The sequence below is a fragment of the Kitasatospora sp. NPDC001261 genome, assembly GCF_042896795.1.
Classification (GTDB): domain Bacteria; phylum Actinomycetota; class Actinomycetes; order Streptomycetales; family Streptomycetaceae; genus Kitasatospora.
Genome location: NZ_JBIAXP010000034.1, coordinates 57,055 through 112,397, shown reverse-complemented (window position 1 = coordinate 112,397; position 55,343 = coordinate 57,055). Strand labels below are relative to the sequence as shown.

Annotated in this window: 53 protein-coding genes, 1 tRNA gene and 1 pseudogene (2 of these 55 only partly in view); 26 read left to right on the top strand and 29 right to left on the bottom strand. The window is 74.3% G+C overall.

Annotation, left to right across the window (positions count from 1 at the left end):
- Positions 1 to 658, bottom strand: partial view of a tyrosine-protein phosphatase gene (locus tag ACFY4B_RS35810; protein ID WP_387974922.1) — the 5' portion only. 104 nt of this gene lie to the left of the window's left edge; only the first 658 of its 762 coding nucleotides appear in the window; it begins with the start codon at positions 656 to 658; its stop codon lies beyond the left edge, outside the window.
- Positions 659 to 1,042: 384 nt separating this feature from the next.
- On the opposite strand from ACFY4B_RS35810, the gene ACFY4B_RS35805 reads away from it, so the two are divergent.
- The 7 genes from ACFY4B_RS35805 (at position 1,043) to ACFY4B_RS35775 (ending at position 13,288) form a co-directional block, all read left to right on the top strand.
- Positions 1,043 to 1,819 (top strand): GntR family transcriptional regulator, encoded by a 777-nt coding sequence (locus ACFY4B_RS35805; protein WP_380742112.1) that lies wholly within the window; start codon positions 1,043 to 1,045, stop codon positions 1,817 to 1,819.
- Between the two features lie 145 nt (positions 1,820 to 1,964).
- Positions 1,965 to 3,086 (top strand): PucR family transcriptional regulator, encoded by a 1,122-nt coding sequence (locus tag ACFY4B_RS35800; RefSeq protein ID WP_387974920.1) that lies wholly within the window; start codon positions 1,965 to 1,967, stop codon positions 3,084 to 3,086.
- A 371-nt stretch (positions 3,087 to 3,457) separates the two neighbouring features.
- Positions 3,458 to 4,186, top strand: a complete 729-nt coding sequence (locus ACFY4B_RS35795; protein WP_387974917.1) for a hypothetical protein — start codon at positions 3,458 to 3,460, stop codon at positions 4,184 to 4,186.
- Between the two features lie 125 nt (positions 4,187 to 4,311).
- Positions 4,312 to 6,342, top strand: a complete 2,031-nt coding sequence (locus ACFY4B_RS35790; protein ID WP_049655427.1) for a flotillin family protein — start codon at positions 4,312 to 4,314, stop codon at positions 6,340 to 6,342.
- A gap of 93 nt (positions 6,343 to 6,435) precedes the next feature.
- Entirely contained in the window at positions 6,436 to 11,193 is a 4,758-nt protein-coding gene (locus ACFY4B_RS35785) for a DNA repair ATPase (RefSeq protein WP_387974914.1), read from the top strand.
- Between the two features lie 180 nt (positions 11,194 to 11,373).
- On the top strand, positions 11,374 to 12,228 hold the full coding sequence (locus ACFY4B_RS35780) for a class I SAM-dependent methyltransferase (RefSeq protein WP_387974911.1): 855 nt from the start codon (positions 11,374 to 11,376) through the stop codon (positions 12,226 to 12,228).
- A gap of 7 nt (positions 12,229 to 12,235) precedes the next feature.
- Positions 12,236 to 13,288 carry an aromatic ring-hydroxylating dioxygenase subunit alpha gene (locus tag ACFY4B_RS35775; RefSeq protein ID WP_387974908.1) on the top strand — a complete coding sequence of 351 codons (1,053 nt, stop codon included), beginning with the start codon at positions 12,236 to 12,238 and terminating at the stop codon, positions 13,286 to 13,288.
- 538 nt (positions 13,289 to 13,826) lie between these two features.
- On the opposite strand, the gene ACFY4B_RS35770 is transcribed toward ACFY4B_RS35775, so the two are convergent.
- The 8 genes from ACFY4B_RS35770 to ACFY4B_RS35735 all read right to left on the bottom strand — a co-directional run bounded on the left by ACFY4B_RS35770 (position 13,827) and on the right by ACFY4B_RS35735 (position 23,020).
- Entirely contained in the window at positions 13,827 to 15,518 is a 1,692-nt protein-coding gene (locus tag ACFY4B_RS35770) for a 4Fe-4S binding protein (RefSeq protein ID WP_387974905.1), read from the bottom strand.
- 58 nt (positions 15,519 to 15,576) lie between these two features.
- The gene (locus ACFY4B_RS35765) at positions 15,577 to 16,488 is read right to left on the bottom strand and encodes a diiron oxygenase (protein ID WP_387974902.1); all 912 of its coding nucleotides are present in this window, start codon (positions 16,486 to 16,488) and stop codon (positions 15,577 to 15,579) included.
- Between the two features lie 309 nt (positions 16,489 to 16,797).
- Positions 16,798 to 17,847 carry an alpha/beta hydrolase gene (locus ACFY4B_RS35760; RefSeq protein ID WP_387974899.1) on the bottom strand — a complete coding sequence of 350 codons (1,050 nt, stop codon included), beginning with the start codon at positions 17,845 to 17,847 and terminating at the stop codon, positions 16,798 to 16,800.
- Positions 17,848 to 18,002: 155 nt separating this feature from the next.
- Positions 18,003 to 19,280, bottom strand: a complete 1,278-nt coding sequence (locus ACFY4B_RS35755) for an RNA polymerase sigma factor (RefSeq protein WP_387974896.1) — start codon at positions 19,278 to 19,280, stop codon at positions 18,003 to 18,005.
- Positions 19,277 to 19,654, bottom strand: coding sequence for a YciI family protein (locus ACFY4B_RS35750; protein ID WP_049656579.1), 378 nt, complete (start codon positions 19,652 to 19,654; stop codon positions 19,277 to 19,279). Before ACFY4B_RS35750 ends, ACFY4B_RS35755 begins: the two co-directional genes overlap by 4 nt.
- 167 nt (positions 19,655 to 19,821) lie before the next feature.
- On the bottom strand, positions 19,822 to 20,847 hold the full coding sequence (locus tag ACFY4B_RS35745; RefSeq protein ID WP_387826033.1) for an RNA ligase family protein: 1,026 nt from the start codon (positions 20,845 to 20,847) through the stop codon (positions 19,822 to 19,824).
- 102 nt (positions 20,848 to 20,949) lie between these two features.
- Positions 20,950 to 22,197: a 3-phosphoshikimate 1-carboxyvinyltransferase gene (gene aroA, locus ACFY4B_RS35740; RefSeq protein ID WP_380744051.1), complete on the bottom strand. Its 1,248-nt coding sequence runs from the start codon at positions 22,195 to 22,197 to the stop codon at positions 20,950 to 20,952.
- A 160-nt stretch (positions 22,198 to 22,357) separates the two neighbouring features.
- Positions 22,358 to 23,020 (bottom strand): TetR/AcrR family transcriptional regulator, encoded by a 663-nt coding sequence (locus tag ACFY4B_RS35735; RefSeq protein ID WP_375873208.1) that lies wholly within the window; start codon positions 23,018 to 23,020, stop codon positions 22,358 to 22,360.
- 134 nt (positions 23,021 to 23,154) lie between these two features.
- Between ACFY4B_RS35735 and ACFY4B_RS35730 the strand changes: the two genes are divergently transcribed.
- Positions 23,155 to 24,567 (top strand): amidase, encoded by a 1,413-nt coding sequence (locus ACFY4B_RS35730; RefSeq protein ID WP_117489864.1) that lies wholly within the window; start codon positions 23,155 to 23,157, stop codon positions 24,565 to 24,567.
- Between the two features lie 118 nt (positions 24,568 to 24,685).
- Here the strand turns inward: ACFY4B_RS35730 and ACFY4B_RS35725 are convergent, their stop codons facing one another.
- Both ACFY4B_RS35725 and ACFY4B_RS35720 read right to left on the bottom strand, forming a co-directional pair.
- Complete coding sequence (locus tag ACFY4B_RS35725; RefSeq protein WP_049649405.1) at positions 24,686 to 25,393, bottom strand: response regulator transcription factor; 708 nt, start codon at positions 25,391 to 25,393, stop codon at positions 24,686 to 24,688.
- Positions 25,390 to 26,604 (bottom strand): histidine kinase, encoded by a 1,215-nt coding sequence (locus ACFY4B_RS35720; protein WP_117492013.1) that lies wholly within the window; start codon positions 26,602 to 26,604, stop codon positions 25,390 to 25,392. Before ACFY4B_RS35720 ends, ACFY4B_RS35725 begins: the two co-directional genes overlap by 4 nt.
- A gap of 310 nt (positions 26,605 to 26,914) precedes the next feature.
- On the opposite strand from ACFY4B_RS35720, the gene ACFY4B_RS35715 reads away from it, so the two are divergent.
- The 3 genes from ACFY4B_RS35715 to ACFY4B_RS35705 all read left to right on the top strand — a co-directional run bounded on the left by ACFY4B_RS35715 (position 26,915) and on the right by ACFY4B_RS35705 (position 30,014).
- Positions 26,915 to 27,247, top strand: a complete 333-nt coding sequence (locus ACFY4B_RS35715) for a hypothetical protein (protein ID WP_387974891.1) — start codon at positions 26,915 to 26,917, stop codon at positions 27,245 to 27,247.
- A gap of 278 nt (positions 27,248 to 27,525) precedes the next feature.
- Complete coding sequence (locus tag ACFY4B_RS35710; protein WP_387974888.1) at positions 27,526 to 28,752, top strand: hypothetical protein; 1,227 nt, start codon at positions 27,526 to 27,528, stop codon at positions 28,750 to 28,752.
- Positions 28,753 to 28,796: 44 nt separating this feature from the next.
- Positions 28,797 to 30,014 carry a hypothetical protein gene (locus ACFY4B_RS35705; protein WP_387974885.1) on the top strand — a complete coding sequence of 406 codons (1,218 nt, stop codon included), beginning with the start codon at positions 28,797 to 28,799 and terminating at the stop codon, positions 30,012 to 30,014.
- Between the two features lie 36 nt (positions 30,015 to 30,050).
- On the opposite strand, the gene ACFY4B_RS35700 is transcribed toward ACFY4B_RS35705, so the two are convergent.
- Positions 30,051 to 30,644, bottom strand: coding sequence for a LuxR C-terminal-related transcriptional regulator (locus tag ACFY4B_RS35700; RefSeq protein ID WP_387974883.1), 594 nt, complete (start codon positions 30,642 to 30,644; stop codon positions 30,051 to 30,053).
- Between the two features lie 279 nt (positions 30,645 to 30,923).
- On the opposite strand from ACFY4B_RS35700, the gene ACFY4B_RS35695 reads away from it, so the two are divergent.
- The 5 genes from ACFY4B_RS35695 (at position 30,924) to ACFY4B_RS35675 (ending at position 34,010) form a co-directional block, all read left to right on the top strand.
- A complete protein-coding gene (locus ACFY4B_RS35695; protein WP_387974880.1) occupies positions 30,924 to 31,193 on the top strand; it encodes a hypothetical protein in 270 nt (89 codons plus the stop codon).
- A gap of 342 nt (positions 31,194 to 31,535) precedes the next feature.
- Positions 31,536 to 31,805 (top strand): hypothetical protein, encoded by a 270-nt coding sequence (locus ACFY4B_RS35690; protein ID WP_049649399.1) that lies wholly within the window; start codon positions 31,536 to 31,538, stop codon positions 31,803 to 31,805.
- A gap of 133 nt (positions 31,806 to 31,938) precedes the next feature.
- Positions 31,939 to 32,895 carry a hypothetical protein gene (locus tag ACFY4B_RS35685; protein ID WP_387974877.1) on the top strand — a complete coding sequence of 319 codons (957 nt, stop codon included), beginning with the start codon at positions 31,939 to 31,941 and terminating at the stop codon, positions 32,893 to 32,895.
- A gap of 133 nt (positions 32,896 to 33,028) precedes the next feature.
- Positions 33,029 to 33,490 carry a hypothetical protein gene (locus tag ACFY4B_RS35680; RefSeq protein ID WP_387974875.1) on the top strand — a complete coding sequence of 154 codons (462 nt, stop codon included), beginning with the start codon at positions 33,029 to 33,031 and terminating at the stop codon, positions 33,488 to 33,490.
- A gap of 112 nt (positions 33,491 to 33,602) precedes the next feature.
- Positions 33,603 to 34,010, top strand: a complete 408-nt coding sequence (locus tag ACFY4B_RS35675) for a hypothetical protein (protein WP_387974872.1) — start codon at positions 33,603 to 33,605, stop codon at positions 34,008 to 34,010.
- A 17-nt stretch (positions 34,011 to 34,027) separates the two neighbouring features.
- Here ACFY4B_RS35675 and ACFY4B_RS35670 read toward each other — a convergent pair whose 3' ends face one another.
- The 8 genes from ACFY4B_RS35670 to ACFY4B_RS35635 form a co-directional block, all read right to left on the bottom strand.
- Positions 34,028 to 34,384 carry a peptidase inhibitor family I36 protein gene (locus ACFY4B_RS35670; protein WP_375873196.1) on the bottom strand — a complete coding sequence of 119 codons (357 nt, stop codon included), beginning with the start codon at positions 34,382 to 34,384 and terminating at the stop codon, positions 34,028 to 34,030.
- Positions 34,385 to 34,638: 254 nt separating this feature from the next.
- Positions 34,639 to 35,028: a peptidoglycan-binding protein gene (locus ACFY4B_RS35665; RefSeq protein WP_387974869.1), complete on the bottom strand. Its 390-nt coding sequence runs from the start codon at positions 35,026 to 35,028 to the stop codon at positions 34,639 to 34,641.
- 256 nt (positions 35,029 to 35,284) lie between these two features.
- Positions 35,285 to 35,815 carry a hypothetical protein gene (locus ACFY4B_RS35660; RefSeq protein ID WP_159028326.1) on the bottom strand — a complete coding sequence of 177 codons (531 nt, stop codon included), beginning with the start codon at positions 35,813 to 35,815 and terminating at the stop codon, positions 35,285 to 35,287.
- 247 nt (positions 35,816 to 36,062) lie between these two features.
- Positions 36,063 to 36,146, bottom strand: a tRNA-Leu gene (locus ACFY4B_RS35655).
- Between the two features lie 73 nt (positions 36,147 to 36,219).
- A complete protein-coding gene (locus tag ACFY4B_RS35650; RefSeq protein ID WP_049649392.1) occupies positions 36,220 to 36,624 on the bottom strand; it encodes a type II toxin-antitoxin system VapC family toxin in 405 nt (134 codons plus the stop codon).
- A gap of 9 nt (positions 36,625 to 36,633) precedes the next feature.
- Positions 36,634 to 36,831 carry a hypothetical protein gene (locus tag ACFY4B_RS35645; RefSeq protein WP_049649391.1) on the bottom strand — a complete coding sequence of 66 codons (198 nt, stop codon included), beginning with the start codon at positions 36,829 to 36,831 and terminating at the stop codon, positions 36,634 to 36,636.
- A 303-nt stretch (positions 36,832 to 37,134) separates the two neighbouring features.
- Complete coding sequence (locus ACFY4B_RS35640) at positions 37,135 to 38,136, bottom strand: alpha/beta hydrolase (protein ID WP_387974866.1); 1,002 nt, start codon at positions 38,134 to 38,136, stop codon at positions 37,135 to 37,137.
- Between the two features lie 24 nt (positions 38,137 to 38,160).
- Entirely contained in the window at positions 38,161 to 39,228 is a 1,068-nt protein-coding gene (locus ACFY4B_RS35635; RefSeq protein ID WP_387826081.1) for an alcohol dehydrogenase catalytic domain-containing protein, read from the bottom strand.
- Positions 39,229 to 39,325: 97 nt separating this feature from the next.
- On the opposite strand from ACFY4B_RS35635, the gene ACFY4B_RS35630 reads away from it, so the two are divergent.
- On the top strand, positions 39,326 to 39,919 hold the full coding sequence (locus ACFY4B_RS35630; RefSeq protein WP_387974863.1) for a CGNR zinc finger domain-containing protein: 594 nt from the start codon (positions 39,326 to 39,328) through the stop codon (positions 39,917 to 39,919).
- Between the two features lie 74 nt (positions 39,920 to 39,993).
- Here ACFY4B_RS35630 and ACFY4B_RS35625 read toward each other — a convergent pair whose 3' ends face one another.
- The gene (locus ACFY4B_RS35625) at positions 39,994 to 40,134 is read right to left on the bottom strand and encodes a DUF397 domain-containing protein (protein ID WP_369808254.1); all 141 of its coding nucleotides are present in this window, start codon (positions 40,132 to 40,134) and stop codon (positions 39,994 to 39,996) included.
- Complete coding sequence (locus ACFY4B_RS35620; RefSeq protein ID WP_380739186.1) at positions 40,094 to 41,047, bottom strand: helix-turn-helix domain-containing protein; 954 nt, start codon at positions 41,045 to 41,047, stop codon at positions 40,094 to 40,096. The genes ACFY4B_RS35625 and ACFY4B_RS35620 overlap by 41 nt, the downstream gene beginning before the upstream one ends.
- Positions 41,048 to 41,207: 160 nt before the next feature.
- Between ACFY4B_RS35620 and ACFY4B_RS35615 the strand changes: the two genes are divergently transcribed.
- Complete coding sequence (locus ACFY4B_RS35615) at positions 41,208 to 41,636, top strand: ATP-binding protein (protein WP_387974860.1); 429 nt, start codon at positions 41,208 to 41,210, stop codon at positions 41,634 to 41,636.
- A 14-nt stretch (positions 41,637 to 41,650) separates the two neighbouring features.
- On the top strand, positions 41,651 to 42,202 hold the full coding sequence (locus tag ACFY4B_RS35610; RefSeq protein ID WP_387974857.1) for a hypothetical protein: 552 nt from the start codon (positions 41,651 to 41,653) through the stop codon (positions 42,200 to 42,202).
- A 117-nt stretch (positions 42,203 to 42,319) separates the two neighbouring features.
- On the opposite strand, the gene ACFY4B_RS35605 is transcribed toward ACFY4B_RS35610, so the two are convergent.
- A complete protein-coding gene (locus ACFY4B_RS35605) occupies positions 42,320 to 42,886 on the bottom strand; it encodes a LysM peptidoglycan-binding domain-containing protein (protein ID WP_049649385.1) in 567 nt (188 codons plus the stop codon).
- A 371-nt stretch (positions 42,887 to 43,257) separates the two neighbouring features.
- Between ACFY4B_RS35605 and ACFY4B_RS35600 the strand changes: the two genes are divergently transcribed.
- The gene (locus ACFY4B_RS35600; protein ID WP_387974854.1) at positions 43,258 to 43,833 is read left to right on the top strand and encodes a GrpB family protein; all 576 of its coding nucleotides are present in this window, start codon (positions 43,258 to 43,260) and stop codon (positions 43,831 to 43,833) included.
- 59 nt (positions 43,834 to 43,892) lie between these two features.
- Here the strand turns inward: ACFY4B_RS35600 and ACFY4B_RS35595 are convergent, their stop codons facing one another.
- The 3 genes and pseudogenes from ACFY4B_RS35595 to ACFY4B_RS35585 all read right to left on the bottom strand — a co-directional run bounded on the left by ACFY4B_RS35595 (position 43,893) and on the right by ACFY4B_RS35585 (position 46,636).
- Entirely contained in the window at positions 43,893 to 44,828 is a 936-nt protein-coding gene (locus tag ACFY4B_RS35595; protein WP_387974945.1) for a DUF1259 domain-containing protein, read from the bottom strand.
- Positions 44,829 to 44,966: 138 nt separating this feature from the next.
- Positions 44,967 to 45,146, bottom strand: a pseudogene (locus ACFY4B_RS35590) (trypsin-like serine protease); the annotation flags it as partial.
- 113 nt (positions 45,147 to 45,259) lie between these two features.
- Positions 45,260 to 46,636 carry an alpha/beta hydrolase gene (locus ACFY4B_RS35585; protein WP_387974852.1) on the bottom strand — a complete coding sequence of 459 codons (1,377 nt, stop codon included), beginning with the start codon at positions 46,634 to 46,636 and terminating at the stop codon, positions 45,260 to 45,262.
- A gap of 68 nt (positions 46,637 to 46,704) precedes the next feature.
- On the opposite strand from ACFY4B_RS35585, the gene ACFY4B_RS35580 reads away from it, so the two are divergent.
- The 4 genes from ACFY4B_RS35580 to ACFY4B_RS35565 all read left to right on the top strand — a co-directional run bounded on the left by ACFY4B_RS35580 (position 46,705) and on the right by ACFY4B_RS35565 (position 51,219).
- The gene (locus ACFY4B_RS35580; protein WP_387974849.1) at positions 46,705 to 47,322 is read left to right on the top strand and encodes a TetR-like C-terminal domain-containing protein; all 618 of its coding nucleotides are present in this window, start codon (positions 46,705 to 46,707) and stop codon (positions 47,320 to 47,322) included.
- Positions 47,323 to 47,476: 154 nt separating this feature from the next.
- Positions 47,477 to 48,808 carry a tetratricopeptide repeat protein gene (locus ACFY4B_RS35575; protein WP_387974846.1) on the top strand — a complete coding sequence of 444 codons (1,332 nt, stop codon included), beginning with the start codon at positions 47,477 to 47,479 and terminating at the stop codon, positions 48,806 to 48,808.
- Between the two features lie 59 nt (positions 48,809 to 48,867).
- Complete coding sequence (locus ACFY4B_RS35570; protein ID WP_049649382.1) at positions 48,868 to 49,899, top strand: LD-carboxypeptidase; 1,032 nt, start codon at positions 48,868 to 48,870, stop codon at positions 49,897 to 49,899.
- 105 nt (positions 49,900 to 50,004) lie between these two features.
- The gene (locus ACFY4B_RS35565; protein WP_387974843.1) at positions 50,005 to 51,219 is read left to right on the top strand and encodes an alpha/beta hydrolase family protein; all 1,215 of its coding nucleotides are present in this window, start codon (positions 50,005 to 50,007) and stop codon (positions 51,217 to 51,219) included.
- A 26-nt stretch (positions 51,220 to 51,245) separates the two neighbouring features.
- Here ACFY4B_RS35565 and ACFY4B_RS35560 read toward each other — a convergent pair whose 3' ends face one another.
- Positions 51,246 to 51,425, bottom strand: coding sequence for a hypothetical protein (locus ACFY4B_RS35560; protein ID WP_143204706.1), 180 nt, complete (start codon positions 51,423 to 51,425; stop codon positions 51,246 to 51,248).
- A gap of 216 nt (positions 51,426 to 51,641) precedes the next feature.
- Here ACFY4B_RS35560 and ACFY4B_RS35555 point away from each other — a divergent pair, with 216 nt between their 5' ends.
- Complete coding sequence (locus ACFY4B_RS35555; protein ID WP_387974840.1) at positions 51,642 to 52,841, top strand: pentapeptide repeat-containing protein; 1,200 nt, start codon at positions 51,642 to 51,644, stop codon at positions 52,839 to 52,841.
- Positions 52,842 to 52,901: 60 nt separating this feature from the next.
- Here ACFY4B_RS35555 and ACFY4B_RS35550 read toward each other — a convergent pair whose 3' ends face one another.
- Positions 52,902 to 53,606, bottom strand: a complete 705-nt coding sequence (locus tag ACFY4B_RS35550; protein ID WP_387974838.1) for an alpha/beta fold hydrolase — start codon at positions 53,604 to 53,606, stop codon at positions 52,902 to 52,904.
- A 165-nt stretch (positions 53,607 to 53,771) separates the two neighbouring features.
- Positions 53,772 to 55,157: an aspartate aminotransferase family protein gene (locus tag ACFY4B_RS35545; protein ID WP_387974835.1), complete on the bottom strand. Its 1,386-nt coding sequence runs from the start codon at positions 55,155 to 55,157 to the stop codon at positions 53,772 to 53,774.
- A 118-nt stretch (positions 55,158 to 55,275) separates the two neighbouring features.
- Between ACFY4B_RS35545 and ACFY4B_RS35540 the strand changes: the two genes are divergently transcribed.
- Positions 55,276 to 55,343: the beginning of an SDR family oxidoreductase gene (locus ACFY4B_RS35540; RefSeq protein WP_387974832.1), read on the top strand. The gene runs 682 nt beyond the window's last position; only the first 68 of its 750 coding nucleotides appear in the window; the start codon lies at positions 55,276 to 55,278; the stop codon falls past the right edge of the window.

Sequence of the window (55,343 nt, the reverse complement as noted above, 5' to 3'; positions counted from 1 at the left end):
CGCGGTCGAGGAAGACGGACATGGCCTCGGCCGGGGCCTCCAGGAGGGGCGCGGGGATGGTCAGGTTGCGGCCCCGGGAGTCGGTGACGCGGGAGGTGGTGTGGTCGTTGAGGGCGGTGCGGTGGCGCTCGGCGAGGCCCGCGAAGATCTGCGGGAGGGCGTCGGCGGTGCGGGTGTAGTCGGCGACGATGTGCTCGGCGGGGACGCCGAGGAGGTCCAGCAGGAGGGCGGTCAGCAGGCCGGTGCGGTCCTTGCCGGCGGCGCAGTGCAGCAGGACGGCGCCGGGGCGGACGGTGGCGTCGACGGCGGCGGCCACCGCGTCGGGCGCGGACTCGGCCAGCAGGACGTAGAAGTCGCCCAGGTCGGCGGCGGTGGCCATGGTGCCCATCCGCGCGGTGAGGGCGTCGGTGGCGGGGTTCACCGGGGCGGCGACGACGGATATCCCGGCGGCCTCGGCGGCGGCCCAGTCGGCGGGGTCGGTCTCGCGCGGGTCGCGCAGGTCCACGATGGTGCGGATGTCGCAGCCGCGCAGCTGGGCGACGGTGGCCTCGTCGGCGGCCGGGAACGGCTGGGCGGAGCGGTACAGCACACCGGGGCGGACCCGCCGGCCCTCGGGGTCGCCGAGGGCGGCGGCGTCGCGGAAGTTGACCAGGGACATGCGGGAGGCCTTTCGGTGGGGCCGCACCCGGGAGGAGACGGGGAGATCCGGAGGCGGAGACATCTAGACGTCTAGATGTGTAACCCCTCGGGGGGCCGCCGGGCAAGCCTCGGTGGCGCGGGTCTCGCCGACGCGGGCCTCGATCGGTACATCCTTCTATCCCACGCCCATCGCCCGCCCACGGCGACCCGGGGGCCGCGGTGTCCCGTACGGCACGGCGCCCGGGCGGCCCCAGCGGTGACGAGGGGCACAGGCGGCACGGGCGGCACAGGCGGCACAGGCGGCACGGGCGGCACGGGCGGCACGGGCGGCCCGAGCGGCGCAGGCGGCACGAGCGACGCAGGCAGGCCGGGCGGCCCGGGCGGGCTCCGTAGGATCGGGCCCGTGGCGACGAACCCCCCGGACACCCCGAGCTCCCCGAACACCCCGGTGTACCGCCGCCTGGCCCGCCGGCTCCAGGAGCGCGTCGACGCCGGCGCCTACCCGCCCGGCACCCGGCTGCCCAGCGAGCCCGAGCTGAGCGCCGAGTTCGGCGTGAACCGGCTGACCGTACGGCAGGCGGTGGCGGAGCTGGAGCGGGCCGCCGTGGTGGAGATCCGCCGGGGCGTGGGCACCTTCGTCCGCCCGCCCGCCGTCCGGGTGTCGATCGCCGTGGACCCGCGCAGCCAGCGCTTCGACCTCGGCAGCGTGCCCACCGCGCTGCCGAACGACGAGTCCACCGACGGCGAGTTCGTGGTGGCCGCCCCGCCCGTCACCGGCTCGGCGCAGGACGCGGAGGCGGCCCGCCAGCTGGGCCGCACTCCGGCGGAGCTGTCCCGGGTGGACTCGGTGATCCGGCTGGGCGGGCGGGCCCGGGCGGCGTGCAGCTACTGGGTGCCGTTCGGCCCGCTGCCCGCCGAGCTGGTCCGGCCGGGCCGCCCCGGGAACCTGGTGCCGGACCTGGCGCGGGCCGCCGGGGTGGAGCTGGAGTACGACTGGCGGGCCTTCGGCGCCGTCGGCGCGGACCTCGCGGACGCCGAGCTGCTGGGCGTCCCGCCGGGCACCGCGCTGCTGGTGCGCGAGGGGGTCAGCTGCACCCCGGACGGCGCTCCGGCGCTGTACGTGCGGCGGCGGATCGACGGCAGCAGCGCCCGCTTCGTCCTGCACTTCCGGGACCGGTAGCGGGGGCCGCCGCGGCGGGCGGCAGCGGCCGGCGGCCGGGGCCTCCTCGGCTGGTGGCAGGGGCCGCCGCGCCCGTTCCCGGCCGGAGCGCCCCTGATAAATTCAGCGCCGAAATACCGGGCCGCACGGGGGTTGGCAGGACAGGGTGACCGAGGAGATCGACTACGACATACCGACCGAGCTGGCCGAGGTCTACCTCGTGCTGCTCGCCGACGTCTCCCGCACCGGCCGGCTGCTGCGCCGCGAGGAGCTGGAGCGCCTGCGAAGGCTCGGCGAGCACTGCGCCGAGGCCGGGCACGGGCTGCGCGAGGTGGTCGCGCACTGCCTGGCCGCGGCCCGGCGGGCCTGGCAGACCCTGCCCGGGACGACCTCCGCGAGCAGCGTCACCGAACTGCGCCGGACCGGCGACGCGGTACTGGCCGCCACCGACGCCGCGCTGGCCGCGCTGGGCGAGGGCCACGAGCGGGCCCAGCGCCTGGCCGTCCGCCAGGAGGAGGCCGCCCGGCGGGAGTTCATCGACGACCTGCTGTTCGGCCGCAGCGACCTCGGACTGCTCGCCGAGCGCGCGGAGCGGTTCGGGCTGCGGCTGGCGGGCGCGTACACGGTGGCGGTCGCGGTGGGCGACGAGCCGTTCGCGGACGTCCATCCGCTGGTGCACCGGGTGGAGCGGGAGCTGGCCGGGCGGTTCGGCGAGCGGGACGTGCTGCTGGCCAGCAAGGACGGCCGACTGGTGTGCATCGCCCCGGACTCCGAGCGGGCCGTGCTGGAGGCCTTCGCCGAGCTGACGCTGCGCCCCGGGACCGGCCGCGGCTACCAGCCGGTCCGGCGGGTGGCCACCGGCCGCCGGCACTCGGGGCCGAGCGGGGTGCTGCGCAGCTACGAGGAGGCGCTGGACGCCCTGGACTACGCGCAGCGGCTGGGCCTGCCGGCCCGGCAGCTGCGGGCCGAGGAGCTGCTGGTCTTCCCGGTGCTGATGCGCGACCGGTCGGCCATGGCCGACCTGGTGCGCACCGTGCTCGGCCCGCTGACCGAGGCGCGCGGCGGCGCCCGTCCGCTGCTGGACACCATCGCGGTGCAGGCGGAGGCCGCGTACGTGAACGCGGAGGCGGCGCGCCGGCTGGGCCTGAGCGTGCGCACCCTGGGCTACCGGCTGGAGCGGATCAAGGCGCTCACCGGGTACGACCCGGCGGACGCGCTCCAGCGCTTCACCCTGGAGACGGCGGCCATGGGGGCGCGGCTGCTGAACTGGCCGGAACAACCGCTGTAGTGCGTGGGACTACCGCTGTAGTGCTCGGAACAACCGTTGTAGTGCGCGGAACTACCGCTGCGGTGCGCGGCGTTACCGCCGTGGTGCGCTGGACTACCGCCGTAGTGCGCGGCACGACGGCCGTAGTCCCCGCCGCCCCGGGAAGGGCCGCCGCGGTCCCGCCGCGCGAAACCCGCGCGGCGCCGCTGCGACCGTCCGGCACCCGTCCTGTTGCCTGGTTGTTGCAGTGTCACGCGGGCCGCGTGTACCAGGGTGTCAAGAGGGCGTAAAGATTGCCGGATCCTGGCAATGTGCGACGGGCCCCGGCGCTGTCATGATCTCCCCGGTGCCGAAGCGCGGCGCCGGTGGAGAGGCGGGGGAGGGTGGCCGGGATGGGGGGATTCTTCGCGGCCGCGCTGGCCTTTCCGACGGCGCTGTTCAGCTTCGCGCTGGTGGTGGTGGTCGGGTACTGGTTGCTGATGCTGTTCGGCGGCCTCGTTCCCGGCGCCGTGCACGGGGGGCACGACGCCGGGCACCACATGGACGTCGGGCACGCGGGGCACCACCTCGGTGCCGAGCACGGGGGGCACGTCGGACACGGGGGGCACGGTGCCGGGGGGCACGGTGCCGACGGGGGACCCGACCGGCCCGGTGCGGGCCACCACACGGGCGTGCTGGACGCGCTGGGACTGGGCGGGGTTCCCGTGACGGTGGCGGTGTCGCTGCTGGTCGCGCTCGCCTGGTTCGTCAGCCTGGCCGGCACCGTCCTCACCTCGGGGGCGCCGGCGCGCGGCGGCGTGTTCGTCGTCGCGCTGGCCGCCTCCTGGGCGGGCACCCGGGTGCTCGTCCGGCCGCTGTCGCGGCTGTTCCCGCAGGACCGGCCGGCCACCCGGGGGGACTTCGTCGGCCGGGTCTGCGTGATCCGGACCGGCCGGGTGACGGCCGACTTCGGGCAGGCCGAGGTCACCGCGGAGGACGGCTCCACCGCGACCGTCCAGGTCCGCACGGCGGAGCCCGAACCGGGCCTGACGGCCGGGCGGACCGCCCTGATCTTCGACTACGACGCCGTGGGCGAGCACTTCCTGGTGGCGCCCTTCGACCCGCCGTCCACCGGCGTCTGATCTCCGGCCCTCCCGTTCCCCGGCCGGCCCTCCGCCACCGCACGTCCCTTTCGCACCACCTCTTCGCATCGACTCCTCGTACCACCTCTTCGCTCCAACTCGCCATCTCGTCAAAGGACTCCGTGATGGACACCATCGCCGTGGGTTTCGGCGTGCTCGTCGCCGTCGTGCTGCTCATCCTGCTCGCCATGCTGCTGTTCGTGGGCCGCCTGTTCCAGAAGGTCGAGCAGGGCAAGGCACTGATCGTCTCCCGGACGAAGAAGGTGGACGTGACCTTCACCGGCGCGATCGTCCTCCCGGTGCTCCACAAGGCGGAGTTGATGGACATCACCGCCAAGACGGTGGAGATCCACCGGGCCGGCCGGGACGGTCTGATCTGCCGGGACAACATCCGCGCGGACATCCGGATCTCGTTCTTCGTCCGGGTCAACAAGACCGTCGAGGACGTCATCAAGGTCGCGCAGTCGATCGGCACCGCCCGGGCCAGCGATCCGCAGGCGATCCAGGAGTTCTTCGCCGTCAAGTTCGCCGAGGCGCTCAAGACCGTCGGCAAGCAGCTGGACTTCACCGACCTGTACACCCACCGGCACGAGTTCCGGGACCAGATCATCGCGGTCATCGGCACCGACCTCAACGGCTACACCCTTGAGGACGCGGCGATCGACCACCTGGAACAGACCCCGATGAACCAGCTGGACGCCGACAACATCCTGGACGCCCAGGGCATCCGCAAGATCACCGAGCTGACCGCGATCGAGCACGTGCGCACCAACGAGTACCAGCGCACCGAGGAGAAGGAGATCACCCGGCAGAACGTGGACGCCCGGGAGGCCGTCCTGGAGCTGGAGCGCCGGCAGGCCGACGCCGAGATCCGCCAGCGCCGCGAGATCGAGACCCTGCGGGCCAAGGAGGACGCGGTGATCGCCCGGGTGCAGGAGGAGGAGCGGCTCAACGCCCAGACCGCCTTCCTGCGCACCGAGGAGCTGCTCGGGGTGCAGCGGGAGAACCAGGCCCGCGAGGTCGCGGTGGCGCAGAAGAACCGCGAGCGGGTGATCGCGGTGGAGAACGAGCGGATCGAGAAGGACCGCCTGCTGGAGGTCGTCGGCCGCGAGCGGGAGACCCAGCTCGCCACGATCGCCAAGGAGAAGGAGCTCGAGTCCGCCAAGCGCGAGGTCGCCGACGTGGTCCGCGAGCGGGTCGCGGTGGACCGCACCGTCGCCGAGCAGGAGGAGGCCGTCAAGACCCTGCGCGCCACCGAGGAGGCCGAGCGCGTCCGCAAGGCCGTCGTGATCCAGGCCGAGGCCGAGGCGCAGGAGAAGCTCGTCAAGGACATCAAGGCCGCGGAGGCCGCCGAGCAGGCCGCCACCCACAAGGCCCGCGAGGCGCTGGTGCTGGCCGAGGCCCGGCAGCAGGCCGCCGAGCTGGACGCGGCCGCCAAGATCCGGATGGCCGAGGGCGTCCGGGCGGAGGCCGCGGCCGAGGGCCTGGCCCGGGTCCAGGTCCGCGAGCAGGAGGCCGCGGCGGTGGAGAAGGTCGGCCGCGCCGAGGCCGTCGTCCAGGCGGAGAAGGCCAAGGCCGCCGCGCTGGAGATCGGCGGCCGGCTGAAGGCCGAGGCCGAGGGCCTGACCGAGAAGGCCGCGGCGATGGCCAAGCTGGACGAGGCCTCGCGCGGGCACGAGGAGTACCGGCTGCGGCTGGCCGCCGAGAAGGACGTCCGGCTGGCCGGGCTGGACACCCAGCGGCAGATCGCCGAGGCCCAGGCGGCGCTGGTCGCGGCCGGGCTGGAGAAGGCGAAGATCGACATCGTCGGCGGGGACTCGGTGTTCTTCGACCGGCTGGTGCAGTCGGTGTCGGCCGGCAAGAGCGTGGACGCCTTCGTCGCCCACTCGCAGACCGCGCAGACCCTGGCCGGGCCCTGGCTGGACGGGCGGGCGAGCTTCACGGACGACCTCACCCGGGTGCTCTCCTCGGTCTCCACGGCCGACGTGCAGAACCTGACGGTGTCGGCCCTGCTGATGAAGCTGATCGGCTCGGGGGCCGGCGACCAGGCCGGTCAGCTGCGCCAACTGCTGGAGTCGGCACGGAAGCTGGGCGTCGCGGAGACCCCGATCGGGGCGCTGGCCGGCGGGCTCGCCTCGGCCAACGGCTCCAAGTGATCCGCTGAGCGGGCACGCCGACCGCGCTGACCGCGGCTACCGATCCAGCCGCATCGATCGCGGCAACCGATTCGACCGAGTCAACTGAGGAACGTGACCGTGACCGTGGACGCCCTCGACGCCCGGCTCGACGCCGGCACCTACGAGGTCCTGCGCGACCGGCTCGCCCGAGCCGCCGCCGAACTCGCCGACCGGGCCCAGGCGTTGAACGCCCGCCGGGTCGCCGAGTTCGGCGGCGGGGAGCTGCGGCTGGCCGGCACCGGACGGCTCACCACCGACCGGGCCTGCCTGCCGCAGGACCTCACCGCCGCCGGCGGGCTGCTGCTGCTCGCCACCCGTCCGACCGAATCCGCCGACGGCACCGGGGACTTCACCGACGTCCTCGGCCTGCACCACCCCGACCTCTCCCCCGCGCCCGCCGAGGGCACCCTGCTGGACGACCCGCGGCTGCGCCAGGACCTCGCCGACCTGCGGCGCTACTTCCGCGACGCCCGGCTGGAGCGGCTGCGCGCGGTGGACGGCCGGCTGCTCGCCGTCTTCCGCACCGGCCCGACCGCCGCCGACGTCCGGGTGCTGCGCTGGCGCCTGGACGACGGCCTCGCCGACGACGCCCAGCCGTCCTACCTGGACGGGCGCGGCGAACGCGACCACACCCCGGCCGACGGGCAGCAGCTGCCCTGGACCGCCCTCACCCGGGACGACCAGCTGCCCGCCGGCCCCGGCCGCCCGCCCCGCGCCGACCTGGCCGGCGAGCTGCTCGTCGGCGTCGACGGCGGCCGGCTGACCATCACCGCCCCGGACGGCCGGGAGCTGCACCGCGAGCCGCTGGCCGAGGCCCTGCAGACGCTCGCCGACGCCCGGATCGCCCACGCCCGGCTCGGCACCCTGCTGCTGGTGCGCGTGCGCCCGTACCAGGAGGAGACCGAGCGGCACCTGGTGGTGCACCTGCCCACCGGCACCGTCACCCGGATCGACGCGCTCGGCCAGGCCTGCCTGCGGCTGCCCGCCGACCAGGGCGTGGCCTTCCCCGGCGGCTGCCACCTGGTGGACGGCACCGTGCGCACCTTCGACCAGCCGGTCGACGGCCTGCGGTACGAGCGCACCCTCCTCTCGCCCAACGGCGAGGACGTGCTGTACGAGTTCCGCTCCCCCGCCGACGGCCGCGCCCTGCTCCAGCCGTACAACAGCGTCCGCCAGGAGGCCGCCGCCCCGCTGCCCTGCCAGGGCTACGCGCTGCTCGCCGACGGCACCCTGATCGCGCTGCGCCCGGCCGAGGACGGGCCGACCCGGCTGCACCCCGTCCAGCTCTGGCAGACCCCGTTCACCAGCGAGCGCTTCGCCGCCGAACAGCCGCCCGGCAGCGGGCCGTTGGCCCGGATCGGCAACGCCGACCTGGTCCGCGGCCTGGCCGACTGCCTGGCCCTGGCCCGGCTGGCCGCGGCCGGCGCCGACACCCCGGCCGGCCACCAGGCCGTCCTCGCCGCCTGCACCCGCACCGCCGACCGGCACCACTGGCTCGGCCAGGACGGCCTCGGCGACCTCGCCGCGCCGCTCGCCGAGATCCGCGACACCGCCCGGCAGGTCGTCGCCGAGTACGAGGCCGTCGCCCAGCTCACCGCGCACGCCGCCCGGCAGACCGACGAGGCCGCCGAGCACGTCGAGGGCCTGCTGCGCACCGCCCGCGGCGAGACCCTGGCCGACGCCGCCGAGTGGGTCGACCGGCTGGCCGGACTGCGCCGCGCCCAGGGCCGCGTCGAGGCGCTGCGCGACCTGCCGCGCGCCGACCCGGAGCGGATCGACGGGCTCGCCGCGCACCTCGCCGAGGGCCTGGCCGAGGCCGCCGACCGCGCCGTCGGCCAGCTCGCCGAGCCGACCGCCTTCGAGCCCCACCGGCAGCGGGCCGGTGAGCTGGCCGAGCGCTGCGCCGCCATCGCCACCGCCGCCGAGGCCGAGCCGCTGGGCCTCGAACTGGGCGGCCAGAGCGAGGCCCTGCAGACCGTCTCGGAGCTGGTCGGCACCCTCGACCTGGCCGACGCCACCACCCGCACCGCGATCCTCGACCGGCTCGCCGACGTGCTCGGGCTGCTCAACCGGGCCCGGTCCGCGCTGACCGTGCGCCGCCGGGAGCTGCGCACCCGCGAGGCCGCCGCCGAGTTCGCCGCCGAGACCGCCCTGCTCGGCCAGGCCACCACCGCCGCGCTCGCCGCCGCCGACACCCCCGAGGCCTGCGACGAGCAGCTCGGCCGGCTGCTGCTGCGGATCGAGCAGCTGGAGACCCGCTTCGCCGACGCCGACCCGGCGCTCGGCGAGCAGCTCACCGCCCGCCGCACCGAGGTCCACGACGCGCTCACCGCCCGCCGCCAGCACCTGCTGGAGGAGCGGGCCCGGCGCGCCGACCGGCTGGCCGCCTCCGCCGGGCGCGTCCTCGACACCCTGCACCGCCGGCTGGCCGGTCTTGACACCGCCGCCGAGATCGACGCCGCCCTCGCCGCCGACCCGACCGCCGTCAAACTCCGCGACCTGGCCGGGCAGTTGGCCGCGCTCGGCGACCGGGTCCGGGCCGAGGAGCTGACCGGACGGCTGCGCGCCGCCCGCGGCCGCGCCCACCGGGCCCTGCGCGACCGCGCCGAGCTCGCCGGGGACGGCCCCGGCACCCTGCGGCTGGGCCGGCACCTGTTCGCCGTCACCACCCAGCGCCCCGAACTCGCCCTGGTGCCCTGGCGCGGACGCCCCGCCTTCACCCTCACCGGCACCGACTACCGCTCCCCCGTCACCGACCCGGCCTTCGCCGCCACCGAGCGGTACTGGGACCGTCCGCTGCCCTCGGAGACCCCGCGGCTGTACCGCGCCGAGTACCTCGCCGCGAGCCTGCTGCCGGCCGTCGAGGCGGCGGCGCCGCTCACCGACGCCGAGTTGCTGGAGTACGTCCGGCGGGCCGCCGAGCAGCGCCCGGACGAGGGCTACCAGCGCGGCGTGCACGACCACGACGCCACACTGCTGCTCCGCGCCCTGCTCCGACTCGACGCCGAGGCCGGGCTGTTGCGCCACCCGGCGGGCGCCCGGGCGGCCGCGCAGCTGTACTGGGCGCACGGCGCCGACGAGCGGCAGCGGCTGCTCTGGCACACCCGGGCCCGCTCGCTGGGCCTCGCCCGGGACGCCTTCGGGGGCGCCCCGGCGCAGGCCGCGCTGGACGCCCTCGCCCGCGAACTCTCCTCCGCCGTCGCCGACTTCGTCCCGGGAGCGGCGCCCGCCGGGCCCTACCTGGTGGCCGAACTGGCCGCCGCCGCACCCAGCTTCGCCCACTCGACGGGCGCCGCCGCACTGCTCGACAAGTTCCGCGCCGCCCCCGAGTCGGCCGGTCTCACCGAGGCGCTGGCCGCACTGCCCGAGGAGCCCGAGCTGCTGCCGGTACGGCGCCAACTCGCCGCCGCCTGGCTGGAGTCGGGCGCCGTCGACGCCGATCCGGCGGACCTCGCCGAGGCCGCCGCCGCGCTGCTCTGCCCGTCCCTGCCGCGCCGCCCCGCCGAGGGGGCCGTGGGCGCCCGGATCACCGGGCTGCTCGGCGACCACCCGCGGCTCGCGGGCGGAGCGCTCGACCTCCGGCTGGACGAACTGCTCGCCCGGGTGGCGGAGTTCGAGCAGGTCGAGGTGCCCGGCTACCGGGCCTACCAGCGGCTGCGCGGCGAACTGCTGGCCGCCGAGCACGCCCGGCTGCGGCTCGACCAGTACCGGCCCGCCCCGCTCAACGGCTTCGTCCGCAACCGGCTGATCGACCAGGTGTACCTGCCGCTGGTCGGCGACAACCTCGCCAAGCAGCTCGGCACCGCCGGGCCCGGCGGACCGGTCGACCGCAGCGGCCTGCTGCTGCTGGTCTCCCCGCCCGGCTACGGCAAGACCACCCTGGTCGAGTACCTCGCCGAGCGGCTCGGCCTGCTGCTGGTCTCCGTCAGCGGCCCCGCGCTCGGCCACCGGGTCACCTCGCTGGACCCGGCCGAGGCCCCCGACGCGACCTCCCGGCGCGAGGTCGAGAAGCTCAACTTCGCCCTGCACGCGGGCGACAACGTGCTGCTCTACCTGGACGACGTCCAGCACACCTCGCCCGAGTTCCTCCAGCGCTTCATCCCGCTGTGCGACGCCCAGCGCCGGGTCGACGGCGTCTGGGACGGCGAGGCCCGCGAGTGGGACCTGCGCGGCAAGCGCTTCGCCGTCGTCATGGCCGCCAACCCGTACACCGAGTCCGGCCGCCTCTTCCGGCTGCCCGACATGCTCGCCAACCGCGCCGACGTGTGGAACCTCGGCGACGCCGTCGCCGGGCGCGAGGACCTCTTCGCGCTCAGCTTCGTCGAGAACGCCCTGCCCGCCAGCCCCCACCTGGCCCCGCTCGCCACCGCCGAGCGCGCCGACCTCGACACCCTGCTCGCCCGCGCCGGCGGCCTGCCCGGCGGCACCCTGGCCGGCACCTGGCCCGCCGCCGAGACCGAGCGGATGACCGCCGTCCTCGCCGGCCTGCTCCACCTGCGCTCCACCGTCCTGGCCGTCAACCGCGCCTACCTGGCCTCCGCCGCCCAGGACGACCGCACCCGCACCGAGCCCCCCTTCCTGCTCCAGGGCTCCTACCGCAACATGGCCAAGCTCGCCCAGCGCCTCGACCCCGCCCTCACCCGCCCCGAACTCGACGCCCTGCTCACCGACCACTACCGCGCCGAGGCCCAACCCCTGGGCGCCGACGCCGAGGCCCAGCTCCTCAAACTCGCCGAACTCCGTGGCACCCTGACGGAGCATCAGTCAGCCCGCTGGGCGGAGCTGAAGCGCTCCTGGTCGGAGCGCGGACGGCCCGGCGAGCGTCCTTGACCTGAAGGGCGCTTGAGCTCCTACCGCCCGGGACGTCGACTGACACCTCGGCGGGCCCGACTCCCCCGCTGCCCGCCCTCCCCCGCCCCACCGATGGAACGATGACCGCACGATTCACTCCATCGGGGCATCCGCAAACGGCGGGGGTAGGCGGCGCCGCGAGCCGGGTAACCCGCTGGCATGAGCGCTCAGGGACTCGATCTGGCCGGGCTGCGCAGGGTGTACGGGCGGGCGGGGAGTCGGTGGTTCTACACCCGGGTGGCGCGCAACGCACGGCACTGGGGGTGGACGGAGCCGGGGCAGTCGAAGTGGCGGTTGTGGCGGGCGCAGCGGCAGTTGGAGGACGTGCTGGGGCGCAAGCTGGCGCTGCCGGCCGGGGCGCGGGTGCTGGACGCCGGGTGCGGGGCCGGGGTGGTGGCCCGGGCGATGGCCCTGCGCTTCGGTCTGGCGGTGACGGGGGTCGACGTCCTGGACTTCCACCTCGCCGAGGCGGCCCGGCTCAGCGCCCGGGCCCGGATGGGCGACCGGACGGTGTTCCGCTTCGGGGACTTCCACCGGCTCCCCTTCGACGACGGGGAGTTCGACGGCGCGTACTCGATGGAGACGCTGGTCCACTCCTACGACCCGCCCCGGGCGCTGGCCGAGCTCCACCGGGTGCTGCGCCCGGGCGGCCGGCTGGTGCTGCTCGGCCCGATGAGCACCGGCCCGCTGGACGAAATGGAGCCGGGCGCACGGGCGTTGATCGAACCGTACCTGGACACGATGACGATGACCGGCTCCAAGGTCTACCACGCCGGTAACCTGTCGCGGCTGCTCGCCGAGGCCGGGTTCGAGGTCGAGGAGGCGCTGGACGCGACGCCGTACTACCTGCCGACCTCGGAGGCCGTGTACGCGTACTTCCGGCTGCCGTGGGAGATACTGCGGCGCTTCGGCGATCCGGCCAAGTGGCTCAATCTCCGGTCCACGGTGGAGATGTACGGCGTTCGGGAGCATGTCGCCTGGTACGTTCACACGGCTGTCAAGCCATCGAGGTGAACTCCGCGTGGACGAGCGCTCCGCCCCCCTGCCGTACCCCAGTGGCTGGTTCTGCGTCGGCCGGTCCCGGGACCTGCCGCCCGGGCGGGTGCGCACGGTCCGGCTGATGGGCGAGGACGTGGTGCTGTACCGGACCCGCCGGGGCGCGGTGCGCGCGGTCGGCCCGCACTGCCCGCACCTGGGCGCGCACTTCGGGGCGGGCGGGAAGGTCCGGGGCGAGGAGCTGGTCTGCCCGTTCCACGGCTTCGCCTTCGGCCCGGACGGCTCGTGCACCGGTTCGCCGGACGGCATCCGGTTCCGCGGCGCCCTGGCCGGGCGCCGGCTGTGCGAGCGGGACGGCGCGCTGTTCGTCTGGTGCGGCCCCGGCGGCGGCCCGGGCAACGGTTCGGGCGGCGGTCCGGACGGCGGCGCACCGGCCTGGGAGCTGCCGCCGGCGGTCGGGGTACGGCCGCTGGCGTGGTGGAGCGGGGACGTGCTCTCCCACCCGCAGGAGGTGATGGAGAACAGCGTCGACTTCCGGCACACCCGGGTGCTGCACGGCCTGGACACCCGGGAGACCGCCCCGCCCGAGGTGGCCGGGCCGCTGTTCACCGTCCACCAGCGCACCACGACCCGGTTCCCCGGGCTGGGCACGGTGAGCCTGGAGCAGCCGGTGACGCTGTTCGGCCTCGGGCTGATGCGCATGGAGGTCGAACTGCCGCAGGTGGGCGGCGCCTTGCGGGTGTGGGTGCTGCCGACGCCGGTCGCGCCGTGGCGGACCAGGGTGCGCTTCGCGGTGACCGCCACGGTGCCGGTGCCGGGGGTCGGCACGGCGCGGGCCGTCGACCGGGCGGCCTCCTGGGCGGCGCTCCAGGCCTCGGTGCGGATCATCAAGCAGGACCGCCCGATCCTGGACCACAAGCGGTACCTGGCGCAGCCCCGGCTCGTCCCCGGGGAGCGCTCGATCGGGCTGTTCCGCCGGTGGGCGCGGCAGTTCTACCCCGGGTTCCACCCCGAGCCGGCCCCCGGGTTCCACCCCGACGCCCGCGCCGGGCTCCAGCCGGAGCCGGACGCCTCCTGAGCCCCGGTCGGCGCGGCCGGCGCGGCCGGCGGCTCCCAGTCCGGGTCGGGCAGCCCGGGGACGGCCCGCCCCTCGGCCTGCCAGCGCCGGGCCAGTTCGGCGTAGATGGGCGTCTCCGGACCGGGTTCCGCCACGGGTTCCACCACGGGTTCCGGCACGGGCGCCGCCCACGGCTGTTCCGGCAGCTGCTCCGGCGGTCTGTCCGGAGCGCCGTGCAGGATCGTTTCCTCAGCCAGCCGCCGTTCCGGTTCCGGCAGCCTCCCAAAACCACTCACACCCGGCCAACGCGCCCCGCCCGTACCGGGACACGGCCACGTCAACCCGGCTCCCCGCAGGTCAACCCCCTGCGGGGAGCCGCCGGGGGGGGGGGGGGGGGGGGGCCCCCCCCCCACCCCCGCCCCCGGGGGGGGGCGGGGGCCCCCCCCCCCCCCGCCCCCCCCCCCCCCCCCGCCGCCCCCCCCCGGGGGGGGGCCCCGCGGGTGCGCTGGACGTCGCCCCCCCCGACTTCCGGCGCACGTCCTGTGCGAGGGCCGGGCCCCTACCGCCGCAGTCCCGCCGCCAGCAGCTCCGCGACGGTGGCGAGCTTCACCCGGGGCCGCCCCTCGGCCTCGCCCCGCTCGCGTTCCGCGCGGTCCACCGCCCGCAGCTCCCGCAGCCCGACCGCGTCCGGCCGCCGCTTGCGCACCAGCCGTTCGAAGTCGCCGCGCCCCGCCTCCGGGACGGGCAGCGCGCGGGCGGTCGCGTCGTCCAGCAGCGCGCCCACCGTCTCCCGGGCGCAGGCCCGGTTGGCGCCGATCCCGCCGGACGGCCCGCGCTTGGCCCAGCCCACCACGTACGTCCCCGGCAGCGGCCGTCCGGTCGCCGGGTCGACGACCCGCCCCGCCCGGTGCGCGACCGTCCCGGTCCGCTCGTCGAACGGCAGCCCGGGCAGCGGGACGCCCCGGTGCCCGATGGAGCGCACCACCAGCCCGGCCCGCAGCACGTCCCGTACCCCGGTGCCCTCGACCCGGCCGTCCGCCGCCGGGGCGGTCCGCTCGACGGTCAGCGCCTCGACCCGCCCCTCCCCGGACAACTCGACCGGCGCCGACAGGAACCGCAGCACGATCCGCCGCCCCGGCCCGGGCGGCGCGTCACCGTCGTGCGGCACCAGCGGCAGCCCGGCGAGCAGCGCCGCCCCCGACGCCGTACCCGACCCCGCTTCCGCCCCCCGTTCCGCCCCCGCCTCCGCCGCCTCGATGGCCGCCCGCACCTCCGGGTGGTCCGCCACCACCACCTCGACGCCCGGCAGCCGCCGCAGCGCCAGGAACTCCGCCCTGCTCCACGCCGCCTGCCCGGGGCCGCGCCGGGCGAGCAGCACGACCTCCCGGACCCGGCTGCGGCGCAGCGCGGCCAGGGCGTGGTCGGCGATGTCGGTGGCGGCGAGCCGGTCGGGATCGGTGAGCAGGATGCGGGCGACGTCCACCGCGACGTTGCCGTTGCCGACCACCACCACGCGCTCCGCCGACAGCTCCACCGCGTCGGCGGGCACCGTCGGTTCGGCGTTGTACCAGCCGACGAAGGCGGTGGCGGGCAGGCTGCCCGGCAGGTCCTCGCCGGGTATGCCGAGCCGGCGGTCGGCGGCCGCGCCGACCGCGTACACCACCGCGTGGTGGTGGGCGGCGAGCTCCTGGTGGGTGAGGTCCGTGCCGATCTCCACGTTGAGGTGCATCCGCAGCCGGGGGTCGTGGAAGACGCTCGCGAAGCTCTCCGCGATCCGCTTGGTGGACTGGTGGTCGGGCGCGACGCCGTGGCGCAGCAGGCCGCCAGTGACCGGCAGCCTGTCGATCATGGTGATCTCGGCGCTGGTGCCGCGCAGCAGTTCCTGCGCGGTGTACCCGGCGGACGGGCCGGTGCCGACGACGGCTATCCGCAGCGCGCCGACCTCGGCCGGCAGGCTGCGCGGGAAGCTGGGCGCGCCCCAGGCGTGGTCGTTGGGGTGGTCGCGGAACCAGTCGCGGTTGAGGTCGCCGAACACGGTGTCGGGTCCGCGCAGCCGGTCGACCGGGAACACCGCGTCCACCGGGCAGGCGTCCGCGCAGGCGCCGCAGTCGATGCACGCCCGCGGGTCGATGTAGAGCGTGTCGGTGGTGCCGAACTCCGGTTCGTCCGGGGTCGGGTGGATGCAGTTGACCGGGCAGACGGACACGCACGAGGCGTCGTTGCAGCAGGTCTGGGTGATCGCGTAGGCCATGGCCGGGGTGGGTCCTCGCTGCGCGTGGGGGAGGGGGCGGCTCGGTGGTGACGATCCGTCAGAGCATGTGCACCCGGCGGTAGACGGCCGCCGAGCGGCCGGTGAGCAGGCCGGTCTCGGCGAGGAAGGCCATCAGGTGCCGGGAGCTGGTGCGCATCATCGCCTTGCGGTGCTCGCTGGCCCGCACCTCGGCGAGCGCCCGCTGCACGTCGAGCCCGGCGGCCTTGTACACGCCCGGGTGCACCATGCTGGTGACGATGACGTACGCGCCCACGGCGATGCCGGTGGCCGAGGCGCGCCGGCGGGCCGGGCTCGCGTGGCGCATCCGCTCGCGGATCTCCTGCCGGGCGAACTTCATGTGCCGGGACTCCTCGACCACGTGGATCCGGGAGGTGCCGCGGACGATCTCCAGCACCTTCTCGCCGCGCATCCAGTCGCGCTGCATGACGTCGAGCACCTCTTCGGCCACCAGGATGCCGCCGTAGGCGAGTTCGCCCTTGGCGAGCGCCTTGAAGGCGCGCCCGGCCTGGGCGATCACCTTGTTCGGGCGGTAGGCCGGAACGCCCATCTTGGCGCAGGCGCGGGCGAACATGATCGAGTGGCGGCACTCGTCGGCGATCTCGGTGAGCGCGAACTGGAACTCGGCGGTGGCGGGGTTCTTGAGGTACTGGTCGCGCAGCACCATCTGCTGGAGGATCATCTCGAACCAGATGCCGGTGTTCATGATCGAGCAGACCTCGTGCCGGGTGAGTGTGACCTGCTGGCGCTCGGTCATCTCGTCCCACAGCCGGGTGCCGTAGAGGGTGCTCCACTCCGGGTTGAGGCCGTAGTGGTCGTCCGGGAGGGGGGCGTCCCAGTCGATCTCGGTCGAGGGGTCGTAGGAGAGGGTGGCGGCCGACTCCAGCAGCCGCTTCGAGACGTCGTCGTCGGCCGTGGTGTGGCCGTGCCCCGTCTGCCAGGTGAGAGCCATGGCTGCCTCCAGGTGCCTGTTCCGCGGGTTCCCGCTCACCCGCTTATTAGACGGACAGTACAATAAGAGCCGGTCGCCGAGAACCCCCTGCGCGACAGCGATCCGGCGCGTGACCGTACGGCTCACGCCCCCCTTCCGCCTCCGGGCACGCCCCCTTCCGTCTCACGGTCACGCCCCTCTTCCACCTCCGGCCCCGTCCCCCTTCCGCCTCCGGCCCCGGCCCGCCTTCCGTCTCACGGCACGGCGAAGGGCGGGACCCGCCCGCCGCGGGGTCCCGCCCTTCGCCGCAAGCCCTCCGGTGCGTTGCCGCTACCCGCCGATCGCCTGCCGCAGCGCCTCCGCCGCCTCGGCCGTCGCCTCCCGGAAGCGGTGGCCGACGCCGATGTAGCTGGCGTACCCGTGGATGAGGTCCGACTGCCGGCTCAGCCGCACCGCGACCCCGGCCTCCTCCAGCGCCCGCGCGTACGCCTCGCCCTCGTCGCGCAGCGGGTCGAAGCCCGCGGTGCCGATGTACGCGGGCGGCAGGCCGGTCAGGTCCTCGGCGAGCAGCGGCGACAGCCGCGGGTCGGTGCGGTCGGCGGGCGCGGGCGCGTACCGGTCGGCGAACCAGTCCATGTCGGCGCCGGTCAGGAAGAACCCGTCGGCGAACAGTGCGCGCGAGGGGCGTCGGGTCGAGGCGTCGGTCGCCGGGTACAGCAGCAGCTGGAACACCGGCGCGGGGCCGCCCCGCCGGACCGCCTGCTGGGCGGCGACGGCGGCCAGGTTGCCGCCCGCGCTGTCCCCGCCGACCGCGATCCGCTCCGGGTCCGCGCCCAGGTCGGCGGCCTTGGCGTAGGCGTAGTCGAACGCGGCCAGCGCGTCCTCGGCCGCCGCCGGGAACGCGTGCTCGGGCGCCAGCCGGTACTCCACCGACAGCACCCGCACCCGCGCCCGCTGGGCGAGGAAGCGGGCGACGTGGTCGTGGCTGGCCCGGCTGCCGACCACCCAGCCCCCGCCGTGCAGGAGGACCAGCAGGCCGGAACCGGCCGCCAGCCCCTCCGGGGTGTACAGCGTCGCGGCCAGTTCGCCGTGCTCCTGCGGGATGCCGACGCTCCGCGCGGCCACCGTACGGTTCCGCGGCCCGCCCACCAGGTGCCGCGCGTGCTCCATCGCGGCGCGCGACGGCCCGACCCCGCCCGACATCACCAGGGACGCCCCGGACAGCCGTTGGAGCTTGAGTATCAACTGCGCGTCCAGCGCGAGCGTCTGCCCGTCGAGGACCACCGGCTTGCCCGCGACGGCCCGCCGCAGGCCCTCGGGCAGCGCGTACGCGGTGCGGACGACGGCGGCCTGGATCCGAACGGGCGGTGGGATCGTCATCTCTTCTGCCTCCTGACGGCGGCCCTGGAACGGTGTCGGGGCGGTTCTGCCGGGGCCGGGAGCCCATGATGGGCCCCTCCCGGCGGACGCGGAAGCCCCCTGGACGCCGCCTGAACCCGCCCTCGACCCCGCCCTCGACCCTGCCGCCCGCCCGCTCACCCCGTACTCGATGCCACCTCCAACCGCCGTGCCCGGGAGGCCAGATGGCGCCGCTCCGGGGCGCTCGCCGTCCGGGCCGCCGCCTCCCGGTAGGCGCGGGCGGCGGCCGCCGGGTCGGTGCCGAGCCGGTCGAGCAGGTGCGCCCGGACGGCGAGCAGCCGGTGGTGCCGGGCCAGGCGCCGGTCCCCGGCCAGCTCCGCCACCAGCGCCAGCCCCGCCTCCGGCCCGTGCACCATCGCGACCGCGACCGCCCGGTTGAGCGCGACCACCGGGTTCGGGTCGAGGCGCAGCAGCAGGTCGTACAGCGCCAGGACCTGCGGCCAGTCGGTCTCCCGCGCCGTCGCCGCCTCCCCGTGCACCGCGGCGATCGCGGCCTGCACCTGGTACGGCCCGGCCTGCCCGCGCGGCAGCACCGAGGCGATCAACTCCAGCCCCTCGTCCAGCAGTTCACGGTCCCACCGGCCGCGGTCCTGCTCGTCCAGCGGCACCACAGCGCCGTGCGCCCCGGTACGGGCCGGCCGGCGGGCGTCGGTCAGCAGCATCAGCGCGAGCAGCCCCGCCGTCTCGGCGTCCCCGGGGGTGAGCCGCCGCAGCAGCCGGGTCAGCCTGATCGCCTCCTCGGACAGCCGCGGCGCGGTCAGCTCCTCGCCGCCGCTCGCCGTGTAGCCCTCGTTGAAGACCAGGTACAGCACGTGCCGGACCTCGCCCAGCCGCCCCGCCCCGCCCTCCGGGAGGGACTCTCCCCCGCCGAGGGACAGTCCCCCGCCCACGCTCCTCAGCGTCTGCTTCGCCCGGCTGATCCGCTGCGCCATCGTCGCCTCGGGCACCAGGAACGCGGCCGCGATCTGCGCGGTGGTCAGGCCGCCGACCGCGCGCAGGGTCAGCGCGATCCGGCTCGGCACGGACAGCGCCGGGTGGCAGCAGAGGAACAGCAGCGCAAGGGAGTCGTCCGCCGCCGGGTCGGGCGCGTCGGCCGCGGGGGCGAGCAGCGCCGACTGCGGCGTGGCCAGCGCCAGCGCCTCCTCCCGGCGGCGGCGCGCCGAATCGCTGCGCACCCGGTCCACCAGCCGCCGGTCCGCGACCGTCACCAGCCAGCCCCTCGGGTTGGCCGGCGCCCCGCCCTCCGGCCACTGCGTCGCGGCGGCCAGCAGCGCCTCCTGCACCGCGTCCTCGCACGCGTCGAACGCCCCGCCGTGCCGCCGCACCAGCACGCCGAGGACCTGCGGCGCCAGTTCGCGCAGCAGGCCCTCGACGGCACCGGTCGTTCCGCTCACTCGCACACGGGGAGGTCGCCCGCCACGGACTCGTGCAGGACCGGCCACAGCTCCACCGGCTCCACGTCCGCGAACGGCATGTCCGCCGCGATCTGCTGGGCCCGCTCCAGGCTCTCGCAGTCCAGCAGGTAGAAGCTGGCCACGTACTCCTTGGTCTCCAGGTACGGCCCGTCGGTGACCACCGGCACCCCCTCCGCCCGCCGCACCAGCTGCGCCGCCGCCGCGTCCGCCAACCCGTACGCGCCGACCAGCTCCCCGCTCTCCCGGTACCGCGCGTTGAACGCCTCCTGCCTGGCGATCGCCTCCGGCCACGCCTCGGCCGGGAAGGAGTCCCACTTGGCCTGGTTGCCGTAGATCATCGCGACGTACTTCATTCCGGGTGTCCCCTCCGTCTCACGCGCCCCGTCGGCGCGCCGTCACCTCTCAGTCGGAGCGGCGGAACCCGGCCTCTACATCGGCCGACGACTTTTCCGAGGAATCTTTCTCGCGCCCCTGACCCCCACGAATGATCAAGGTACGGCAGCCGCCGGCCACCCGGCGCTCAGGAGTTGCGCCGGTCCTCCGCGTCGAAGGACGTGAGGGCCCGGGCCCCCGGTTCGAGGGCCTGGCGCAGGGCGGCCAGGACGGTTGGGTCCAACCCTCCTACGGCGTCGGCGAGTTCCTCGGCCACGTCCGCCGCGATCTCCGCCGCCACGGCCTGCGCGGGCGTGCGGGGGCCGAGCTTGCTGACGGCGGCGGCGGCGCGGGTGGGGGTGAGCAGGGCCGAGGCCTGGACGAGGAGCCAGGCGGGGACGCCGGCCGCGCCCTCCGGCGGGGGGAGGTAGGGGCGGGCGCCGTCGTAGCGGTCGTCCTCGGCGAAGGCCTGCTGCTTCACCTTCACGAGCGGACGGGCGGTGGCGGACTCGTGCCATTCGCCGGCCGGTTTGAGGACGTACCCCTCGGCGAGGTTGTCCGGCAGCTCGGGCAGGCCGAGCAGGGCGGGCACCCGGCTGGGGTAGCGGACCGGCAGGTCGTGCAGGGTGTTCAGCGGGCCGTGGCCGAGCAGGGGGACGCAGGTGAGTCCGGCGGCCCGCGCGGCCGTGCGCAGGGTGCGGTCGGCGATCCACCAACGGCCTTCGGGTGTCTCGACGGTGGCGTCGAAGGGCAGCCAGCGCAGGCCGGGGGCGTACCAGACGCCGGTCTGGACCGGGTCGACGCCGGGGACGGCGGGCACCCCGGGGTGCGGGTAGCGGCCGCCGGCCAGTTCGCCGTAGACCGTCACCACGGCGGCGGCGCCCCACGGTTCGCGCACCGCGGCGGCGAACCGGGCGGCCGCGACGGAGAGTTCGGGCCAGATCCGGCTCACCCCGAAGAAGCCGTCCAGCCCTTCGTCGTCCAGCAGTTCACGCCGTTTCGCGGCCCGTACAGAGCCGCCTTCGCAGACCACGGCGAAGTGCGCCCCGTGCACCTTCTCGGCCGCGGTCCACTCGCGGCTGCCGGGCCCGCCGGAGCGGCCCCGGGCGGGGATCTTGGGGTAGGGCCGCAGCCCGGGCCCGTCGGACACCGTCTCGAACACCGTCTCGGACACGAACGGAATCCTCGCCGCCGGGGCCGCCGCCTGGCAACCGGGATTTCCCGGCCCGGACGACGACCCGGGTCGGACCGACGACCCGGGTCGGAGCGGCGCGGGTCAGACCCCCCACTCCGCGCGCAGCGCCGCGAAGGCCTCGTGGAACCCCGGGAAGGTCTTCCGCACGCAGCCCGGGTCGTCGAAGGTGATGCCGGGGGTGCGCAGCGAGGTGACGGCGAAGGACATGACGATCCGGTGGTCGGAGTGGGTGGTGACCTCGGCCGGGCGGGGCGTGCCGGGCCGGATCTCGATCCAGTCGTCCCCGGTGGCCACGGTGACGCCCATCGCGCGCAGGTTGTCGGCGCAGGCCTCCAGGCGGTCGCACTCCTTGACCCGGGTGTTGTGGACGTCCTCGATCCGCACCGGCCCGGTGGCGAACGGGGCGATGGCCGCGAGGGTGGGCATGGTGTCGGAGATGTCCCGCATGTTGACGGTGATCCCGCCGAGCGGGCCCTCGCCGGCCACCGTGGTGCGGTCGGCGCCGACGTCCACCCGGGCGCCCATCCGCCGCAGCACGTCGACGAAGCGCAGGTCGCCCTGGAGCGCGTCCCGGCCGAGGCCGGGGACGGTGACCTCCCGGCCGGCCAGGGCCGCGGCGGCGAAGAAGTAGCTGGCCGTGGAGGCGTCCGGCTCGATCGGGTAGTCGGCGGCCCGGTAACCGCCGGGGGGCACCTCGAACAGCTCGCCGGCGGGCGTCCGCTCGCGCTTCACCTCGACCCCGAAGTCGCGCATCATCGCCAGGGTGATGCCGATGTACGGCGCGGAGACCAGCCGGGTGACGGTGATCCGCAGGCCGTCCCGGGTGAGCGGGCCGAGCAGCAGCAGCGCGGTCAGGTACTGCGAGGACTGCCCTGCGTCCAGGGTGAGTTCACCGCCGCGGACGCCGTCGGCGAGGACCGTCAGCGGGTGGTGCCCCTCGGCCTCCTCGTGCCGCAGGTCCACGCCCAGGTCGCGCAGCGCCCGGGTGAGCGGGGCGACCGGGCGGCGGCGCATCTGGGCGGAGGCGTCGAAGCGGTACGTGCCGTGGCCGGCGGCGGCGAGGGTGGGCAGGAAGCGCGCGGTGGTGGCGCCGTCGCGGCAGTACACCTCGGCCTCCGGGACGGCGGGACCGGCCGGGCGGCCCTCCACCCGCCACGCCCCGGCCGTCCGCTCGATCCGGTACCCGAGGGTGTCCAGCCCCTGCGCGAAGCCCTCGGTGTCGTCCGAGGACAGCGGCCGGCGCAGGGTGGTCACGCCCTCGGCGGCGGCGGCCAGGAACAGCGCCCGGGCGGTGATGGACTTGGACCCGGGGATCTCCACAGCAGTCACGGCAGGCTCTCCCAACTCGAGTGTCCGACAGGTGTCTCCGGTGACGTCGGGCCCGATCCTGCCCGACCCGGCCACCGCCGTGGCCGACCATCCACGGACTGGACGGTGACGGGGGCGACAACAGTGGGCGAAGGCTTCAGCCGCGTGCCGAGGGGCCGTTTCAGCAGCGCGCCCAGAGCCCGGCCAGGTGCGTGTGCAGGACCTCCTCCGCCTCTGCCACCGTCCGGTGCCCGACCAGTACGTGCGCGGTGAGCCCGTCGGCGAGGGCGAGCAGCGTACGGGCCTCGGTCCGCGCGTCCACCGCCCCGGCGGTGTCCGCCCCGCCCAGCGCCGATCCCCCGGCCGCCGGCCCGCCCGCCGTCGCCCCGCCCAGCGCCGATCCCCCGCCCGCCGCCTCCGCGACCAGCCGCACCACCAGCTCCTCCAGCGCCGCGTAACTGCTCCGCAGGGTGGCCGCCAGCGCCGGGTTGACGGCGGCCCCGGCGACGAAGGCGAGCCAGATCCGCGCCTCGGCCCGGTGTTCCTCGCGCAGCAGCGCCACCTCGCCCGCCACCAGCCCGAGTTCGGTGGCCGCCGACTGCGCCGGGCCGGCCGTGAGCCGGTTCCGCACCCGCGCGGTGACCCGCTCGCCGACGTGCGCGAGCGCGGCCAGCAGCATCTCCTCCTTGGTGCGGAAGCAGCGCTGGACGGCCCCCATCGAGACCTCCGCCCGGGTGGCGACGTCCCGCAGGGTGACGCCCTCCAGCCCGTGCTCGTCCACCAGCAGGCAGACGGCCTCGGCGATCCGCCGGCGCCGGCCCTCGTGGTCCACCTGTTTCGGCATGCCCGTCCTCCTCGCCGCCGTGTTCTCCGATATTCGATATTCCGATGCAAGCGTATCGGTTCCGGGCTAGGGTTCGTTCGGTTCCGATGCGACCGCATCGGAACGAGCCCGACGACCCGCCGAGGAGCGCCCCCATGTCCCTGTGGAGCAAGCCCGCCACCGAACTCGCCGCCGCCGTGCGCGGCGGCGAGGTGTCGGCCCTGGAGGTGGTGGACAGCCACCTGGCCCGGATCGACGAGGTCAACCCCCGTCTGAACGCCGTCACCCAGCTCCTCGCCGACCGGGCCCGCGCGGCCGCGCGGGACACCGACCGCCGCCGGGCCGCCGGCGAGCCCCTCGGGCCGCTCGCGGGCGTGCCGTTCACCGTGAAGGAGTGCACCCCGATCGCCGGCGTGGCCACCACCTTCGGCACCCCGCGCTTCCGCGACCACGTCGCCACCGACGACGCCGTCCCGGTGGCCCGGCTGCGCGCGGCCGGGGCGATCCCGATCGGCCACAGCAACCTGCCGACCCTGATCCTCGCCGGGATGCACACCCGCAGCGAGCTGTACGGCGACACCTACAACCCCTGGGACCGGCGCCGCACCCCGGGCGGCACCAGCGGCGGGGACGGCGTGGCCGTCGCCGCCGGGATGGCCCCGCTCGGGCTCGGCAACGACTCCGGCGGCTCGGTCCGCATCCCCGCCTCCTTCTGCGGGGTCGCCGCCCTCGATCCGACCACCGGCCGCTTCCCCGCCGACCAGCGCCTGATCGGCCCGGACGACCCCGGCCCGGCCTCCCAGGTCCTGGTCACCGACGGCCCGTTGGCCCGTACGGTCGCCGACCTGCGGCTCGCCTACGAGACGCTGGCGGGCACCGACCCGCGCGACCCGCGCGCCGTGCCCGTCCCGCTGTACGGCGAGCCGCTCGCCGCCCCCGTCCGGGTCGCCGTCGTCGCCGACCCGGGCGGCCACGGCGTCCACCCCACCGTCCGCCGCGCCGTCGAGACCGCCGCCGACGCGCTGCGCGACGCCGGGTACGACGTCCAGGAGGTCCCCGACGTCCCGCGGCTGGACGAGGCGCTCGACACCTACCACCGCCTGACCGGCACCGAGTTCGCGCCGAACTGGCCCGCCGTCCGGCAGCTGCTGGGCGAGGGCGGCGACCGCTTCATCGAGCTGACGATGCGCAGCTCCCCGCCCGTGGACGGCCCCGGCCTGATCCGGCTGCTGGGCACCTGGATGAACATCCGCCGCTCCTGGGCGGAGTTCCTGCATGCGTACCCGCTGCTGCTGGGCCCGGTGTTCACCGAGCCGCCGGTCGAACCGGGCCTGGAGTCGCGGGACCAGGCGGGCCGGGACCGGGTCGCCTCGGCCATGCGGCTCTGCTCGGTGACCAGCTTCGTCGGCGTCCCGTCCGTCGCCGTCCCGACCGGTCTCGCCGCGGACGGCCTCCCCACCGGTGTGCAGCTCGTCGGCCGGGCCTTCCGGGAGGACCTCTGCCTGGCCGCCGCCCAGGCCGTCGAGGACCGCCTCGGCACCCTCGCCCCGATCGACCCGAGGCCGTAAGCCGCAGGCCGTAAGCCGCACGCCCGCACGCCCGCACACCGCAGGCCGCAGGCCGCAGGCCGCACCGACCGCCGGGGCTGCTCCCGCCGTGGCCACATCACCGTGGCCGCACCGCCGCTCAGGCGCCGGGCAGCCCCGGCACCACCAGCCCGCTCTCGTACGCGATCACCACCGCATGGGTCCGGTTCTGCGCGCCGAGCTTGCCCAGCACGTTCCCGACGTGCGTCTTCACCGTCTCCTGGCTCACCGCGAGGGCCTGCGCGATCTCCGGGTTGGAGAGCCCGGTCGCCATCAGCCGCAGCACCCCCTCCTCCCGCCCGGTCAGCGCCGCCCTGGGCAGCGCCTCGGCCGACTCCAGCGGCCGGGCCGCGACCATCCGGCGCAGCGCGGCGGGGAACAGCACCGCCTCCCCGGCGGCCACCACCCGTACCGCCTCGGCGATCTGCGGGACGGGCCGCCGCTTCAGCACGAAGCCGCTGGCGCCGGCGCTCAGCGCGGCGGTGACGTAGCCGTCGTTCTCGAAGGTGGTGATCACCACGACCTTGGGCGGGTCGGCGTCCTTCAGCAGTTCGCGGGTCGCCTCGATCCCGTTGCGACGCGGCATCCGCACGTCCATCAGCACCACGTCCGGCCGCAACATCCGTACCTGCTGGACCACTTCGACCCCGTCGGCGGCCCGCCCGACCACCGTGATGCCCTGTTGGGCGCCCAGCAGGGTGCTCAGGCCGCTGCGGGTGACGGGGTCGTCGTCGGCGATCAGGAGGGTGACGTCGGGCGCCGCCCCCGCGGCGGGGTCGGCCGCCCTGTCCTCACCGGCCCCGCTCACGCCGACCACCGCATCGGCAGCCGGACCGCCAGCCGCCACTGCCCCTCGCCGTACGGGCCGGCCTCGAACTCGCCGTGCAGCAGCCGCACCCGCTCGGCCAGCCCGGGCAGGCCGTGCCCGGAGGTCGGGAAGCCGCCCGCCCCGGCCCCGTCCGCCACCCCGTTGACCACGCTCAGCTCCAGCTCGTCAGCCCCCGCCGCCACCCGCAGCTCGATCGTCCCGCCCGAGCCGTGCCGCAGCGCGTTGGTCAGCCCCTCCTGGACGATCCGGTACGCGGCCCGGGAGAGCGTGCCCTGCACCTGCGCCAGGTCCCCGGTGGTGCGCGGCGCCACGACGGCGCCCGCGTGCCGGAGCCGGTCGATCAGTTCGGGCAGGTCGGTGAGGGTGCGGGTCGGCGCGGTGCCGGACTGCTCCTCGCGCAGCGCGCCGAGCACGTAGTCGAGGTCCTCCAGCGCGGCCCGGGTCGACTCCTCGATGCTGCGCATGGCGGCCCGCGCGGCGACCGGGTCGTCGGCCAGCACCTCGCCCGCGACGGCGGCCTGGATGGTGGCGGCGGTCAGGGTGTGCCCGATGGAGTCGTGCAGTTCGTGGGCCAGCCGGTTGCGTTCGGCGAGCAGCCGCTCCCGCTCGGCGGCCATCGCGAGCCGCTCGGCCGGCGAGGGCCCGAGCAGCCGGGGCGCCAGCCACCGCAGCGCGCCCGACACGGCCACGAACAGCGCCGCCGCGAGCACCAGGGCGAGCACTCCCACGATCCAGGCCCAGACGCCCGTCACGTCCGTGGCCCAGCCGAGGAGGCTGACCCGCGCCGTGCCCTCCGCCCAGCGGCCGGGCAGCGCCACGGCCGTCACCAGCAGCGTGCTGCCGCCGATCAGCACCGTCCAGCCCAGTGCCACATGCGCCACCACGAACGCCGGCGTCCGCCACCACTCCGCCGCGGCGGCCCCCTTCACCGGGGCGGGCACCGCGACGCCCAGCGTCCTGCGCGCCCCCGCCGCCAGCACCCGGCGCACCAGCCGGGGCAGCCCGCACAGCCCGAGCAGCACCGCCCACAGGGGCAGCGCCACCCAGACCGAGTCCGGGCGGCCGGACAGCCCCAGCGTCACCCCGAGCGCCACCATCGCCACCGGCAGCGCGGCCACTGCCCCGACCACCGCGAACAGCACACCTGTATACGTCGACCCGCGCAGCAGCGGCTTCAGTCCCTTGATCATGTCCGCCAGTATCACCGGCCTTCGCACCCTCGCCCTCCCCCGATCGAGGGAGGATCTCCGCAGGTCCGCGCCGTGCCCCCGCGCCGTCCGCCACCCGTCGGCTCCGCCGACTCCGCCGAGCGCGACGCGGCTCCCCGCGGCGGGGCCCCGGGCGCGGTCCCGCGCCGCCCGTCCGAGGGCCGCCCGTCCGAGGGCCGCCGACCTTCACCGACGAGGGCCCCGTCGAACTCGGCCGGAACGCGACCACTCGTTCGCGTGATTCGGGGTCGAAGCCACCGCCGGGGCCGCCGGAGATCAGACCATCGCAAGGATGACGATCAATCAAAAGCTCTTCCGGCAAGGCCTGTTGGCGACCGCCTCCACTGCCACGGCGCTGGCCGTCACGACCGGCACCACGACGACCGCCCCGGCCGCACCCGCCCAGCGGGACGGCGGCCCGCAGGCCTACCGGGTGTCCGTCCGGGCCGGTGGGGCCTGGGAACTGCCCCCCGGCCTGACCTCCTTCACGGTGTACGTCCGGGGTTCCAGCGGCGGCTCCGGTGGCGGCGGCTCCGGAAGCGGCTGGAGCGGCGGCCGGGACGCCACCGAGGGCACCGCCGAGGGCACCACCGGCAGCGGCGGCCCGGCGATCGCACCCGGCTGACGCAGCCGGGCGGAGGCGCAACGACGCCCGCCCCGGCACCCCCACCGCCCCGCTCGGCCGAACCACGGGAAACCGGCCGCCGCCCCGGATCCGCACCCCTCCCGACCTGCCCGATGCGGATCCGGGGGTGCGGATTCCGGCCGTTTCGGTGATCGGCCTGCCAACGAACGGACGGTGGCCGAGACTTGGCCACCGGACCGGGCACCCGACCAGCCTGACTCCGACGGAACGTCAATTCGCTTGATCCACAAGGTCATTGAAGAGACAGGAGTTTCCGGATGGCTGGTTCATCCACCCCGCGCACGGCCGCCCTCGCCGCCGCCGCGACGGCCGTCGCCCTGCTCCTCGGCCCGGTACCCGCCGCAACGGCCGACCCGGGCCCACCGCTCCCGACCCCCCACCTGCTCCCGACCCCCCACCTCCTACCGCTGCCCGCCAACGCCGCCCCGCTCAGCACCGCGTACAGCCTGAACAACGCGGGCGACGTCCTCGGCGAGTGCTACCTGGACATCCCCGGCCGGTTCGCCCCGCGCGCCCTCCGCTGGAACACCGGCAACCTCGGCCTCACCGCCCTGGAACCGCTGCCCGGCGAGATCGGCACCCGCCCGGGCGCCATGAACGAGGCCGGCACCGCGGTCGGGGTCTCCTTCGCGACGCTGACCGACAACCACCCGGTCCGCTGGGCCCTCGACGGCACCTCGACCGCACTGGAACTTCCGGCCGGAGCCCGCGGCGGCGGCGCGAACGGGATCAACAACACCGGTGTCGTGATAGGCGATTCGTACGACGCGGCGTTCCGCCCCCTGCCCGTGAAGTGGCGGGCCGACGGCACCAGGGTCGCCCTGCCGCTGCTGGACGGCGACGACACCGGTGCGACCACGGCCGTCAACGACGCGGGCTTCGTCATCGGCTGGTCCGAACGACGTCTCAGCGGCGAGCCCCGGAAGCGCGCGGTGGTCTGGAGCCCGTCGGGCACCGTGACCGCGCTGCCGCTCCCGCCGGGGATCGACGTGGCCGGGGTCTACCGGATCACCGACGCCGGTGTGATCGTCGGCCCCGGACGGCGAGAGGGGAGCACCGAGCTCGACCGGGTGGTGCTCTGGGCGGCGGACGGCACCGTCCGGGACATCGGCGAGGGCCGGCCGAACTCCATCACCAACACCGACACCGTCGTCGGGGCGGCGTTCGACGCCGCCCGCTCCCTGCACGCCGCCTACTGGAACCCGGACGGCACCCGGACGCTGCTCGACGGCCCGGCAGGCCAACAGAGCACGGCGCGCACGATCAACAGCGCGGGCACCGCCGTCGGCACCGCGACGGGTTCGGACTGGGACCACGGCACGGCACTGCTGTGGAAGCGCGACGGGACGGCCGTCACGCTCCCGCCGTCCTCGCTCAGCCCGTACGCCTCGGCCTCCCTCGTCAACGAGTCCGGGGTGATCGTCGGGCACGCCACCCTGCCGGACGCGCAGTCGCTGCCGCGCGCGATGGTCTGGAAGCCCTGATGGCCACGACCCGAAGTCGCCCCGACGTAACAGGAGTTCTCCGCATGACCGGTTCACGCACTTCTCGTACGGCCGCCCTCGCCGCCGCCGCGACGGCCGCCGCCCTGCTCCTCGGCCCGATACCCGCGGCGGCTGCCGCTCCCGCCCACTACCTGGCCTCCCCGCAGTTCCTGCCGACCCCGCCGGACACCGCCTACAGCACGGTGTGGGGCCTGAGCCGCGACGGCGTCGTCGTCGGCGAGTACTTCGCGAAGACCCCCGGCCAGTCCGGTCCGCGCGCCATCCGCTGGAGCCCCGACCACCTCGGCTACACCGTCCTGGCGCCGCTGCCCGGCGACCTGTCCAGCCGCCCGAGCGGGTACAACGACACGGGCACCGTGGTCGGGGCCTCCTTCGTGTCGATGAGCGACAACCACCCGGTCCGCTGGGCCCCGGACGGCACCCCGACCGCGCTGGAGCTGCCGGCCGGAGTCCGCGGCGGCGGCGCGGGAGCGGTCAACGACGCCGGTGTCGTGGTGGGCGGCTCGTACGACGAGGTCTACCAGTCCAAGCCCTTGAAGTGGCGGGCCGACGGCACCCGGGTCGACCTGCCGCTGCTGCCCGGCGACACCATGGGCTCGACCGCCTCCGTCACCAACGCGGGCTTCGTCGCCGGCAGTTCCGTACGGCGCCTCGGCAACGGCGACTACCAGGAGACCCCGGTGCTCTGGAGCCCGACGGACACGGTGACCGCGCTCCCGCTCCCGCCGGGCGTCGACGGCGCCCGGGTGGACAGGATGACCGACGACGGCGTGGTGCTCGGGCACGGGCGGCGGGCCGGCGGCACGGAGTTCGACCGGGTGCTGGTCTGGACGGCCGACGGCACCGTCCGCGACGCCGGCTACGGCCGAACACGGGCCGTCAACAGCGCGGGCACCGTCGTCGGGGCCACGTTCGACGCGGCGCACTCCACGTTCGCCGCCCGCTGGAACCCGGACGGCAGCCAGACCCTGCTCGGCGGCCCGGCGGGCCGGCAGAGCGAGGCCATGGCGGTCAACAACGCGGGTACCGCCGTCGGCAGCGCCCAGGGCCCGGACTGGACCCGCAGCACCGCCCTGCTGTGGCAGCCCGACGGGACGACCGTCACGCTCCCGCCGTCCCCGCTCGGCCCGTACGCCGAGGCCAGGTACATCAACGACGCCGGACTGGTCGCCGGTCACGCCGTCGAGCTGAACGCGGCCGGCCAGCCGGTCGCGTCCCACCCCGTGGTCTGGAAGCCCTGACGCGGAACGGCCGGTCCCCTCTCGGACCGGCCGTTCTCAGCCCTGCTCCGGCGCGGGCCCGAGGGCGTCGCGCAGCATGGTGCGGGAGGTGATGCCGAGCCGCTCGTAGGTCTGGTACAGGTGCCCGCCGACGGTCCGGTGCGAGAGGAACAGCCGTTCGGCGATCTGCTTGTTGGTGAGTCCGGAGGCGGCGAGGCGGGCGATCTCCAGCTTCTGGGCGCTCAGACCGTGGATGTTCGAGGCGTCGGCCCCCGGCCTGCTCGCACCCGTCGCCCGCAGTTCGTGCCGCGCCCGCTCGGCCCACGGCCGGGCATCCAGCTCCTCGAACGTCTCCAGGGCGGCGTCGAGTTGGGCCCTGGCCCGGACCGTCGCCCGGGCCCGGCGGAGCCGTTCGCCGTGGGCGAGCCGGACCCGGGCGTGGTCGAAGCGCCACCGGTCGGCTCCGGGGGTGTCCAGCGCGAGGGCGAAGCGGCGCAGGGCGTCCCGGTCGTCCTCGGCGCAGAGGGCGGCCGACGCCTTCAGCAGCATGGCGTGCCGGGAGGACACCGCGCCGAGGCGGTCGAGGTAGAGGGCGCCGGTGCCGACCCGGGTGACCAGGACGGGGTCGGGCTCGTCCGCCAACGAGGCCAACCGCGATCCACGGCCCCGTGAGCCCGGCGGCCGGTCGGCCCTCGGATCGGCCGGCCGCCGCAGCTGTCTCCTGACGCACCGCCTGCTCCGCCCGGACGACCTCGGCGATCGACCGCCCGAGCGGCCGTTTCCGCAGGTCGGCGCGGCGCGCCTGACGCACCGTGGGCATCGTTCGGCTGGCGACCCCGCTTGCGCGGGGCGGCGGCACGTGTCCCGCTGGTTCCGGCGGGCCGATCGGCGCCGCCGCTCATGACCTCGAATCCCACGGAGGAAACCACCATGCGTGCTCTCAAGCGTGTCCTGGCCGCCAGCGCCCTCACCGTCCCGCTCGTGATCGGCGCCGCCGGCCTCGCCTCGGCCCAGGAGGGCCTGGACGCGTCCTGGGGCAAGGGCCAGTTCATCGCCAACGAGAACGGCGCCGGCATCGCGGGCGCCGAGTCCTCGGTCAGCCCCGAAGGCGTCTCGCACGCCGACTTCTGGGTCTGGTCCGACGACACCGGCGTCTCCGGCGCGTTCACCGGCTCGGGCGCCACCTGGAACCAAGGCTGACGAACCCCGCACCACCGGACGTACGGACCCCCGGAGCGGGGACACCGCTGATCCGGATCCCGGAATGAGGGAACGGCCGGTCGACCACGAAGGTCGACCGGCCGTTCCCATGGGCCTGCCCGGAGCGGAACCACATACCGCAGGGCTGCTCCGCCCGAACGACGTCGGCGGATGATCGCCCGATCGGCCATTTCCGCAGGTCGGCGCGGCGCGTCTGACGAACCGTTAGGCCTGTTCGGATGGCGGCCTCGCTTGCGGGGGCTGGCGGTGCGTGTCTGGCTGGTTCCGGCGGGCCGATCGGCGCCGCCGCTCATGACCTCGAATCCCACGGAGGAAACCACCATGCGTGTTCTCAAGCGTGTCCTGGCCGTCAGCGCCCTCACCGTCCCGCTCGTGATCGGCGCCGCCGGCCTGGCCTCGGCCCATGGGGGCGTCGACGCGGCCTGGGGCCAGGGCTTCTTCACCGCCGGCCCGGACGGCGCCGGTGTCGCGGGCGCCGAGTCCTCGGTCAGCCCCGAGGGCGTCTCGCACGCCGACTTCGGGATCTGGTCCGACGACGAGGGCGTCACCGGTGGGTTCACCGGCTCGGGCGCCACCCTGGTGAACGGCTGACGGACCCCGCACCACCGGACGTACGGGGCCCCGGGACAGGGCCCCCGCTGAACCGGATCCCGGAATGACGAAACGGCCGGTCGACCACGAGGTCGACCGGCCGTTCCCATGGCCCCACCCGGAGAGGAACCCCATGGCGCGGGCCCCCAGGCCCTCGGAACTGGCGCGGCGGGCGTGGGCGGCGAACCGGCCGCTGGCCGGGACGGCCGCCCTGATGACCCTGATGCTGGCCGTCGCCCTGGTCGGCCTGCTCGCCGATCCCCGGTCGATCACCGGGCAGCCCGCCTGGGCGAAACCGGCCCGCTTCGCGCTCTCGATCGGCCTCTACACCCTCACCCTGCTCTGGTTGCTCACCTTCGTCCGCAGCCACGACCGCCTCGTCCGGGTCGTCTCCCGGGTGACGGCCGTGTCGCTGGTCGTCGAGATGGCCCTGATCGCCGCCGCGGCGGCGGCCGGCACGACCAGCCACTTCAACTTCGCCACCCCGGCGGCGACGGCGGTGTGGATGACGATGGCCGCCTTCATCGTCGCCACCTGGGCGATGGCCCTGGTGGTCGTCGTGCTGCTGCTGCGCCAGCGGGTGCGGCCGCCGGTGTTCGCGTGGGGGCTGCGGCTGGGCATGGCCGTGAGCGCCCTCGGCATGGCCGTCGCGTTCCTGATGACGCTGCCCACCTCCCCGCAGCGCGCGGCCGCCAGGCGGGGCCACGGCCTGCCCGTCGTCGGCGCGCACACCGTCGGGCTCGCCGACGGCGGCCCGGGAATGCCCGTCACCGACTGGAGCACCCTCGGCGGCGACCTGCGGATCCCCCACTTCCTCGGCCTCCACGCGCTCCAGGTGCTGCCGCTGATCGGCTTCCTCCTCGCCACCCGGCCGCGCGGGCTGTCCGAGCGCCACCGGGTCGCGCTGATGGGGATCGCCGGGGTGGTCTACCTGGGCCTGGTGCTCGTCCTGCTCTGGCAGGCGCTGCGCGGCCAACCGGTCACCGCCCCCGACGCGGCGACCGTGGCCGTGCTGCTCGCGCTCGGAGCCGTCGCGGGCGCGGCGGTCTTTGAGGTCCTCCGCCGCGCCCGCCGCGTGGAGGGCCGGTAGCCGGAACGGCCGGTACGGGACGGCCGCCATTCGAACCAAATCCCGGTCACACGGTCTGCCCCGGGGCCTCCGATTGGTACGCAGGCAGACCGGGATCGGTGGGCGGTCCCGCGAACAAGGGAGAAGCGAGGACATGAAGAACCTCCGGGTCGCAACAGCCGCCGTCTGCGCACTTGCGGGCGCTTTCGCGGGCACGGCGTCGGCAGCGGTCGCCCAGCCCGCGGACACCGGCCCGAGGCCCGTCGCGGCGCACGTCCCGCCCGCCCCCTCGGGCGGCCGGGGCGTCGTCCCCGGCGATCCCGAACTGCGCCCGCTGACCTGCGAGAACGGCCACATCTTCTACGGCTGGGACGGCGCCCCCCGCACGTCGTCCGACTTCGTCGGCCTCTACACCACGAAGCCCGACCCGGCCGACACGAGCAGGAACCGCCTCGCCTACGCCTTCGTCTCCTCCGCCGGCACCGTCCGGCACTCGTTCGACTCCGAGTACCAGAGCGGCACCGGCCTGTGGGCCGCGTACTGGACCCGCGACGCGGACTCGGAGACGTACGTGATCGTCAGCGAGGAAGGCCCGACCAGCAAGTTCTGCAGCTGAGCCCTCTCGGCACCGGCCGGTCGACCGTCGGGTCGACCGGCCGTCACCCGTGGCGGGCCGGGAGGACCGGCCGGCCACGGCATTCGACCACCACAGGAAGGAAGGCGAGGCAATGAGGAACCCCTGGGTCGCGGCAGCCGCCGTGTGCGCGCTTGCGGGAACCTTCGCGAGTACGGCGTCGGCGGCCCCCTCGGACCGGACGGCCCATGTCCGCAGCGGCCCCGAGGTGCGCCCGCTGAGGTGCGAGAACGGCCGGATCCACTTCGGCTGGGACGGCGCCACCTACGACTGGACCGACTTCGTCACCCTCACCCGCGGCAGGCCCGACCCGGACTCCACCGCGAACCGCGTCGCCTTCCGCTACGTCACCTCCGAGGACGGCACGGCCGTCCGGCACTCCTTCGACTCCGCGCTCCAGAGCGGCATCGGCCTGTGGACCGCGTACTGGACCTACGACGTGGACCTGAACAGGAACGTGATCGTCAGCGAGGCCGGCCCGGAGGACAAGCTCTGCACCTGACCCCACGGGGGTCTGCGTCAGCCGGTGGGGTCGTCCTCCCCCACCGGCCGCGCGGACTGCACCGGGTACGGGAAGCTGGCGGCCCCGCGGCCCGGTTCGAGGGTGACGGCGAGGCCGCCGTACGCGGGCGACTCGTAGAAGCACCAGGCGACGTGGCTGGTGTTGACCACGCTCTCGACGGGCGGCTCGATCAGCAGCCGCGGCTGCCGGATGTGCACCAGCAGGCCGTGGAAGTCGAGTTCGGTGAACGCGCACACCGTACGGCCCCGGGGCCGGGCGAGTTGCCGGGGCACGGACGGCGCGCCCGCCGCCGGGATCACGGCCGCGCTCGCGATGGCGGCGGCGGTCAGCGAGACGGCCGCCCGTCTCGGCACGGACCACTCCAACGCCAACTCCCTTCCGATGCACCGGTGATCGGCGGTATCGCCGTTCGGGAGGGGGATCCCACCCCGGAGGGGAGGGGTAAACGGCGCCGGGGAAAGTCGTAAGTACACACACCGGGCGGCGTGGTGGCGAATCCGTCATCCGACCATGGGGAAGGGCACGCGAAGGGGCTCGACGGCCAGGCCGCCGAGCCCCTCGTCAGTCACTCACCGGGCCGGGTGCACCCGGCCCGTCGCGGCCCGCGTCAGCCCGGGAGCTGGCCGCTGCAGTTGACCAGCCAGGCGCCGAGCTCCGGGGAGTGGTCGCCGCCGTGGTTCGAGGCGTTGTAGGCCCGGCTGACCGCGTTCTTGATGGAGCCGCCGGTGGCCGGGCCGACGACGCCGTCCGGGCTCAGGCTGTGGCCGCTCTGGTAGTGCACGACGGCGTTGTAGGTGAGGCCGCCGAAGTCGTTGTCGACCTGGAGACCGGCGCTGTCCACGTAGTTGAGGCCCTGCTGGAGGCAGCCGACGGCCGAGCCGTAGCTGCCCTTCGCGAGGGTGCTCGCGGCGCTGGCGGAACCGGCGGTCAGGGCGACGACGGCGGTCGCGCCCACGGCCAGGGCGGCGGCGCGGCGGGTCCAGGTGTTGATGCGCATGATCAGTGCCTCTCCTTGAGTTCCGGCTGGCGCCGGCCCCTCGCGGATCGTCGTCCGCCGCGGGGCCGGCGTGGCTTCGCTGGTGACGACGATGCTCCGATCGCCGCGCCGGAGCCAGGAATTCGCCCCTGGTCGAAACCCTTGCCCCCGGCCCACCGGTCTGCCCGGGACCGTGCGGAGCCGGCACGCTCCGACACACCGCCGCCCCCGCCCCCGCGACGGTGCGGGGGCCGGGGACGGCGGCGGGGAGGAGGGGTCAGCGGTCGGCCTGATAGCCGTTGATCTTGCTCAGCGGGCCCTTGGTGCCGTCCTCGTAGACCGGCTGCTTCTGGACGTCGCCGTAGATCTGGAAGAGCTTCTTGGCCGGGTCGGCGGCGGTGGGGTTGCAGTTCGGGTAGCCGACGTACCAGTAGATGCTGGCCACGCCGTCGCCGTCGACGGCCGGCGAGACGGTGGTGTAGAAGGTCACCAGCCCGATCTTGGCCGGGTTCGGCCCGTTCGGGTCGTGCAGTTCCCAGGCGCCGGAGACGGTGGCGGAGGCGGCGTTCGGGGCGACGGTCAAGGTCATGTCGTCGTTGAACTGGACGGACGAGATGCCGAGCCACGTGCTGATCACGTCGTCGAAGACGTACGCCCGCGCCGGGTAGGTGTAGTCGGCGACGTTGCCGCCGCACTGGCCCGCGGCCCGCGTCTGCGCCTGTACGGGCGCGGCCAGCGCGAGCGAGCCGGCGGTGGCCATGACGGCGGCCGAGACGGCCACGCGTCTGAGCATCCTTGTGTGCTTCATGCTCCCAGAATCCTTCGTTCGTTGGCGAAGTGCCCTTGGGATCAACCCTGTTCGCCCGCCTTGAGCGCCGCAATCCCCGTGCGCCGAACAGCCGAACAGCCGACACCCGTCCGCCCGGACCCGAACGGCCGAGGGCCCCGCGCGGATTCGCGCGGGGCCCTCGGCGGTCACAGCAAAACAGTCACGGCAAAAGGTCACGACAAAACAAAGCGGCCGGTTGATCCGAAGATCAACCGGCCGTTCGCTGTGCGCGAGGGGGGAGTTGAACCCCCACGCCCTTTCGGGCACTGGAACCTGAATCCAGCGCGTCTGCCTATTCCGCCACCCGCGCATCTGGGTGATGAGGAAAACTATAGACCATCCGGAGGGGTACCTCCGACCACCTCCGGGCAGACGGCCGGGGGCTACTCCGCTCCCAGGATTCGGAGGCCGTGCTCCTTCTGGAAGTACGCGTAGTCCTTCAGGTTCAGCGTCGCCAGCGGAAGGTCGTAGGTGAGACAGCAGGCCGCGATCCACATGTCGTTGACGGGACGCGGAAGACCGGCCTTCAGGCCGGCCGCCGAGAGCCTGCCCCAGGTCGCGGCCACCGCTTCGTCGCCGGGGAGAACCGGGATGCCGGAGATCCAGTCCGCGAGCTCCTGGCGGCGCCTCCCTCCCCAGTCGCGAACCTCACTCCACTTCGCCAGTTCCCCGAAAGTGACGAACGTGATCACCGGTCGACGGCCCACCAGGCGACTGGCCAGCGGATCCGCCAACCTGCGCTTGTGCGTCAGGGACGCGACGTCGGTGTCAAGAATGACAGGCTGCACCTTGCTCCCTCAGGCCACGTTCCGCTGGCGTTCGGCGCGGACGAACGCCAGGAACTCGTCGAGCTCTTCGTCCGACTCGAAAGTGTCGGCCTGGAGCTCATCGAGGGACCGTATGGGCTGCGTGTTCTTGGCTGCCAGCAGTTCCTCGACCGTGACTCGGGGGCGCGCGGGCGGGTAGATCGGGCGTTCAACTTCCGAGGCGCTCATGAGTGGCCTCCCGCAAGTGATCGGCTAGGGCTTACGAAAGCCATGATAGAGCCCAATCACACCGGGTGATGCCTTCGCTACCCGTCCGCCGCCCCTGGGCTCCGCAGGCGGGGAGCGGCCATGGCGGTGTCTCCGTCCGCGGCCGCTCAGGCCTGGAACTCGTCGATGACGACGGCACCGGTCGGACCGTACGTCTCCAGGGACTCCAGCACGTCGCCCGCCTCGTGGAGGCTGACGATGCGGGTATAGACCATCCGGAGGGGCACTTCCGACCACCTCCGGGCAGACGGCGGGAGACCAGGCCTACGCCGGGGGCCGGGGGTGCTGGGGTGCGGGGGTACGGAAGTGGCGGGCGAGGTAGCCGAGCCAGGCCTGCTCGAAGCTCTCGGCGAGTTGTGACTCGGGGGCGAACAGGTCGAAGGCGTGGTACGCGCCGGGGTAGAGGTGGAGTTCGACGGGGACGCCGTGGGCGCGCAGGCGCATGGCGTAGTCGAGGTCCTCGTCGCGGAAGGAGTCGAGTTCGCCGACGGCGACGAAGGTGGGCGGCAGGCCGCCGAGGTCGGCCGCGCGGGCGGGGGCGGCGTACGGGCTGACCTGGTCGGTGCCGGCGCGGTCGCCCAGGATCGCCCGCCAGGCGAGGAGGTTGGTGGCGCGGTCCCAGATGCCGAGGTCGGTGATCTCGTGGCTGGACGCGGTCCGGTTCCGGTCGTCGAGCATGGGGTACATCAGCGCCTGGAACAGCGGCGTGGGGCCGCCGTGGTCGCGGACCAGCAGGGCGGTGGCCGCCGCGACTCCCCCGCCGCCGCTCTGGCCGCCGATGCCGATCCGGGTGGCGTCCAGGCCGAGTGCCCGCGCCTCGTGGAGGAGCCACCGGTGGGCGGCGTGCCCGTCCTCGGCGGCGCCGGGGGCGGGGGTCTCCGGGGCGAGCCGGTAGTCGACGGCGGCGACGGCACAGCCGAGCCGTGTGCTGAGCCGCTTGAGCCAGGGGTCGTCCTGAGCGGCGAAACCGAGCACCTGCCCGCCGCCGTGGAACCAGAGCAGGACCGGCAGCGGGCCGGGCCCGGCGGTGGTGGGCCGCAGCAGGCGGATCGGCACGTCCGGGCCGTCGGGCCGGGTCGCGCGGTGCTCGGTCACGGTGACCGACGGGTCGTCGGGGGTGGAGTCGGCGACGGCCGCGGCGAAGGCGCGGAGGGTCTCGCGGGTCGCGGGGATGTCGGTCAGGTCGAACGCGCCGTTGGGGGTCATCGGGACGGCGTCGAGGGCCCGGCGCAGTTCCGGGTCGACCAGCAGGCGGGGAACGGGCATGGTCGTGCTTCCTTCCACCGGTGCTCAGGCCCGGAACTCGTCGATGACGACGACGCCGGTCGGCCCGTACGTCTCCAGGGACTCCAGCACGCCACTCGCCTCGTGGAGGCCGACGGTGCGGGTGACGATCCGGCCGGGGTTGAGGCGGCCGGCCTCGATCATGTTGAGCATGGTTCCGAAGCGCTGGCCCTGCATGCCGAAGGCGCCCAGGAACTCCAGTTCCTTGACCATCATCACGTCGATCGGTAGCCCGACGTCGCCCTTCTCCGCACCGGTGGTGTGCCCGAGTTGGAGGTGGCGGCCGCGCGTGCGCAGGGAGAGGACGGAGTTGCGGCAGGCCTCGGCGATGCCGACGGCGTCGACGGACACGTGGGCGCCGCCCCGGGTGAGGGTCCTGACCGCCTCGGCCGGGTCGTCGGTGGCGGCGTTGACGGTGTGGACGGCGCCCAGGGCGCGGGCGGCCTCCAGCTTCTCCTCGGAGATGTCGACGGCGATGACGTTGGCGCCGGTGGCGGCCGCGATCTCCACCGTGGACAGGCCCATGCCGCCGCCGGCCCCGTACACGGCGACCCACTCCCCGCCGCGCACGCGGGCCTGGTCGACGACGCCGTGGAAGGCGGTCATGTAGCGGCAGGCGAGGGCGGCGACATCGACGAAGCCGACGGTCTCCGGCACCCGGACGAGGTTGACGTCGGCGAAGCGGACCATGACGTACTCGGCGAAGGCGCCCCAGTAGGAGACGCCGGGGACGAGCGAGTCCACGTGCTCGCACACGTGCTGGTTGCCGCTGCGGCACATCTCGCATGAGCCCTCGCCGGGGTTCATCGGGAAGATGACCCGGTCGCCGTCCCGCCAGTCCCGAACGTCCCGGCCGACCTCCACGACGGTGCCGGCGAACTCGTGGCCGAGGACGAACGGGGGCTTGACCTGCGGCCCTCCCGTCCAGAAGTCCCCGGCCCACAGGGCCCAGTCGGTGCGGCAGATCCCATTGGCGCCGACCCGCACGATGGCGCCGTCGGGCGGGCAGACGGGGTCGGGCACGTCACGGATGACGAGGGGCTGGTGGAGTTCTTCGATGACTGCGGCGCGCATGGACGCGACCTCCTCGGGGAAAGTCCACCGGTTCAAGTGGTGGACCTTGAAGCTATGCGCCCGCTTCGCCGCGTGTCAACCGCTTAGAGTGGTGGACATGAGTGACGAAGACGGCCGACGAGAAGGGCGCCAGCGCGCCAAGACCGACTTCCGGTTCGACGACGCACGGCTGTGCTTCGCCTTCGCCGGCACGCTCGCCGACCGCGGCAAGGAACTGCACGTCGAGCGGCTCGCCGAACCGGAGGACCTGAGCCGGTGGAGCGTGGAGAGCGGCTGCACGACGGTGGCACCGAGGTGCGACGAGGCAGAGCTGGAGGGAGCGAGGCGGCTGCGCGAGGCGATCCAGCGGACGGGCGTCGCGCTGGCGGAGGGGGCGCCGCCCTCGCCCGAGGACGTCGCGGTGGTCAACAGGGCGGCAGCAGAAGCGACTTCGGTGCCCGTGCTCTCGGCGGACGCGGCGTCCGTGCGGTGGGACGGGGACGGGATCGCGGCCGTGCTGTCGATGGTCGCGCGGGACCTGATCGCGCTCTGCGCGTCCGAGGAGCAGCGGACGCGCGTGCGCATCTGCGGAAACCCCGACTGCGGAACGCCGTTCGTGGACACGTCGAGGGCGGGCGCGCGGCGCTGGTGCTCGATGAAGACCTGCGGCGCACTCGCGAAGAAGCGCGCCTACCGGGCGAAGGCGAAGTAGCCACGAGCGGGGAACGCCTCGGGGCGGGGCACCAGTTGGCGCCCCGCCCCGAGGGAGGGATGTGGAGGGGTGACTCAGCCCTCGATCGGCAACTCGCCGGCCCGGACCGCCGCGACGAAGGCGTTCCAGGAGGAGTCGGGGAAGAGGAGGGAGGGGCCGCCGGGGTCCTTGGAGTCACGCACCGGGACGGCGCCGGGGAGGAAGCCAAGGGCCACCTCGATGCACTCGCCCGCGTCGCCCGTGCTGTAGCTGCTCTTGCTCCAAGCAGCCTTTCTCAGATCGACGTTCTGCAAAACGGTACTCCTCCATCGCATCGGCGATCAGGGCCCTGGTTTCTCCAGGTGAGAGTACACCGCCGCGCATCATGTCGAAGTCCCGCCTGGACTGCTCGACAACCGACGGGGCGTCGCTGAAGTGCCCGCGATACAGGCTCTCCGAGTACACCCACTCCCTGCCGTCCGGCATCAGCATCAGCACCAGCGAGGCAGATGGCGCAACTGGCATCGCACTGCCGAACGGCATCACCTCGACCACGATGTTCGACTGCTCCGTCACCGCGAGAAGATGCTCCATCTGCCGCCTCATCACACCCGGCCCTCCGAAGACCGTACGAATGGCAGCCTCATCGAGCACCACCATGAGGGTCGGCCCATCAGCGACCAGGAAGCGGTGCTGCCGCATCAGCCGGGTCTCAATCCGCTCGGCTAGCAACTTCGGATTGTTGCGCGCGTTTCCAGTCGCGAACATCGCGCGGACGTACTCCTCGCACTGCAACAAGCCATTGATCCGAGAGTACTGAAGCACCCGAATCGCCAGCGCTTCGTCCTCCAGTTCCATGAACTTCTCGAACCAGTCCGCGCTTTCGATGTCCGCCTGCCAGTCCACCCGCTCCCACAGCCGGACCAGCAAGCCCCCCATGGCCAGGATTTCGTCAGCCCTCTCGACGGTCTCCCGGTCCATCGACCTCCTCCCACCCTCGAACCGGGTGATCACCGTGCGGGAGAAGCTCAGGAGCTTCCCCAGCTGCTCCTGGGTGTAGCCGGCTCGCTCACGCGCGAAGCGGAGCGCTTCGCCGAACATCTCCGCCGGGTTCGCCGTCGGCTCGAGCCCAAGGCGCCGATGTGCCACGTGTTTCCCCCTTAGGTGCCACGGATCTCCGTACTCCGTTTTGGTCGCAACCGTAACTCCGACACCCTCATCATTGATGCCGGAATGCAATCTTTTGCATGCATAGCGTTACATCGCGCGCCCCCTTCACACCCCCTCCGCCCCCGTGAGGTGCTCCCCCATGCTCTCGCCCCGTCGGCCCCGCGCGTTCGTCGCGCACCTCGACTCCCGCGCCGAATCCGCGCCCTTGGCGCGCTACTTGCTCCGCGCGTACCTCTCCGGGCTGCCCTCCGGCGACCGCTACTCGGACACCGCCGAACTCCTCCTCGGCGAGCTGTTCGCCAACGCCGTCCAGCACTCCGACGCGCCGGACGACCGCCACATCGAGATCCGCATCGCCCTGATCAACTCCCGCCTGCGGCTGGAGGTCCACGACGCCGGCAGCGGACACCCCACCCTCCACACCCCCGCCCCTTCCGACGAGCATGGGCGCGGCCTGTTCCTCGTCAGCAAGCTCGCCGAGCGCTGGGGCTGCACCTCCCGTCCCGACGGCATCGGCAAGTTCGTCTGGGTGCTCGTCGCCCCCGCGCCCGCCACCGCCCTCGCCTGAAAGCCCGAACCCCGATGCAGCTCACGACCCTGGCCCGGCACGCCCTCTCCCGGGGTGCCACCCCGGCCGCGGCCTTCGCCCTGATCGCCCGCCTGGGCCACCCGCCCCTGCCCGTCGCGCGCGCCGTCTGCCTCGCCCTCGACATCCCCCTCGCCGAGACCAGCCGCCGCCTGGCCGAGTGCTACGACGCCCTGCTCTCGAACCCCCGCCCGGACTCCGAGAACGACACCGGCGAACTCCTCGAAGCCCTCGGCGTCTTCGACGTCCCCAAGTCCCTCACCGACACCGAACTCACCGTCGTCGAACACTTCCTGGTCGCCATCGACGCCATGGGCGGCATCCGCCCCGGCCACCGTCACGGCCTCCAGCGGTGGTTCACCACCGGCAACCTCACCACGGCCTACCTCTCCCTGGCCGCCGCCCACCCCATGCCCCGCACCGGCGACCCCGCCCTGTACTGGGCCACGCTCGTCACCGCCGGCGAACTCCTCACCGCTGCCCCCGGCCCCGACAGCCGCATCAAGTACGCCCTCTCCCACTGCCGCACCCAGGCCGCCCGCACCTGAACGCCCTGCGTGGGAAGTCGGCGGGGCCGACTTCCCACGAGCCGGTCACCGGCACACCGGATCGGTGATCCGGTGATCAGGGCGAGGTGCCCGGACGCGGGCGCCCGGACCGCACGATTACGGAATCGTCAGCACCTGACCGACGTTCACCAGGTCCGGGTCGTCGATGCCGTTGGCCTGCGCGATCTCCAGGTAGCGGCTGCCGTCACCGTAGAAGCGCTCGGCCACGGCCCACAGGGAGTCCCCGGGCTCGACGGTGTAGGTCTGCACCGCGACGGGCTCCGGGGTCGGGACCGGCTCCGGCTCCGCGACCGGGGCCGGGGCCGAGACCGGGGCCTCGGCGGCGAGGGGGAAATCGGTGTTGGTGTCCGTCGCCCACCGCGCCCCGCCGTCCCGGGCGTACAGCACCACGTTGCGGTCGGCCTGCACGACCAGGCGGTCGACGTCCTGGCCGTCGGTCCCGGTGGACCACGCCGCACCGTCGCCCTTGTAGAGCACGAAGTTGCCGTCCTCCTGGAGCACGGCCCGCTCGACGCCCTGGTTCTGGGTCTCGGTCGCCCACACGACGGCGCCCGGCTCGGAGAGCACCAGGTTCCCGTCCCCCTGGAGGGTCAGCGTGTAGGCACCGCCGGTCAGGGACTGGCCGAGACCGAGTTCGTTGCCAGCGTACAGAGTGTCACTCATGGATATTCCTTTCGGATAAGGGACTTGGCGTCGTCAAGCCGGGCTAGCGGCACGTCAGAGACAGGCAGCCTCACCCGCCGCCGGCGCACGAACACCAGTCCTTGGACTCTAGGTGCCATCGGGGTTTGCACACAATTCACCGCATCGGGTGACATCCCCGGCACGGCGGCCGCGCCCCGGCGGCCACCCGTACCTGACCCCACATCACCCTGCCCGCGCGGGAAGTCGGCCCCGCCGACTTCCCGTTGCCGGTCGTGGCGAATCGTCATGACCTTGTGCATGTCAGCCTCTCTTGATCCTTCGGACGGCAGGCTGACCCCATCGACGGCCCGGCGCCACCAGGACACCCGTGAGCAGTAGGGTCCGTGGCCATGCCGTTTCCCGATGAGCCCGGTCAGGTCGCAGTGGTCGAGTACCGGCCGGAGTGGCCGGCGGAGTTCGAGCGACTGGCCAGGCGGTTGGAGGAATCCCTGGAGGGTCTCGCCGTCGCGGTCGACCATGTGGGATCGACCTCGGTGCCGGGCCTGCCGGCCAAGGACTGCATCGACGTGCAGGTGCGGATGAGCGCGATCGACGAGGCGCGCGACGTTCCGCTGCTCGCCGCGATCGGCTTCCGCTGTCGGCCCGAACCGTGGAACCGCATGGAGGTCTCGGCCGGGCGCCACTGTCGCAAGCTCGTCTTCGCGCCACCGGTCGGCGCGCGCCGGTGCAATGTGCACCTCCGGGAGAGCACGGGCCCCAACGCGCGCTTCGCCCTGCTGTTCCGGGACTATCTGCGTGCGGACGAGACCGCCCGTCGGGCGTGGGGGGCGTTCAAGCAGCGGCTTGCGGTGAACGTGCCGGATCTCGCGGACTACGGCCAGATCAAGGCGCCCGCGACCGAGGTCCTGATGGCGGGGGCCGAACGGTGGGCCGCCGCCGTCGGCTGGCAGGTGGGAGGTGTGTAGCGGATCGGGCTCGGGGTGGATTCGGGGGGTGATTCGGGGGGCGACTCGGGGGTGCCCCGTCAGACCGACGGGGTGGTGTCGGTGGCGTCCAGCGCCGCGCGCAGGGCGCGGGCCAGGTTCACGCCGTCGTCGATCGCCCAGAAATGAGCGAAGAACAGGCGGGGTTCCTCCGTGAGACCGTGGTTGTGGAGTTCGACGACGTCGATCCCGCCCCGGCGCAGGGCCGCCAGCACGTTCCGCACCTCACCGGCGGTCATGACCAGGTCGCCGTTGACCGCGGCACGGCGGGCGCCGACCGGATAGAAGCTGATGAGCGTGGTCATTCCCGTGGCCGGGGGCAGGACGCGTCCGTGGTCGGTGACCGTCTCCCGGCGGTTGAACGTGAACCTGTGGATCCCACTGTCATTGACGCCTTTCACGTTCAGCGCGTCCTCGATGGCGGCGATGTCCAGGTCGACCGTCGGCTCCGAGGCGGGCGGCGGGACGGAGGGCGTGGTCGTGACGGCCAGCGCGGCTTTCACCCCGTGAGCCAGGGCCGCGGGGTCCTCGTCATGTCCGTGGAAGTGGACCCACCACATGGCCGGCTCGTGGGCCGGCAGGTGCTTGTGGACAGCGGTGACGTCGAGGCCGCCGATGGTCAGCGCGTCGATGGCGTGCTGCAGTTCGGACTCGGTGACCGCCAGACTGCCCATCAGCAGGGTGCGGCTGTCCTCGTAGCGGGTGAACGCCGCGTAGGAGCCCAGGAACAGCGTGACGCCGTAGGTGGTCACCGGCAGGTCCTGCCGGGCGAAGCGCACGCGGTAGACCGAGCCGCCCGCCATCGTCCCGCTCCGGCCCAGGACCTCGGCCACCCTGCGCCAGTCCGCTTCCACCGTCGGCACCGGCAGTACCCCCTGCCGCCGTGCCGCCTCCGCCGCAGCCGCCCTCGGAGCGGTGCCGACCAGCACCGGCGCCACCGCCGCCGCCGTCAACAGCCGCCGACGCGACGGATTCACCCGGACATCCATCGCACCTCGCGCCGGAACTCCGCTCACCACATCAGCCCCTCTCCCAGACAGCCCGGTCGGGACAATGAAACCGAGCGGGGCACCGAACCGGTGAAGCGCCACGCCGGACCGCGCGAACGGGCTGGTGGCACCAGAGCCCGCGACCTCCGCGGTGCTACCGGCCGCCGGGTCGCTGCCCTGAGGCGGCAGCGCCACCGCCGCCACCACCCTGGCGGGAACGGGCGTGGCCAGTTGGCGGACCGCGATGTCGTCGTCCAGGCTCGTGGCGTCGAATCCGGGATGCGCGACCGCCCGGCTGACGCCCACCGCCGGACCAGCCGAGTCCAGCCGGACTCGGCCGGTCCGACGGCCCGGTGGGGGTTCCCGGGCACGGCACCGGGTGTCCCGTCCCGTGGGGCCGGAACGCGGCTGCCGGGCCTTCACTCGTGGTCGCGCAGGAAGGCCTGAATCCCCTCGCGGGTCGGGGAGTTCGGCAGGGGCGCCGGCTGGTCCTGGAGGAACGCGCCGATCACGGCCGCGGCCCGGTCGTTGTTGCCGTCGAGGCCGTTCCACATGTGGTGCCCGACCCCCGGCATGAACTGGGTGCGCTGGATCGCGGGGTCGGCGGCGAGGACGGCGGTCGCCCATTGACGGACCTGCGAGGAGCACTCGGCGATCATCAGCATCGCGGGGGTCCGGGACCGCCCCAACTGCGATGCGATGGAGGCCGAGTCCCGGACCGTCCGCTGGACGCGGAGGCTGGCGGCGGGGCTGAAGGAGAAGTTCCGCGCACTGTCCTCGACGGGGATGCGGTACGCGTCGCGCGCGCAGTAGGCGGATGCGGTGTCACCGCCCAGGTCGGCGGCGGTGAAGGCGTTGTCGCCCTCGGCCTGTCCGATCAGCCCGGTGCCGGGGCTGAGGAGTCCGAGTCGCAGCAGGCCGAACGCCACCGCGTAGCGGGGGACGTGCGTCGACCGCGGCCCGGTCGGGTCCGGGGCGAGGCCGCGCGCGGATTCGCGGCCCCGGTGCCCGGCGATCCGCGCGGTGGGGCCGTCCATCGGGCCGGGTTCGGCGATGACCGCCCGGTGCACGCGCGCGGCGGTTCCGGGATCGGCCAGGGCCCGGGTGAGCACAACCGCGCCCGACGAGAACCCGAGGACGTCGACCGCGCCCCCGCCCAGGCGGTCGACGAAGGCACCGAGGTCGCGGACCGACCGGTCGGCCGTGTACTGGTCCATGGGGAGCAGACCGCTGCGTCCGCCGCCGGGCTGCTCGTAGGCGTAGACGTCGTAGCCCTGCCCCGCCAGGAGTTGCAGGAACCGGTGGTCGAGCAGCGAAATGCCGCGCACCGGACCGCCGTTGAGGTACACGAGCGGGACGGGGTGCCGGGGGCCGGGCCCGGCGGGCGGGTAGTGGTACACCGCGACGCTGCTGCCGGTGTCCAGGCTCCAGTGCTCCGTGGCCACGAACGGCAGGTCCGGCGGGTACTGCCGGGCCGTGGGCACGGTCGGGACGCAGACCGGCGCCGTCAGCGCCGCCGCGACGACCACCGGCAGGAACGGCACGAGCCGGGCCACCCGGATGCGGCTCCGGCTCCGGCCTCGACTCCGGCTCCGGCTCCGGCTCCGGCTCCGCCACAGTGCGAGGGCGGTCCCGGCCGCGAGGACCGGCAGCCAGGCGGCGAGCCCCGAGCCCGCGCCGTCCGTGAGGACGACCAGGGCGAGGAAGGCGAGGACCGACGCCACGACGGCGGCCAGGGCCGACAGCGAGCGGGCGGCGCGGCGTAAGAGGGGCGCGGGCAGGGCGAACGTGGACAAGGTGGAGCCTTCCTTGTTTCGTAACGCTGTTTCAAAACGACGTTATCAAAAGCGGTAGGCTCCCCGTCATGGGAAGGCCGAAGACGAACGACGAGACCGTCGGAGAGCGCCTCGTGGCGTGCGCGACCGAATGGCTCGCCACCCGCCCGCAGGAGACCGTCACGGTCCGGGCCGTCGCCGCGGCCGCCGGGACCTCGACGACGGCGGTGTACTCCCTCTTCGGCGGCAAGGACGGACTGATCTCGGCCGTCCGCGACCAGGCCGTCGCCGGCCTGTTCCGCGCCGTCGCGGACGTACCCGCCTCCGCGGACCCCCTCGCCGACATCTACGCCCTCGCCACGGCCTACCGGCACTGGGGGCTCGAACACCGCCACCTGTACACGGCGCTGTTCGGCGGGGTGCAGTCCTTCGAGCCGTCGGACACCGTCGGCACCAGCGACCCCGTCCGACCGCTCACCGCCGCGATCGACCGGGCCGTCGCGGAATCCGTCCTCGACGGCCCGGCACCCTCGATCGCCCTCTCGCTCTGGGTGACCCTGCACGGGCTCGTCACCCTCGAACTCGCCGGAGCCCTCGACGCCCCCACCGCGCGGGCCGCGTTCAAGTCGACGATCCACGCCGCACTGCGCGGCTGGACGACCCCCGCGGTGTTCCGCGGACTCCGCGAAGCCGAACCCACGCCCTGACGGGCCCGCCCCGCGCGCGAGAAGTCGGCCGGTCCGACTTCTCGTGCGCGCGGGCGGTGGACGCCGAGGGCTTGCCCGTACGGTCCGACCCCGGTCCGCCCCTGGACGGGGCGAGCCCAGGGCCGCTGTCAGTGGCGGTTCGTACGCTCCCCGCGTGAACATCGACGACCTCTCCTGGCAAGCGCACAACCTCGGCGGCGTCCACCCGCGCATGGCGCAGACCCTCCTCGACCTGGGCCAGGTCGAGCTGCTCGCCCGGGCGGCGCAGGAGCGCGGGGACTGGAACTGCGCGAAGGCGGCGGCACTGGAGCTGGGCGCGGCCGGGGAGTTCGAGCAGGCGCTGGCACTCCTGGACCCGTTCACGGACATCGGCTGGCGGGCCGCCGAATGGGTCACCGCCGAGATCATGATCCGGCAGGGCGAGGCCGACGAGGCCCTCGCGATGGTGCGCCCGGACGCGGCCGAGCTGGACGACGCCCACGTGTGCGTGCGCTACGCCGAACTGTCGGCGAAGGCCGGGCGGATCGACGAGGCCATCGAGGTGCTCACGCCCCACCTCGGGGCGTCCTGGCCGCTGTCGTGCCTGGTCGAGGCGACCGAGGGCCAGGGAGCGGACGACCAGGTCCTCGACGTGCTCGCCCAGGCCGCGGAGCGCGCGGGGACCGAGCCCGCAGGCTCGCTGGAGCGGTGGCAGGTGCTGCTCCTGACCACCCGCGTCCTGGAACGCGCCGGGCGTACCGACGAGGCCGTCGAGACCCTGCGCACCGAAGCGGCCGCCGGCCGGCACCACCCCGTCAACTTCCCCGAGTACCACGCGGAACTCCTCGCCCGGCAGGGCCTGATCGAGGAGCTGGCATCCCTCGCCGCCGACCAGCCCTACGCCGCCTTCGACGCGTACGCGAAGGCACTGGAGGACGCGGGGCGCGCACCCGAGGCCGAGACCCTGCTGCGCGAACGCATCGAGGCCCACGACCTCTCGAACGACCGCGCGGCGCTGATGGACCTCCTCGTCCGCCAGGGCAGGATCGACGAAGCCGTCGAGACCGGCCGGCCCACCTTCGACTACTACGACTGCGGGAACCTCCTCCACCGGACACTGGACCTGCTCGTCGACGACGGCCGCCCCGACCGCGCGCTCGAACTCGTGGAAGGGCTCACCGGCCCGTACGCCGAAGGGCACCCGGACGACGTCCTCCAGCTACGGCTCCGGCTGCTCGGCGAGGCCGGCCGCTGCCCGCAGGGCATCGCGGAGGCCACCGCCCTCAACGAACGGCAGCCCGGCGCGTGGGACACCTCGCTGGCACGGCTGCTGGAACTGGACGGCCGACTGGAGGAGGCCGTCGCGCTCCTCCGCGCGTCCACCCACTACCGGGCCACCCTCGACCTGGCCGACATGCTGCTCCGGAACGGCCGCCCCGCCGAGGCCCTCGCCGCCATCCCCACCATCGCCGAGGAACGCGCGGCCGCCGAACGGCGGGGGTGGTGACAGAACCCTTCCGGCGAAAGTCGGGTGACCCCGCCGACGGCGGCGGCGACACTGGCGCCATGACTGGTTCCGCACCGCCTCGACTGCTTCGACCGCGTGCCCTGGCGCCCGGAGACCTCGTCGTCATCGCCGCGCTGTCCGGTCCGCTGCCGCCCGCGTACGAGCCCAACGTCGAGCGGACGGTGGCCGTGCTGGAGCGGATGGGATTCCGCGTGCGCCGGGCTCCGCTCCTCGAAGCGGGCCGCCGCCACTGGTGGAGCGCGGCCACGCCGGCGGAGATCGCCGGGGAGCTCAACGCCCTCCTGCGCGATCCCGAGGTGCGCGCGATCGTCGCCAGTGACGGCGGCCAGACGGCGCTCGGCTACCTCGACCTGATCGACGTCGAGGCGATCAGGGCCGACCCCAAGCCGATCCTCGGCTACAGCGACATCTCGCTGCTGCACCTGGTGCTCCACGCGCGCACGGGCCTGGTCGGGTTCCACGCCGACATGGCCGTCCCCGGCTTCGGCGGACACTGGCGGTCCGCGCCCGCGGCGCGCCAGGCTGAACTCGAGGCGCTCTACGCCAGGTTGCTGACCGGCACCGAGGCGATCGGCGCACTGCCCGCGAGCCCGTCATGGGAGTGCTGGCGTCCCGGCCGTGTCGAAGGGCCGCTGATCGGCGGGTTGATCAACCGGATCGTGCTGGCGCAGGCGACGCCCTTCGCGCTGCCGCTCGAACGGTTCGACGGTGCGGTGCTGTTCTGGGAGGAGATGGGCGGCCTGGCCTCGTACGTGTGGAGCTACCTGCACGTGATGCGGCACAGCGGCATCCTCGACCGGATCGCCGGCATGGTCGTGGGCGTTCCGCGCGAGATCGGCGGCCTCGAACCCGGCGCGTCCCCGACCCTGCGCGAGATCGTCCTCGACGTCCTCGGGGACCGTGACATCCCGGTCCTGGGCAACGTCGACTTCGGGCACGCCGGCCCGAACCTGCCGATGCCGGTCGGCGTCCGCGTCGGCCTCGACGCGCGGCAGCGGACGCTCTCCCTGCTCGAACCGGCGGTGGGGCCCCACGAGCCGACCAAGGGAGCCCCGCGCCGCACGACGTAGCCCCGGCGTATGACCCGGTACCCCGTGGGGGCTACGAACGACAACAGGACGGTTACCTCGACGGGTTGATCCGACACGGAGCCTCGGGACCCTAGCGTCTGTCCCATGAAACGCAATCGCCGTATCAGCGCAGTCGCGGTGCTGACGCTCGCCGCCCTCGCCACCGGAACCGGCGCCGGGTTCGCCGCCACGGCCGGACCGTCGGCCGCACCGGTGGCCGCACCGGTGGCCACGCGCGCGTTCGACACCGCACCGGCCGCGGCCGCCGCACCCGCGCGGACCTTCCAGGGCGCGCTCCCCGCGCCGACCGGCCCCTACGCCGCCGGCGAGGACGTCATCCACCTCACGGACACGAGCCGCCTCGACCCGTGGGTGCCGTCATCCGGCCCCCGCCAACTGGCCGTCACGATGGTCTACCCGGCCGTCCCCGGGACGGGGACCCCGGCCCCCTACATGTCCCTCGGCGAGGCAACCGGAATCGTCCAGCGGCAGAACCTGCCGGCGAGCTCCGGCATCACCCCACAGACCATCGCCGGCGTCACCACGCACGCCTTCGACGGCGCGCGGCCGCAGCCCGGCAAGTACCCGCTGGTGGTCCTCTCACCCGCGTACGAGGACCCGCGCGTCACGCTCACCGCGCTCGCGACCGACCTCGCCAGTCACGGCTACGTCGTCGCGCTCGTCGGCGACACCTACGAGGACAGCGGCGAGACGCTGGCGAACGGCCAGACGACGCCGTGCGCGATCTGCGGCGACCCGTCGCGGATCGACTCCATCCCCACCAACCGCGCGCGGGACGTGTCCTTCCTGATCGACCAGTTGACGCACGGCAATACCGCGTGGCGCCTGGCACACCTCATCGACAAGCACGAGATCGGCATGGCCGGACACTCCATCGGCGGAGCGGCGGCCTCCGCCGCGATGGTCGCCGACCCGCGCGTACGGGCCGGCGTGAACATGGACGGCGCCTTCAAGCCGGTCCCGACGCCCGGCCAGATCAACCGGCCGTTCCTCATGCTGGGTTCGCCCGACAACCACCCGGCCGGTGGCGGCGACACCACCTGGGGGCAGGCCTGGGACGCCCTCGGCGGCTACAAGAAGTGGCTGACGGTCGCCGGCGCCGACCACTTCAGCTTCAGCGACCTGGACCTGCTGCACGAGCAGGCCGGGTTCCCGGCACCGCCCCTCTCCCCGGCACGCGGGGTGGAGATCACCCGCGAGTACGTGACGGCGTTCTTCGACCGGACGCTGAAGGGGATCGACGGTCCGCTGCTGGACGGCCCCTCGCCGGACAATCCGGAAGTGGTCTTCCAGCGCTAGTGCGGCGCCGCGGCAGGGCCTGTCTCCTAGCCCCGCTGGGCGACCAGCCAGGCGAGCAGGCCGGTCACGGTGGCGCCGCCCGCCGCCGTGGCCATGCCCCGGACGAAGTACAGGGCGACGGTGCGCCGGACGACCCGCCACCGGCGGCGCCGTCCGGCCACCTCGCCACTCCGTCCCACCCCACCGGGCCGACCGTGCTCGAACATCGCGCTCCTCCTCATCCCTCGGGACGGCCGCCTCTCACGGCCTGGATCAACCCTGGCGGCGGACGGAGGCAGCACCGCGCCCGGTCGATGAGACCGGATGAAACCGGAGGCCTGCCGCCAGGAACCCGCGTTCAACTGACAGAACCGCCCCGCCACTTCATGATGGACCGACAGTTACGGACGAAATCTGACAGTCCATCGAGGGGTAGCGCAGCCTTGGCGGGAATCGTCGTTCCGACCAGTGAGAAGCTCCCGCCCGGGCCACGCAGGGACCTGGTCGAAGCGCTGCACGGGCTGTACCGGGGCGCGGGCAAGCCCAGCCTCCGCGAGATCTCCCTCGGCATCAAGCAGCGCGACGAGCTGCCGACGACGGTGAGCCACGACACCGCGAGCCAACTGCTGCACGGCGTGGCCGTACCCGCCTGGGCACGGGTGGAGTCCATGGTCCGGTACCTGGCCGGCACCGCCGTCGGGCGGCAGAAGCCGGACCCGGAGGACGAGGTCGAACGCTTCCACCGGCTCTGGCTGGCCGCCGACGACGCGGACCGGGACGCTCCGGCGCCACCCCCCAAGGCGGGCACCACGGATGCGGCGCTACGGGAGGAGCTCCGGTCCACCGACCCGGAGCGCCGCATCGCCGCCCTCTACCGCCTGGAACGGCTCGCCTGGCGCACCCCGCCGCAGGACCAGGAGGCCACCGAGCCGTCCTGGCCGTCGATGCTGCGCGACTTCCTCCGGGAGGCCCGCCCACTCGGGGGTTCCACCAGCCCGGAGCCGGATCCGGCCGAGGACGTCCAGGTGGCGGTGCTGATCCTGGGCCGTCTGCCCGAGCGGTATTCCGGCGGCCACTTCAACCTTTCGCGGCTCGATCTCCGGAACCTGGTCTGGGACGGGGCCCGGTTGTGGCGGGCCAACCTGAGTTCGAGCCTGTTGTCGGGCAGTTCCCTGGAGTACGCGCAGCTGGGAGACGCCCGACTCGTGGAGGCGACCCTCACCGGTGTCGACCTGGACTCCGCCGATCTCACCTCGGCCGACCTCACCCGGTGCGATCTCTCCGGCACGACCATGGTGGACACCAGGATCCCGGACGCGAACCTGTCCGGCGCCGTCCTCACGGGAACGGAGCTGGTGGGCGCCTCGGCCCCCCAGGCCAGGCTGCGGGGGTGCAAGGCCTCGGGCGCCGACTTCCGCCACGCCGACCTGAGCGAGACCAGCTTCAAGTGGGCCGTCCTGACGAACTGCCACTTCGACCACGCCAAGCTCGCCAGCGCGGACCTCACCGGCGCGGTGCTGAGCGGCTGTTCCTTCGTCGGCGCCGACCTCTCCCGCGCGCGCTTCACCAAGCGCGGCCTCACCGAGGCCCAACTGACGCCGGCCCAGCTGCAGTCCATCAAGGTCGTACAGAACCCCGACTGACCGAACGCCCCCGACTGACGGCGTTCACGCGCCGCCGACCTTCCGCGCGATGCGGGCCGACTACAGCGCCGCCAGGTACGCCTCCAGGCGCTCGGCCAGTTCTTCCGGGTGGCCGAGCATCGGGAGGTGGTCGCCCGGCATCTCGTCCGGCCGGAGGCCGAGCCGGTCGTGGACGAGCCGGCGCAGGAAGGCGGGCGGGAAGAAGCGGTCGCCGGTGGCCAGCAGGAACCTGGTCGGCACCTGCGGCCAGGCCTCCAGGGGCCACGGTGTCCCGAACGGCGTGGCCGACTGGCGTCGCCCGTGCTCGGTGAGGAGTTCCTCCGCCAGGGCGGGCGGGGTGTCGTGCAGGAAGAGGGCGCGCTCGTCCTCCTCCGCGCCCTCTGCCACGCCCCTGCCGCGGTCGGACTCGCGGCGGGCCTCCGGATAGCCGGTGTTCTCCCACCACGCACCCGGCGTCTCCCCCGGCGCCGGCACCTGGGCCTGGAGCATGACCAGCAGGTCCACCGGCAGTCGCGCGCACACCAGTGGACCGGTGAAGCCGCCGAAGGAGTGCGCGACGACCACGAGCGGGCCGACCCGGCCGGAAGCCGACGACGACACCGCCGCCACCACCGCGTCCGCGTACTCGGCCAGCCCGGCCGTGTCGTCCTCGCACGGCAGGTCCGGCGCGACCACCTCGTGGCCCCGCCCCCGCAGCTCGGCCGCCAGCGGCTCCCAGCACCAGGAATCGGCAGCCGCGCCGTGGATCAGCACGAACGTCGCCATGGAACAGTCCCCCTCGTACGCCGGTCAACTCCGGTATCCCGGAACTCCCTTGCCGCGCGCGAGTGTACGACCCGCCTCCGACAGTCACCGGTGCACCCGCCCGCCTCCGCCCGGCCGCGCGCGGGAAGTCGGACCCGCCGACTTCCCGCGCACAACAGCGCCGGCTCACAGAGTGCGGAACGCGCCCTCCACGGCCTCGCAGGTCTCGTCCAGGTCGTCCTCCGTCACGGCGGCCGAGACGAACCAGCAGGCCATCCCGTACGCGTTGACGTGGATCCCCCGGCGGAGCAGCTCGTGGCGGAACGCGTGGTGGCGGGCCTGGTCGCTGCGGAGCAGGTCCCGGTAGTGCCGGGTCGGCTCGCCGTCGGCGGTGAACACCACCTGGAACATCGCCCCCACCCCCTGGACCGCGCAGGGGACGCCCCGGTCCCGGGCGGCCCGCCGAACGGCCTCCATGATCCGTCGGCCGCTCTCCTCGATGTGCTTCACGGTGTCCGGCCGGTTCAGCCTGCGCAGCGTCACCAGCGAGGCCGTCGCGGACAGCGGCGAGGCGTTGTACGTGCCGCCGTGCTTCACCCGTCCCTCGGCCACCGGCTCCATCACTTCGCGCCGCCCCGCGAAGGCCGCGATCGGCAGGCCCCCGCCGAGCGCCTTGGCGTAGACGGCGAGGTCCGGCACGACCCCGAACAGCGCCTGGGCGCCGCCGGGGCCGGTGCGGAAGCCGGTGCAGACCTCGTCGAAGACCAGCACGATGCCGCGCGCCGTGCACTCCTCCCGCAGCAGCGCCAGGTACCCCGGCGCGGGCATGGTGCAGGCGTTGTTGGCGACGATCGGTTCGCAGACGACGGCGGCGAGTTCGCCCCGGTGGGCGTCCAGGACCGCGCGCAGCGCCCCCGGGTCGTTCCACGGGCAGACCACGACGTCGCCGACGACACCGGCCGGGATGCCGGCCGAGTGGGGCACGGAGCGCGGCGCGCCGTACGGCCCCGCCTCGGCGGGGTCGGGCCGGTTGGAGACGGCCAGGGTGTCCGACCAACCGTGGTAGTGGCCCTCGAACTTGAGCACCTTGGACCGCCCGGTGTACCCGCGGGCGGCCCGCACCGCCCCCTGCACCGCCTCGCTGCCCGAGTTGGCGAACCGGACCAGTTCCGCACAGGGCACCATCTCCCGGATCAGTTCGGCGAGTTCGACCTCCACCGTGTTGCAGGTGCCGAACATCGTGCCGGCGCCCAGGACGGCACCGAGCGCCTCGGCGAGCTGCCGGTCGGCGTGGCCCAGCACCGCACTCCCGTAGCCGGCGAGGTAGTCCACGTACGTGTTGCCGTCGACGTCCCGGACCCGCGCGCCCGAACCGCCCACCAGGTAGAGCGGGTAGGGGTCGGGGCCGGTCGAGGTCAGCCGGGCGGAGGAGCTGACGCCGCCCGCCAGCGACTCCTTGGCCCGCTCGAACCACTGCCGGCTGCCGTCGGTCCGGCCCGGTACCGGGCCGGGGACATTCACGTGCGCCGGGCTGCGGCCGTTCGACTGCGCCGCCGGGTTACGGCCATTCATGTGCGACTCCTGTTTGGTCGAGGGTTGTCCGGGCACGCTCGGGGTGCCCTTCGTCGGGACGGGTTCCTGCCGGACGGCATCGCGAGCAGAGCAGAGCGGAGCAGAGGGGACGTGGGGCATGGCGGAGCGGACGGCGGTCGTCACCGGGGCGGGGCGCGGCATCGGGCGGGCGAGCGCGCTGGGCCT

Bases quoted from the DNA above. Each gene is read 5' to 3' on its own strand.
- ACFY4B_RS35550 (WP_387974838.1), bottom strand. From the start codon at position 53,606: ATGGCGACGTTCGTGCTGATCCACGGCGCGGCTGCCGATTCCTGGTGC.
- ACFY4B_RS35720 (WP_117492013.1), bottom strand. From the start codon at position 26,604: ATGATCAAGGGACTGAAGCCGCTGCTGCGCGGGTCGACGTATACAGGT.
- ACFY4B_RS35660 (WP_159028326.1), bottom strand. From the start codon at position 35,815: ATGAAGCACACAAGGATGCTCAGACGCGTGGCCGTCTCGGCCGCCGTC.
- ACFY4B_RS35790 (WP_049655427.1), top strand. From the start codon at position 4,312: ATGGACACCATCGCCGTGGGTTTCGGCGTGCTCGTCGCCGTCGTGCTG.
- ACFY4B_RS35570 (WP_049649382.1), top strand. From the start codon at position 48,868: ATGACTGGTTCCGCACCGCCTCGACTGCTTCGACCGCGTGCCCTGGCG.
- ACFY4B_RS35640 (WP_387974866.1), bottom strand. From the start codon at position 38,136: ATGCCCGTTCCCCGCCTGCTGGTCGACCCGGAACTGCGCCGGGCCCTC.
- ACFY4B_RS35690 (WP_049649399.1), top strand. From the start codon at position 31,536: ATGCGTGTTCTCAAGCGTGTCCTGGCCGTCAGCGCCCTCACCGTCCCG.
- ACFY4B_RS35730 (WP_117489864.1), top strand. From the start codon at position 23,155: ATGTCCCTGTGGAGCAAGCCCGCCACCGAACTCGCCGCCGCCGTGCGC.
- ACFY4B_RS35735 (WP_375873208.1), bottom strand. From the start codon at position 23,020: ATGCCGAAACAGGTGGACCACGAGGGCCGGCGCCGGCGGATCGCCGAG.
- ACFY4B_RS35760 (WP_387974899.1), bottom strand. From the start codon at position 17,847: ATGACGATCCCACCGCCCGTTCGGATCCAGGCCGCCGTCGTCCGCACC.
- ACFY4B_RS35695 (WP_387974880.1), top strand. From the start codon at position 30,924: ATGCGTGCTCTCAAGCGTGTCCTGGCCGCCAGCGCCCTCACCGTCCCG.
- ACFY4B_RS35580 (WP_387974849.1), top strand. From the start codon at position 46,705: ATGGGAAGGCCGAAGACGAACGACGAGACCGTCGGAGAGCGCCTCGTG.
- ACFY4B_RS35645 (WP_049649391.1), bottom strand. From the start codon at position 36,831: ATGAGCGCCTCGGAAGTTGAACGCCCGATCTACCCGCCCGCGCGCCCC.
- ACFY4B_RS35715 (WP_387974891.1), top strand. From the start codon at position 26,915: ATGACGATCAATCAAAAGCTCTTCCGGCAAGGCCTGTTGGCGACCGCC.
- ACFY4B_RS35765 (WP_387974902.1), bottom strand. From the start codon at position 16,488: ATGGCTCTCACCTGGCAGACGGGGCACGGCCACACCACGGCCGACGAC.
- ACFY4B_RS35605 (WP_049649385.1), bottom strand. From the start codon at position 42,886: ATGAGTGACACTCTGTACGCTGGCAACGAACTCGGTCTCGGCCAGTCC.
- ACFY4B_RS35610 (WP_387974857.1), top strand. From the start codon at position 41,651: ATGCAGCTCACGACCCTGGCCCGGCACGCCCTCTCCCGGGGTGCCACC.
- ACFY4B_RS35710 (WP_387974888.1), top strand. From the start codon at position 27,526: ATGGCTGGTTCATCCACCCCGCGCACGGCCGCCCTCGCCGCCGCCGCG.
- ACFY4B_RS35685 (WP_387974877.1), top strand. From the start codon at position 31,939: ATGGCGCGGGCCCCCAGGCCCTCGGAACTGGCGCGGCGGGCGTGGGCG.
- ACFY4B_RS35780 (WP_387974911.1), top strand. From the start codon at position 11,374: ATGAGCGCTCAGGGACTCGATCTGGCCGGGCTGCGCAGGGTGTACGGG.
- ACFY4B_RS35630 (WP_387974863.1), top strand. From the start codon at position 39,326: ATGAGTGACGAAGACGGCCGACGAGAAGGGCGCCAGCGCGCCAAGACC.
- ACFY4B_RS35705 (WP_387974885.1), top strand. From the start codon at position 28,797: ATGACCGGTTCACGCACTTCTCGTACGGCCGCCCTCGCCGCCGCCGCG.
- ACFY4B_RS35615 (WP_387974860.1), top strand. From the start codon at position 41,208: ATGCTCTCGCCCCGTCGGCCCCGCGCGTTCGTCGCGCACCTCGACTCC.
- ACFY4B_RS35600 (WP_387974854.1), top strand. From the start codon at position 43,258: ATGCCGTTTCCCGATGAGCCCGGTCAGGTCGCAGTGGTCGAGTACCGG.
- ACFY4B_RS35795 (WP_387974917.1), top strand. From the start codon at position 3,458: ATGGGGGGATTCTTCGCGGCCGCGCTGGCCTTTCCGACGGCGCTGTTC.
- ACFY4B_RS35545 (WP_387974835.1), bottom strand. From the start codon at position 55,157: ATGAATGGCCGTAACCCGGCGGCGCAGTCGAACGGCCGCAGCCCGGCG.
- ACFY4B_RS35750 (WP_049656579.1), bottom strand. From the start codon at position 19,654: ATGAAGTACGTCGCGATGATCTACGGCAACCAGGCCAAGTGGGACTCC.
- ACFY4B_RS35675 (WP_387974872.1), top strand. From the start codon at position 33,603: ATGAGGAACCCCTGGGTCGCGGCAGCCGCCGTGTGCGCGCTTGCGGGA.
- ACFY4B_RS35680 (WP_387974875.1), top strand. From the start codon at position 33,029: ATGAAGAACCTCCGGGTCGCAACAGCCGCCGTCTGCGCACTTGCGGGC.
- ACFY4B_RS35565 (WP_387974843.1), top strand. From the start codon at position 50,005: ATGAAACGCAATCGCCGTATCAGCGCAGTCGCGGTGCTGACGCTCGCC.
- ACFY4B_RS35665 (WP_387974869.1), bottom strand. From the start codon at position 35,028: ATGCGCATCAACACCTGGACCCGCCGCGCCGCCGCCCTGGCCGTGGGC.
- ACFY4B_RS35635 (WP_387826081.1), bottom strand. From the start codon at position 39,228: ATGCGCGCCGCAGTCATCGAAGAACTCCACCAGCCCCTCGTCATCCGT.
- ACFY4B_RS35770 (WP_387974905.1), bottom strand. From the start codon at position 15,518: ATGGCCTACGCGATCACCCAGACCTGCTGCAACGACGCCTCGTGCGTG.
- ACFY4B_RS35560 (WP_143204706.1), bottom strand. From the start codon at position 51,425: ATGTTCGAGCACGGTCGGCCCGGTGGGGTGGGACGGAGTGGCGAGGTG.